The organism is Longispora urticae, assembly GCF_053902585.1.
On the sequence record NZ_JAQZSH010000010.1, the window covers coordinates 1 to 43,515 of the forward strand.

40 protein-coding genes are annotated in these 43,515 nt (G+C 71.9%); 14 read left to right on the forward strand and 26 right to left on the reverse strand.

The features are described 5' to 3' along the window. Window positions 1-40: 40 nt before the first annotated feature. The 4 genes from PT931_RS04735 to PT931_RS04750 form a co-directional block, all read right to left on the reverse strand. The gene (locus PT931_RS04735) at window positions 41-1,003 is read right to left on the reverse strand and encodes a TauD/TfdA dioxygenase family protein (protein ID WP_456244463.1); all 963 of its coding nucleotides are present in this window, start codon (window positions 1,001-1,003) and stop codon (window positions 41-43) included. Between the two features lies 1 nt (window position 1,004). Next, entirely contained in the window at window positions 1,005-1,913 is a 909-nt protein-coding gene (locus PT931_RS04740; RefSeq protein ID WP_456244464.1) for an ABC transporter substrate-binding protein, read from the reverse strand. 342 nt (window positions 1,914-2,255) lie between these two features. Beyond that, complete coding sequence (locus PT931_RS04745; RefSeq protein WP_456244465.1) at window positions 2,256-3,416, reverse strand: ROK family protein; 1,161 nt, start codon at window positions 3,414-3,416, stop codon at window positions 2,256-2,258. 358 nt (window positions 3,417-3,774) lie between these two features. Beyond that, window positions 3,775-3,888 carry a putative leader peptide gene (locus PT931_RS04750; protein ID WP_456244466.1) on the reverse strand — a complete coding sequence of 38 codons (114 nt, stop codon included), beginning with the start codon at window positions 3,886-3,888 and terminating at the stop codon, window positions 3,775-3,777. Between the two features lie 321 nt (window positions 3,889-4,209). Here PT931_RS04750 and PT931_RS04755 point away from each other — a divergent pair, with 321 nt between their 5' ends. Then, window positions 4,210-4,596: an NUDIX hydrolase gene (locus tag PT931_RS04755; RefSeq protein ID WP_456244467.1), complete on the forward strand. Its 387-nt coding sequence runs from the start codon at window positions 4,210-4,212 to the stop codon at window positions 4,594-4,596. Window positions 4,597-4,928: 332 nt separating this feature from the next. On the opposite strand, the gene add is transcribed toward PT931_RS04755, so the two are convergent. The 6 genes from add to gcvPA all read right to left on the reverse strand — a co-directional run bounded on the left by add (window position 4,929) and on the right by gcvPA (window position 12,387). Further along, window positions 4,929-5,900, reverse strand: coding sequence for an adenosine deaminase (add, locus tag PT931_RS04760; protein WP_456244468.1), 972 nt, complete (start codon window positions 5,898-5,900; stop codon window positions 4,929-4,931). Between the two features lie 292 nt (window positions 5,901-6,192). After that, window positions 6,193-7,029, reverse strand: coding sequence for a GntR family transcriptional regulator (locus PT931_RS04765; protein ID WP_456244469.1), 837 nt, complete (start codon window positions 7,027-7,029; stop codon window positions 6,193-6,195). Between the two features lie 42 nt (window positions 7,030-7,071). Then, window positions 7,072-7,812, reverse strand: a complete 741-nt coding sequence (locus tag PT931_RS04770) for an SDR family NAD(P)-dependent oxidoreductase (protein ID WP_363728596.1) — start codon at window positions 7,810-7,812, stop codon at window positions 7,072-7,074. Window positions 7,813-7,866: 54 nt separating this feature from the next. Further along, complete coding sequence (locus PT931_RS04775) at window positions 7,867-9,117, reverse strand: ATP-NAD kinase family protein (protein ID WP_456244470.1); 1,251 nt, start codon at window positions 9,115-9,117, stop codon at window positions 7,867-7,869. A 379-nt stretch (window positions 9,118-9,496) separates the two neighbouring features. Continuing rightward, complete coding sequence (gene gcvPB / locus PT931_RS04780) at window positions 9,497-11,092, reverse strand: aminomethyl-transferring glycine dehydrogenase subunit GcvPB (RefSeq protein ID WP_456244471.1); 1,596 nt, start codon at window positions 11,090-11,092, stop codon at window positions 9,497-9,499. Beyond that, the gene (gcvPA, locus tag PT931_RS04785; RefSeq protein WP_456244472.1) at window positions 11,089-12,387 is read right to left on the reverse strand and encodes an aminomethyl-transferring glycine dehydrogenase subunit GcvPA; all 1,299 of its coding nucleotides are present in this window, start codon (window positions 12,385-12,387) and stop codon (window positions 11,089-11,091) included. The genes gcvPB and gcvPA overlap by 4 nt, the downstream gene beginning before the upstream one ends. A 101-nt stretch (window positions 12,388-12,488) precedes the next feature. Here gcvPA and PT931_RS04790 point away from each other — a divergent pair, with 101 nt between their 5' ends. The 5 genes from PT931_RS04790 (at window position 12,489) to PT931_RS04810 (ending at window position 19,734) form a co-directional block, all read left to right on the forward strand. After that, window positions 12,489-13,802, forward strand: a complete 1,314-nt coding sequence (locus tag PT931_RS04790; protein ID WP_456244473.1) for an ABC transporter substrate-binding protein — start codon at window positions 12,489-12,491, stop codon at window positions 13,800-13,802. Beyond that, window positions 13,799-14,638, forward strand: coding sequence for a carbohydrate ABC transporter permease (locus tag PT931_RS04795; protein ID WP_456244474.1), 840 nt, complete (start codon window positions 13,799-13,801; stop codon window positions 14,636-14,638). The genes PT931_RS04790 and PT931_RS04795 overlap by 4 nt, the downstream gene beginning before the upstream one ends. Beyond that, complete coding sequence (locus PT931_RS04800; protein WP_456244475.1) at window positions 14,635-15,441, forward strand: carbohydrate ABC transporter permease; 807 nt, start codon at window positions 14,635-14,637, stop codon at window positions 15,439-15,441. Before PT931_RS04795 ends, PT931_RS04800 begins: the two co-directional genes overlap by 4 nt. Then, window positions 15,438-17,465, forward strand: a complete 2,028-nt coding sequence (locus tag PT931_RS04805) for a beta-galactosidase (RefSeq protein ID WP_456244476.1) — start codon at window positions 15,438-15,440, stop codon at window positions 17,463-17,465. The genes PT931_RS04800 and PT931_RS04805 overlap by 4 nt, the downstream gene beginning before the upstream one ends. A gap of 178 nt (window positions 17,466-17,643) precedes the next feature. After that, window positions 17,644-19,734 (forward strand): MGH1-like glycoside hydrolase domain-containing protein, encoded by a 2,091-nt coding sequence (locus PT931_RS04810; RefSeq protein WP_456244477.1) that lies wholly within the window; start codon window positions 17,644-17,646, stop codon window positions 19,732-19,734. A gap of 293 nt (window positions 19,735-20,027) precedes the next feature. Here PT931_RS04810 and PT931_RS04815 read toward each other — a convergent pair whose 3' ends face one another. Next, complete coding sequence (locus PT931_RS04815) at window positions 20,028-20,708, reverse strand: DUF4230 domain-containing protein (protein ID WP_456244478.1); 681 nt, start codon at window positions 20,706-20,708, stop codon at window positions 20,028-20,030. Window positions 20,709-21,213: 505 nt separating this feature from the next. Here PT931_RS04815 and PT931_RS04820 point away from each other — a divergent pair. After that, the gene (locus tag PT931_RS04820) at window positions 21,214-22,335 is read left to right on the forward strand and encodes a thioredoxin family protein (RefSeq protein WP_456244479.1); all 1,122 of its coding nucleotides are present in this window, start codon (window positions 21,214-21,216) and stop codon (window positions 22,333-22,335) included. 224 nt (window positions 22,336-22,559) lie between these two features. Beyond that, window positions 22,560-23,048, forward strand: coding sequence for a GNAT family N-acetyltransferase (locus tag PT931_RS04825; RefSeq protein ID WP_456244480.1), 489 nt, complete (start codon window positions 22,560-22,562; stop codon window positions 23,046-23,048). A 218-nt stretch (window positions 23,049-23,266) separates the two neighbouring features. Here the strand turns inward: PT931_RS04825 and PT931_RS04830 are convergent, their stop codons facing one another. From PT931_RS04830 to PT931_RS04850, 5 genes are all read right to left on the reverse strand, one after another. Continuing rightward, window positions 23,267-23,872 (reverse strand): LysE family translocator, encoded by a 606-nt coding sequence (locus PT931_RS04830; RefSeq protein WP_456244481.1) that lies wholly within the window; start codon window positions 23,870-23,872, stop codon window positions 23,267-23,269. Between the two features lie 298 nt (window positions 23,873-24,170). Further along, window positions 24,171-24,968, reverse strand: coding sequence for a phosphatase PAP2 family protein (locus PT931_RS04835; RefSeq protein ID WP_456244482.1), 798 nt, complete (start codon window positions 24,966-24,968; stop codon window positions 24,171-24,173). A 104-nt stretch (window positions 24,969-25,072) separates the two neighbouring features. Beyond that, a complete protein-coding gene (locus PT931_RS04840) occupies window positions 25,073-25,555 on the reverse strand; it encodes a hypothetical protein (RefSeq protein WP_456244483.1) in 483 nt (160 codons plus the stop codon). Continuing rightward, on the reverse strand, window positions 25,552-26,952 hold the full coding sequence (locus PT931_RS04845) for an ATP-binding protein (protein ID WP_456244484.1): 1,401 nt from the start codon (window positions 26,950-26,952) through the stop codon (window positions 25,552-25,554). The genes PT931_RS04840 and PT931_RS04845 overlap by 4 nt, the downstream gene beginning before the upstream one ends. Further along, window positions 26,949-27,626 carry a response regulator gene (locus PT931_RS04850; protein ID WP_456244485.1) on the reverse strand — a complete coding sequence of 226 codons (678 nt, stop codon included), beginning with the start codon at window positions 27,624-27,626 and terminating at the stop codon, window positions 26,949-26,951. Before PT931_RS04850 ends, PT931_RS04845 begins: the two co-directional genes overlap by 4 nt. 139 nt (window positions 27,627-27,765) lie before the next feature. On the opposite strand from PT931_RS04850, the gene PT931_RS04855 reads away from it, so the two are divergent. After that, on the forward strand, window positions 27,766-28,140 hold the full coding sequence (locus tag PT931_RS04855; protein ID WP_456244486.1) for an FKBP-type peptidyl-prolyl cis-trans isomerase: 375 nt from the start codon (window positions 27,766-27,768) through the stop codon (window positions 28,138-28,140). Between the two features lie 76 nt (window positions 28,141-28,216). Here PT931_RS04855 and PT931_RS04860 read toward each other — a convergent pair whose 3' ends face one another. After that, entirely contained in the window at window positions 28,217-28,405 is a 189-nt protein-coding gene (locus PT931_RS04860; RefSeq protein WP_456244487.1) for a hypothetical protein, read from the reverse strand. Window positions 28,406-28,551: 146 nt separating this feature from the next. Here PT931_RS04860 and PT931_RS04865 point away from each other — a divergent pair, with 146 nt between their 5' ends. Next, entirely contained in the window at window positions 28,552-29,820 is a 1,269-nt protein-coding gene (locus PT931_RS04865; protein WP_456244488.1) for a helix-turn-helix domain-containing protein, read from the forward strand. Next, window positions 29,817-30,350 carry a flavoprotein gene (locus tag PT931_RS04870; RefSeq protein ID WP_456244489.1) on the forward strand — a complete coding sequence of 178 codons (534 nt, stop codon included), beginning with the start codon at window positions 29,817-29,819 and terminating at the stop codon, window positions 30,348-30,350. The genes PT931_RS04865 and PT931_RS04870 overlap by 4 nt, the downstream gene beginning before the upstream one ends. Here PT931_RS04870 and PT931_RS04875 read toward each other — a convergent pair. The 6 genes from PT931_RS04875 to sigK all read right to left on the reverse strand — a co-directional run bounded on the left by PT931_RS04875 (window position 30,347) and on the right by sigK (window position 37,717). Continuing rightward, window positions 30,347-31,318, reverse strand: coding sequence for a phosphotransferase (locus tag PT931_RS04875; RefSeq protein ID WP_456244490.1), 972 nt, complete (start codon window positions 31,316-31,318; stop codon window positions 30,347-30,349). The genes PT931_RS04870 and PT931_RS04875 overlap by 4 nt on opposite strands. Window positions 31,319-31,409: 91 nt before the next feature. Further along, the gene (locus PT931_RS04880; RefSeq protein WP_456244491.1) at window positions 31,410-33,890 is read right to left on the reverse strand and encodes a collagenase; all 2,481 of its coding nucleotides are present in this window, start codon (window positions 33,888-33,890) and stop codon (window positions 31,410-31,412) included. Window positions 33,891-34,177: 287 nt separating this feature from the next. Next, complete coding sequence (locus tag PT931_RS04885; protein WP_456244492.1) at window positions 34,178-34,792, reverse strand: fasciclin domain-containing protein; 615 nt, start codon at window positions 34,790-34,792, stop codon at window positions 34,178-34,180. Window positions 34,793-34,814: 22 nt separating this feature from the next. Next, a complete protein-coding gene (locus PT931_RS04890; RefSeq protein ID WP_456244501.1) occupies window positions 34,815-36,233 on the reverse strand; it encodes a molybdopterin-dependent oxidoreductase in 1,419 nt (472 codons plus the stop codon). Between the two features lie 150 nt (window positions 36,234-36,383). Then, window positions 36,384-37,118 (reverse strand): anti-sigma factor, encoded by a 735-nt coding sequence (locus PT931_RS04895; protein ID WP_456244493.1) that lies wholly within the window; start codon window positions 37,116-37,118, stop codon window positions 36,384-36,386. Continuing rightward, entirely contained in the window at window positions 37,115-37,717 is a 603-nt protein-coding gene (sigK, locus tag PT931_RS04900; RefSeq protein WP_456244494.1) for an ECF RNA polymerase sigma factor SigK, read from the reverse strand. Before sigK ends, PT931_RS04895 begins: the two co-directional genes overlap by 4 nt. 177 nt (window positions 37,718-37,894) lie before the next feature. Between sigK and PT931_RS04905 the strand changes: the two genes are divergently transcribed. Together PT931_RS04905 and PT931_RS04910 are read left to right on the forward strand one after the other, a co-directional pair. Next, the gene (locus PT931_RS04905) at window positions 37,895-39,010 is read left to right on the forward strand and encodes a GDSL-type esterase/lipase family protein (protein ID WP_456244495.1); all 1,116 of its coding nucleotides are present in this window, start codon (window positions 37,895-37,897) and stop codon (window positions 39,008-39,010) included. Between the two features lie 90 nt (window positions 39,011-39,100). Beyond that, a complete protein-coding gene (locus PT931_RS04910; RefSeq protein ID WP_456244496.1) occupies window positions 39,101-40,027 on the forward strand; it encodes a LysR family transcriptional regulator in 927 nt (308 codons plus the stop codon). Window positions 40,028-40,042: 15 nt separating this feature from the next. Here the strand turns inward: PT931_RS04910 and PT931_RS04915 are convergent, their stop codons facing one another. From PT931_RS04915 to PT931_RS04925, 3 genes are all read right to left on the reverse strand, one after another. Then, window positions 40,043-40,411: an ArsC/Spx/MgsR family protein gene (locus PT931_RS04915; protein ID WP_456244497.1), complete on the reverse strand. Its 369-nt coding sequence runs from the start codon at window positions 40,409-40,411 to the stop codon at window positions 40,043-40,045. 144 nt (window positions 40,412-40,555) lie between these two features. After that, entirely contained in the window at window positions 40,556-41,131 is a 576-nt protein-coding gene (locus PT931_RS04920; RefSeq protein WP_456244498.1) for a hypothetical protein, read from the reverse strand. Between the two features lie 168 nt (window positions 41,132-41,299). After that, entirely contained in the window at window positions 41,300-41,725 is a 426-nt protein-coding gene (locus tag PT931_RS04925; protein ID WP_456244499.1) for an OsmC family peroxiredoxin, read from the reverse strand. Between the two features lie 586 nt (window positions 41,726-42,311). On the opposite strand from PT931_RS04925, the gene PT931_RS04930 reads away from it, so the two are divergent. After that, a partial coding sequence (locus PT931_RS04930) for an AMP-binding protein (protein WP_456244500.1) occupies window positions 42,312-43,515 on the forward strand: 1,204 nt, incomplete at its 3' end.

A 43,515-nucleotide genomic window follows, 5' to 3' on the forward strand; every position in this document is an offset into this window, starting at 1 on the left:
GGGGGGGGCGGCGGCCCGGTCGGGCCGCCGCCCCGGTCGGTCAGTCGTCGACGACGACCTTGTGGTTCGCGCCGAACTCCTGCCCCGACACCAGCTCCGACTCCCGGCCGTCCGGGCCGACGGGCCGGTCACCGGTGAGGGTGACCCGGTGCAGGGTGCGCCGCAGATCCAGGTGCTCGATGTCGCTCGGGGCCAGGTGCGCGGTCGCCCGGTTGTCCCAGAACGCCACCGTGCCGGCCTCCCAGCGCAGCCGCACCGTGTACTCCGGCCGGGTCAGCTCCGCGTACAGCAGGTCCAGGATCGCCTTGGACTCGCGCGCCGACACGTCCACGATGTGGCTGGTGAAGCCCGGGTTGACGAACAGCCCCTTCTCGCCCGTCACCGGGTGCACCCGCACCACCGGGTGGATGGCGACCAGCAGGTTGTCCTGCACGACCTTCGCGTACTGGGAGCTGCGGGCGATCTCGTAGCCGCCGCCGTAGCGGTGCTCGGCGCGCAGGGTGTCCACGAACGCCTTCACCGGCTCCGACAGGCCCTCGTAGGCGGCCACCAGGTTCGTCCACTGGGTGTCGCCGCCGATCTCGGGCACCACCTCGGCGCGCAGGATCGACCCGGCGGGCGGGTTCACGGCCGCGGTGACATCCGTGTGCCAACCCGTGAAGTAGCTGTACCGCCTCCGGCGGCTGGCGACCCCGAAGTCCGCACCGTACTTCTTCTCGTACCGCTTCGGGTCCACGGTGTAGATCTCCGGGAAGTTCTCCGGCGGCGTGTCGTCGTGCGGGTGCGCGTAGGTCAGCTCGCCGAACTGCCGGCCGAACGCGATCTGGCTGGCGTGGTCGAGCTGCTGCCCCCGGAAGAAGATCACCTTGTACCGGTGCAGCGCGTCCCTGATCGACCGGACCGCCTCGTCGTCGAGCGGCCGGGAGATGTCCACATTGGAGATGTCGGCGCCGATGTGGCCGGCGACGGGTCGGACGATCACGCGGTTCAGGGTGGAGGTCATGTCACTGTCCCTTCTGGGCTGCGGCGACTGCCGCGTTGAACTCGGAGAGGACCGCCTGGTCGAACTGCGGGGCGAGGTCGACCTTCGCGGGAAGTTGGGCGTTCTTCGTGAACAGGTCCGCCTGGGCCTGCTGGGCGGCCTTCACGTCGGCGTCGACCGGCGCGTACGTCGCGCTGCCCGAGCCCTGGTAGACGAGCTTGCCGGTGGCGGAGTCCTGCTTGCGCTCCTTGACGTAGTACGCCTCGATCCACTCGTCGGTGTGCGCCTTGACCCAGGCGTTGGCCTTCACCTGGCGGGACACGAAGTCCAGCAGCGCGGCGCGCTTCCTCGGGTCGGCGAGCGCCTCCTTGGTGGCCAGCTTGAAGCCGTACCCCGGGGTCACCGCCTTGCCGTTGATCAGCTGGACGGCGTCCGGGTGCTCCTTCAGGTACTTCACCCGGGTCTCCTCCGACACCGTCGCCGCGTCGACCGTCCCCGACTCGAGCACGTTGCCGACGTTCTGCAACGGCACGTCCACCGGGCTGATGTCCTTCTGGGCGAGTCCCTGCCTGTCGAGGACCCGGAGGAGGAAGCCGTGGTTGGCGGTGTTCTTCGAGTACGCCACCTTCTTGCCCCGCAGATCGTCCAGAGACCTGACGCCGCTGCCCGGGCGGGCGACCAGCGTGTAGCCGGGCCCGTCCGTGCGGGTCACGGAGACCACGCTCACCGGCAGGCCACTGGCCTGGGCGAACATGGCCGGGGTGTCGCCCATGGTGCCGTAGTCGATCGCGCCGGCCTGGATGGCCTGGTTGACCAGCGGCCCACTCGCGAACTGGTTGAACTCCACCTTGTACGGCAGGTTGTCCAGCTGGCCGGACAGCCGCAGCGGGAGCTCGACGCCCCGGCCTTGGTCGCCGATGCGGATGGTCACCGGCCCGGAGGCGGCCTCCGAGGAGGTGGAACAGGCGGACAGCAAGGGAAGGAAAAGAAAAAGGGCAGCACAGAGACGGGCACGCATGGGGGTACTCCCGAGAGGGCTTGTGAATGCGCGGAACCGCGCGGAAAAGGGTGGCGCGCGGCGGCTACCGGCTCAGCGCGCGCGACGTGTCAGCGACAACAACAACAGTCGGAGCTGGGACGACAGAACCCGGCGGGCGTCACGCCCACGCTCGGAGTTCCGGTCCAGATGCTCATAGGACCATCCTGCTGGGCCGTTCCGGGGGGCGCAACATAATGCACTTGTGAATTAATCCGGTACCCCGGAAATCGGGTTCTAGTTTGTGGCGAGTTCCAGGGCCAGGGGCCGTTGGTAGACCGCGTCGAGGGCCGCCGTCACGGCCGCCATGCCCAGCACCCGGCCGGGGAAGCTGCTCGGCAGGATGGTGCGGTCCGGGTCCTCGCAGACCTGGGAGTGCCGGGCCACCTCGGCGCGGAGCACCGCCAGGCAGTCGGGGAAGCGGATGACGCCGGGCTCGGTGACGACCAGTACCTCCGGATTGATCAGGTCGAACAGCAGCGCCGCCGCCCGACCGACCAGCTCCGCCCGGTCCCGGAACAGCCCCGCCGCGACCGCGTCCCCCGCCTCCGCCCGGGCGATCAACGCGGGCAGGTCCCGCTCCCCGGACCGCGCCACCAGCGCCCCCTCGGCCGCCGCCGCCTGAAAGCACCCCGCCTTCCCGCACGCGCACGGGGTCCGCAGCTCGTCCAGCGGCAGATGCCCCACCACCCCGCCCGCCGAACCCGGCCCGTGGTGCGCCGCTCCCCCGGTCACGATCGCCGCGTCCACCACGTTGCCGACGAACAGGTGCACGAGGCTGCTCGTGCCGCGGGCCGCGCCGAAGAGCTGCTCGGCCAGGGCCAGGGCGCGGGCATGGCTCTCCACCCGCACGGGGATGCCGAGGTCCCGAAGCTCCTCGCCGGCGTGCACGTCGTGCCAGCCCAGGACGGGGTGCTCCACGATCACGCCCCGGGCCGGGTCGACCCAGCCGCCCGTGACCAGGCCGATGCCGACGACGGCGTGGCCGGCCATGAACCGGGGCAGGCGGGTGCGGATGGCGTGCAGGACGGAGTCGGGGGTCGGGTGGGCCGCGTCGTCGGTCGTCCCGTGCGGAAAGGTCTCCTGGGCCAGCACCCGGCCGCGCAGGTCGGCCAGCGCCAACGTGACGTGCGGGACGGCGATGTGCACCCCGCACACGACCGGTCCCTCCGCGAGGTCCACCGGCACGTGCGGCCGGCCCGCCCCCGACGGCCGGACCAGCTCCGGCGCCTCACTGAGCAGCCCGACCGCCGCCAGGTCCGTGTAGTGCCGGGTGATCGCGGCGGGGCTCAACCCGGTCAGCCGGGCGATCGTGGTCCTGGAGAGCGGCCCGTGGTCGAGGACCGTGCGCAACACGTGCGCGGCGGTGGAGGAACGGCGGCCGTCGGGTTTCTGCATGGCGGGGCTCCCTGCCGTGGCGTCCGAAAGAAACGGAGAACACCTGGCGGGTACGCGGTCCGGTCGGTCACCGGGCCTGAATTCGGGGTCGACGGCGGGGCTCCGGGGGCCGGGCAGGCGGTGGGGCTGCCTGGGGTGGCCGTCGGGCTCCCCGGCCTGGTCCCGGTACCGGAGGGTGGTCCGGGTGTCCGGGGCCGTAGGGGAGACCGTGGAGCGTCCAGCGGGACAGTGGGTGTGCGGACCCGGGGGTCTGTCGGACCCTGTCGGCCGGGATCTGCCCGGGGGTGTTGGGCTGGATCCGCCCGGAGAGTGCCGGGCCGGCCGTTCTGGTGCTGGACCTGTGTGCCGTCGGTCGAAATCAGGCGCCGGTGGGGACGGCCTGCGCGAACCCGCCCGGAGCCGGACAGATCGCGCTCGACTGGCGGCACAGGTCGACGTGACGTCGAGAACTGAACGAGGCCGCCTGTGACATGCGTCGATTCTGGCAAGCGGGTGGGGAGAGGTCAACAAAGGTGACGCGGACCGCAGTGGGTGGGTGGGGGTTCCGTGCGGCGCGACGTCGTGGGACGGGTCCGACGTCGCGGGACCGGTCCGATGTCGCGGGACGGGTCGGTCGTCGCGGGACGGGTCGGTCGTGTCGCGGGACCGGTCGGTCGTCACGGGGTCGGTCGGTCGTCGCAGGACCGCTCGGTCGTCACGGGACCAGCCGGTCGTGTCGCGGGACCGGCCGGTCGTCTGGTGGCCCTGGCGATCGGGTCTGACAGATGTGGGGCGGCCGTGCAGACTGGCGTTCGTGTGGGATACCGCTGTGGTGATCGTCAGGGACCCTGCCGGCCGGGTGTTGCTGGTCCACCAGAACTACGGGCTGCGGTTGTTCGGGCTGCCCGGCGGCACGGTGGAGCCGGGCGAGACGATGGCGCAGGCTGCTGTCCGCGAGGTGGCCGAGGAGACCGGGCTCATCGTGACGGTGGGTGACCGGGTCTCGGTCGATGACCTGGTCTATCCGGGCGGGGCGCGGTTCCGGGCCCATGCGTTCGTCGCCGTGAGGGTGGAGGGTGAGCCGTCGGTGCCCGATCGCGTCGAGATCTCCTCCGTGGAGTGGTACGACCTGGGGGAGCTGCCGTCTCCGCTCACGCCGTCGGCCAACGCGATCCTGCCCAGGCTCCGGACGCCGCGGTAGCGGAGGTAGCACGGCCCCGGCGACGCGTCGGACGTTGCAGGAGCGGCAGCGCACGGCACCGGCGGGCCCCAGCCTCGGGCCACGGTCAGATCCCAGCCCTGGACCGCGGTCAGATCTCAGCCCTGGGCCACGAGCGGACCTCAGCCGTGGGCCACGAACGGATCCCAGCCCTGGGCCACGGTCGGACCTCGCCCCTGGACCACAGACGGATCCCAGCCCTGGGCCACGAGCGGACCTCGACCCTGGGCCACAAACGGATCCCAGGCTCGGGCCACAGTCGGGCCGAACACCGTCGGCCGCGCCGCTCGGGTCAGCGGCAGGCGCGTCATCCGCTACGCGTTCGGTTCCGCCCTCTCCCCCGCCCACCAGGCGTCCACCCCCGCGAGCAGCCCGCCGCGCACCTCGGCCGGGGCCGCCGAGTGCGTGATCGAGTCCCGCGCCAGCCGGGCCAGCGTCGCGTCGTCACACCCCAGGTCCCGGGCGATCTGGTACTGCCCCGCGAGCCCCACCCCGAACAACAACGGATCATCGGTACCCAACGCGACCGGCACCCCCGCGTCGAGCAGCACCGGCAGGTCCCAGGCGACCCCCAACGGCGGGTACGACGTCGGACACAGCTCCACCGCCACCTGCCGCCCGGCCAGCAGGCCGAGGGTGTCAGGGCAGCTCGCGGCGGTCACCGCGTGGCCCACCCGGTGCGCGCCCAACAGTTCGACACAGTCGCGGACATGCCCGGCCGGCTCGTAGAACCCGGCGTGCGGCACGACCCTCAGCCCGGCGTCCGCCGCGATCCGGCAGGCGGCCACGAAGTCACCGACCCGACCGAGCCGCTCGTCGTTGGACAGGCCGAACCCGACCACGCCCGGGGTCGCCGCCGCGAGCCGGGCCAACCGTTCGGCGTGCTCCGCCGTGGCGCCCCAGCTCGCCGCGACCACCACGCCCACCGGGATCGGGGCCTCGGCCGCCCCGGCGAGCACGGCCTCGACGACGTCCGCCAGGGACCCGAGCCGGTTCGCGTAGGACGTGGGGTCGACCTGGAGCTCCAGCCAACCGGCCCCGTCCGCCGCGTCCGCCGTCGCCGCCTCGCGAACCACCCGGACGACGTCCCCGGCCGACCGGATCACGGCGCGCGCCAGGTCGTACCGGTCCTGGAAGTCCGCCCAGCCGTGCACCCGGTCGGGCGGGAGCGGCTCGGGCAGTCGGAGGCCGTCGCGGGCCGCCCACTCGGCGAGGGTTTCGGGGCGCATGGAACCGGTCAGGTGGAGGTGCAGATGCGCCTTCGGCAGTGCCCGCAGATCCCTCACCTGGTCTGGTCCGTCCGCGAGAGGCGCCCTTTGCCCGGGCGCCCTACCGGGGCCGTTGATGTGGTTCCGGCCGTCCACATGCGCGTCCGGACGTCGAGCAGGTCGCCCTGACGCGAGGATGACATCCCAGCGTCGAACCGACCGCCCTGATGCGACAACGACATCCCAGCGTCGAACCGACCGCCCGGACCCGACGAGGACATCCCGGCATCGAACCGACCGCCCTGACGCGACGACGGCATCCCGGCGTCGAGCCGGCGCGCCGGGCCGGGTGCGGGTTCGGGCCTCGACCTCATCCGAGGGGTCCGCCGCGTCCCACCCGTCCCGGTTCCCCGCGCCCGCCGCGCGCCGGGGCCGCGGAACCGCCGCGCCCGGGCTCACCGGTGCCGCCACGCCCGACCCGGGGGCCGCCAGAGGACGGCTGGTGGCCGAGGGTGCTGTCGACGACGAACTCCACGGCGTCGGGCGTGCCGTCACCGTTCGGCCAGGCGGAGTCGATCCGGGTCAGCACCTGGTCGGTGCCCGAGGTCCAGTTGGCCTTCAGGGCCAGCACGGCGCCGGACAGGTCACCCGCGATCAGGCGCTGGGCGATCAGCCGGTGCTCGTCGGCGGACCGGCTGACCTGGGTCTCGTCACCGAGCTTGAGGTGCACGTACCGCCGCAGGCTCGCCTTCACGGTCGTGATCAGGTCCATCAGGCGCTCGTTGGAGCAGCCGCCGAGGAGCAGTTCGTGCCATTCGTCGTCCCGCTGCTCGACCTCCGCCTGGGTGGCCTCCGTGGCGGCGAACTCCTCGGCGAGTTCCAGGAGCCTGGGCGCGGTCCGGTGCAGGTACGCCGCGCTGGAGGACTCGAGTGCCAGCGCCTCCAGGGCGGCCACGACGGGGGACAGCTCCTCGTACTCCCGGGGGGTCACCGGCGCGAACCGGAACCCCTTGCCCGGGGAGCTCTCGATCAGCCCCTCGATCTCCAGGGCGATCAGGGCCTCCCGCAGCGGGGTACGACTCACGCCCAGCTCCGCCGCGAGCCGTGCCTCGTTGATGTTGTGGCCGGCCGGAAAGTCGCCCCGCCTCGACCTGGCCAGCACTTCGGCCTTGATCTGGTCCCGGAGCGGGCGTCGCTCGATCGCCATGGTCCGCCTCCCCCACCCGTCAGTGTGCGCTCTCGCGGCCATCTATGCGGTACCGCCGCCGTCGACCGGCAGGATAGCGCCCGAGACGAAGCTCGCGGCGTCACTCGCCAGGTACGCCACCGCCTGGGCGATCTCCCGGGGCTGCCCGATCCGCCCCAGCGGCCGGTCCGCGGCGTCCACGTAGAAGCTCTCCACGGTGGCGCCGAGCTGGGCGGCCTCGTCGGCGAGCATCCCGGTGGCGGTGTCGCCGGGGCACACACAGTTGACCCGGATATTGTCCGGCCCGTGGTCGATGGCCATCGCGCGGGTCATGTTCACGACGGCCCCTTTCGACGCGCAGTAGGACACGGCGCGCCCCCCGCCCGACATGCCCCACCCGGAGCCGGTGTTGATGATGCTCCCGCCGCCGGCCGCCCGGAGGTGCGGGACCGCGTACCGGCTCATCAGCATGATGGACTTGATGTTGACCGCCATCACGAGGTCCCAGTCGTCCTCGGTGATGTCCTCGACCGTCGAGCGCCGGATGATGCCGGCGTTGTTGAACACCGTGTCCAGCCCGCCGAACGCCTCGACCGCGGTCGCCACGGCGCGCTCGCAGTCGGCGGCCTTCGAGACGTCGCAGCGCACCGCGACCCCACCGATCCGGTCGGCGTGCTCCCGGGCCCGGTCGAGGTCCAGGTCGGCGAGGACCACCCTCGCACCCAGCTCCGCGAACAGTTCGGCCGTGGCCAGCCCGATGCCGGACGCCGCTCCGCTGACGATGGCCCGCTTACCCTGCAACATGTCTCTGCGCTCCCTGGTCTTCTTCATCATGGTGCTGTCCGTGCGCCCGGCGGGTCATTCCAGCCGGTACATCGTGCGCCGCCGCCAGCCGGTCAGGACCGGCAGGTGTCCCCGCAGCCTGGCGTCGAGCGCCTCGTCCCCCGTGTCGACCAGGAGCGGCCGGCCGCCGAGGCCCGCGAGTTTGGCCTCGGTGGCCACCACGGTCAACTCGGCGCGCGGAACGAGGTCGAGGAGCTGCTGGTTGCCCCGGCCGAGCAGGAAGCCCTGACCGCCGACCGGCGACAGGATCAGCCGCACGCCGACCGCCCCGCCCGCGAGCGCCGTGACCGTCCGGGCGTCGACATCGGGGTGTACCTCGTGGTCCAGCACGGCCGTCACCCCCGTGACGGGCGCGTCGTATCCGTGGCCCCGGAGGATCGCCCGGGTGGTCGTGCCGGGACCGAACACGTGCAGCACCCCGGGTGCGAGGTCGACGGACGCGGCGATGCCGGCGAGGTCCTCCCCGTCCTCGACGGTCGAGCCGATCTTGCGGTGCTGCACCCGACGGACCAGAAACGGCACGGGAAGGTACCCGTACAGCCTGGCCGACACCCGCGCCGGGTCGGGCCGGTCGACGACCTCGCAGTCCCGGGCGGGCGCCCGGCCGTCCAGGTACGCGGCCGCGACCTCGCCGGCGGCGCGCGGGTGCACGGCGTAGACGGCGGAGTGCACCTTCACACCCGTGGGGACGCCGAGAACGGCCGTCGGCCCCTGGACGGCCGAGCCCTGCCCTCGCCCCGGCGCCAGGCCCCGCGTCGGTCCCGGCCCCGGACTCTGTTCTGCCTGGGACTCGAACGGGGACCCAGGCAGGCGGAGGGCCGCCCCGGCCCCGGCCCCGGCCCCAATTCCGACCCCAGGCTCGACCCCAGGCTCGGTCCCAGGCTCGGGCTCGACCGCAGGCGCGGGCGCCGACAACGCCGTCAGCACATCCCGAGCCGTCCCGTCACCCCCCGCGAACAGCAGCAACTCGACGCCCGCAGCGAGCAGCTCCGACACGGCCCGGACCGTGTCGACCCCCGTCGTCACCTCGGGCCGATCCACGACGACCGCGCAGGGCACCCCGGCGAGAACCGCCGCCGTCTCCCCCATGTCACCGGCCACGGTGAGCAGCCGGACATCGGGCCGGTGCGCGACCAGCGCGGACAGCGCCAGCGCGGCCCGATCGGCCGAGCGCGGAGCTACACCGGAGGCCAGGCCCCTGATGTCCGGCGCGTCGCTGCCGTGCAGGGCGCCGGGCCCGCCGAGCCCGGCGACAGGATTGACCACCAGCCCGACGAACGGCCCCCCGCGCAGATGGAGTTCCCCGCCCGATCCGGCAGGTCCGGTCAGGGATACCTCCCCCTCCGACCTCGCAGGCCTCGCCGACCCGATCGAGCCCGACGCACGCGCCGGGCCGGCCGATCCGTGCGGGTTAGGCGATCCGAGCTGGCCGGCCGATCCGATCGTGCCAGGCGACCCGGTCAGGCCGGCCGACCCGGTCGGGCGAGGCGACCCGGTCGACCCGGTCGGGCTGGCCGGGCTGGTCGGTCTGGTCGGGCTGGTCGGGCCGGGCAGGCCAGGCAGGCCAGGCAGGCCAGGCGATCCGGCCGGCACTCCGGAACCCACGGCGCCCACCGCCCCCGAAAGCCCGGCCGCGCCCCCCGTCTCAGCGGTCATCCGCGATCTTCCGCCGATAGGCCCGCCACGTGACCGCCCACGTCCCCGGATCGTCCAGGGTGTCCTCCCGGTTCCGGTGCACCGTGGAGTTGTGGGGTGCGGTCCGGACGGTCTCCGGGGACTCGTACGCCTCGCGGGCCACCTCGCGCATCACCCCGACGTACTCGTCGAGGTCCGCTCGCGAGTACGACTCCGTGGGCTCCAGGGTGGCCGGCTCGGGCACGACGTACGGGTGGTGGCTCGTCCAGTAGTGCACGCCGAAGTCGGCGGCCCGGAGCCCGATGTCCTCGGAGTGCACCCCGGTGTCGGCGTGCAGCTGCTCCCACGAGTACCGCACCTGTTCGATGCGGCGTCTGCCCTCGGCGTACGGCGCGGAGACGCCCTTGATCTTGAGCATCTCGGTGAGCAGGTAGTTGTTGTTGAGGACGGCGATCTCGGCGACCTCGCGCAGCCCCTCGGCGCCCAGGGCCATGATCCAGGAGTAGGCGCGGACGATGTTGCCGGCGACGCCCTGGTAGGGCCGGACCTTGCCGATGGACAGCGGGCCGGGGTCCGTCAGGTCGTAGCTCGTGCCGTCGAAGGTGACCAGCGGTCCGGGCAGGAACGGGGCCAGCTCGGCGGTCACCCCGCACGCGCCCGCCGCCGGTCCGCCGCACGCGTGCGGGGTGGAGAACGTCTTGTGCAGGTTGAAGTGGCACAGGTCGAAGCCGGCCTCGCGGGCCCGGGTGATACCGAGGATGCCGTTCGCGTTGGCCTGGTCGTAGCTGGCGAGACCACCGGCGGCGTGCACGATCTCGACGAACTCGGCGATCCTCGGGTTGAAGATGCCGGTGTCCTCCGGGTTGGTGATCAGCAGCGCGGCGGTGCGGTCCGACACGGCCGCCTTCAGCGCGTCGATGTCCGGGTAGCCGTCGGCGTCCGGGTACAGCGTGATGACCTTGTAGCCGGCCGTGGCCGCGCAGGCGGCGTTGGACGGGTGGGAGAAGATCGTGGTGATGATCTCGTCGCGCTGCTCCGCCTCGCCCCGGGAGGCGTGGTAGGCCCGGATCATGGCCACGTTGGTCCAGATCGCGGCCGAGCCGGCGCCGGGCTGGACGGTGACGGCGTCCATGCCGGACACCTCGGCGAGCATGCCCTGCAGGGAGTGGATGATGGCCAGCACGCCCTGGACGGTGGCCGGGTCCCGGGCGGGGTGCAGCTCCGCGATCCGGCGGATCAGCACGTCGTTGACCTTCGGGCTGTACTTCATCGTGCAGGTGCCCTGGCCGATGTCCACGTTCAGGTCGGCCCCGAGGGTCTCCTGGGAGAGCCGCAGGTAGTGCCGCAGCACCCGGTTCTGCGAGATCTCCGGGAGCGCGGGCGGGGCGGCGCGCAGGATGCCGGCGGGCAGGGCCGCCGCGGGGTCGCCCACGAGGGCGGTGATCTCCGGCTCGGCCAGCGGGGGCAGGATGCCGCGCTCGCCGGGCTGGGTCAGCTCGAAGACCAGCGGTTCGTCCCAGCTGGCCTGGCGGAACCGGCGCAGCGCGGGCTTTCCGCCGATCCGGGCCGCTGCGGGGTCGACGGGGCCGGTGTCGGTGGCCTTCATGCCAGCACCTCTCTCACGGAAGCGGCCAGGAGTTCGATGTCTGCCCGGGTGTGCACCTCGGTCACGCAGCACAGGGCCCGGTGCCCGTCGAGGGGCAGCCCGGCGAGGATGCCCCGGTCGCGGAGCTCGGCCAGCACCTCCCCGACAGGTCGCACAAATTCCACCACGAACTCACAGAAGTGTGGATCGTCGGCGTTCGGCACGGTGACGCCGGGAATCGCCCCGAGGAGGCGCATCGCGTACGCCGTGCGGGCCATGATCGTCGAGCCGATCTCGCGCATGCCGGCGGGGCCCATCAGGGACAGGTAGACGCCGGCCGTGATGCCCCAGAGCGCGGCGGCGGTGCCGACCCACTCCTTGCCCTGCTCGCGGACCCCGAACGAGGTGCGCTCGTAGGCGACGTCGCCGAACCCGTACTCCCCCTCGACGACGGTCGGGACCAGGCCGAACAGGCGGGACGGGAACTCCATGACCAGGCGCTCGTCGTCCCGGGTGGCGATGAAGCCGGCCTGGCCGCCCCCGTACTGCATGTGCATGCCCAGGGGTTGGATGTCCCCGCACACGATGTCCGCGCCGAAGGTCGCCGGCGAGGCGAGCACGCCGAGCGCCATCGGGTTGCAGCTGACGACCGCGAGGGCCCCGGCGGCGTGCGCGGCGGCCACCAGCGTGGGGGCGTCGACGTCGATGACGCCGTGGAAGTTCGGATACTCCAGGTAGACGCAGGCTGTGTCCTCGTCGAGGGTGTCCGTGAAGGACATCGCGCCGCGCAGGTAGTCGGTGATCTTCGACAGCTTGTCGGGCGACACCGGCCCGCTGATCAGCACCTTCGAGCGGCCCGTGACCCGGCCGGCCATCCGCAGGGAGGTCGCGGCGGCCTGGTACCCGTCGTAGGTCGGCACGTTGACGACGTCGAGTTCGAGCAGCTCACCCATCAGGCTCTGGTACTCCCAGAGGGCCTGGAAGCGGCCGTGGTCCTCGTAGGGTTCGCCGGCGTAGGCGGTGAGGAACTCCGCGCGCCCGTTGACCTCGTCGCAGACGGCGGGCACGTGGTGCGGGTAGCAGCCGCCGCCCAGGAAGCTCAGGCCGTCGGTGTTGCGGTCGAGCAGCCCGCCGACGTGCCGGACGAGCTCGGCCTCGCTCCGCATCGGAGCCGGCAGCCGCAGGGGGCGGTGGAGGCGCAGGTCGGAGGGGATGTCGGCGTAGAACTCCTCGACATCGGCGGCTCCGACGGAGGCGAGCATCGCGGCTCGGACCTCCGGGACGGAGTTCGGGATGTAGGGATGGGCGTGGTCCATGCCCACCAGTATGCAGATTGTATTCAAAATTCAAAAGACTTGACTTGGATGTTGGATCGTGTTCACTATCGAAGCATCGATCCAAGCCATCGGAGGCTGCCGTGACCCTCACCCGACGACACACCCTGTCCCTCACCGCACTCGGGCTCCTCGGTGCGGCGGCGGGGTGCGCGAGCGGTTCGCCCAAGAAGTCCACGAAGCAGGCCACCGAGGGCAAGGAGCTCACGGGCACCGTCACGGTCTGGTCCTGGGACGTCGCGGCGACCGCCCTCAAGCGCCTCGGGCCGGAGTTCACCGCGAAGCACCCGAAGGTCAAGATCGAGATCACCGACATCGGGTACGACAACGCGTACGACAAGATCGCCATCGGCCTCAAGTCGGGCAGCGGGCTGGCCGACGTGTTGACGGTCGAGACCGACCACATGCAGACCTACGCGGCACAGTTCCCGACCGGTTTCCTCGACCTGACCAGCGTCGCCTCGGCCATGAAGGCCGACTTCGACCCGTCCAAGTGGGCGGCGTCGAGCGACAAGGACGGGAAGCTGTTCAGCCTGCCGTGGGACTCGGGCACGGCCGCCCTCTTCTACCGGACGGACCTGTTCGCGACGGCCGGCGTCGACCCGAAGTCCATCGCCACGTGGGACGACCTGATCACGGCGGGCAAGACCGTCCTGGCGCGCACCGGGGCGAAGCTCCTGGTCAGCGACGTGTCCAACGGGGCGGGCCCGGTGCCGACCCTGATGCAGCAGCAGGGCGCGGGCTACTTCAACGCGGCCGGCGACATCACCCTGGACTCCCCTGCGACCCTCGCCGCGATCGACATCGTGAAGAGGCTGAACGACGCCGGCCTGATCCTCAACGTCAAGGGCTGGGACGCCCTGGTCAGCGCCAACAAGGACGGCAAGGTGGCCTGTGCCCCGTCCGGGGTCTGGTGGGCGGGCACGCTCGCCACCGAGATGCCGGAGCTGTCCGGCAAGCTGGGTGTGATGCCGCTGCCCGCGGTGACGGCCGGCGGCGGCCGCACCGCCAACAACGGCGGCTCGACCCTGGCGGTGCCGGGCCAGTCGAAGAACCCGGACGCGGCCTGGGCGTTCGTGCGGTTCTGTCTCGCCGACGTGGCCAACCAGGTGTCGATGATGAAGGCGGAGGGCCTGTTCCCGGCGTATCTGCCGGCGTTGCGCGACCCGTACTTCGACGCCCCGCAGAAGTTCTTCGGCGACGCCCCGATCTACCAGATGTTCCGGGAGCAGACCCCGAAGATCCCCACGATCACCTACACCGACGACTACGCCAAGGCCGGCGACCTGCTCGACTCGGTGGTGCCCGGGGTGCTGCTCCGGGGCAAGGACCCCAAGGCGGAGCTGAAGAGCGCCGCCGCCCAACTCGCCGGTCAGACCAAGCGGAAACTGGCGTGAGGGCGCGCGCCGGCTGGTTCTTCACGGCACCCGCCGCCGTGCTCTTCGCGGTCTTCTTCGGGTATCCGCTGGTGGCCAGCCTCGTGCAGAGCTTCCAGACGGACGCCGACGGCGAGACGGTGTGGGCCGGGTTCGACAACTACACCCGGCTGTTCCAGGATCCCCTCGTCGGCCGGTCCCTGGCCAACATCGCGCTGATCCTGGCCGTCCAGGTGCCGCTGATGCTGGTGATCGCCCTCGGCCTCGCCCAGGTGCTGAACCTGAGCTGGCTGAAGTTCCGCTCCGGCTACCGGGTGGCGTACTTCCTGCCGGCCGTCACCACGCTCGTCGCCTACGCGGTCGTGTTCCGGGTGCTCCTGAACACCGACTCGGGGCTGTTGAACCAGATTCTCGGCACGCACATCGACTGGCTGAACGATCCGACGATGGCCCGGGTGGCCCTGATCGGCTCGATCACGTGGCGCTGGACGGGGTACAACATGGTCATCCTGCTGGCGGGGCTGCAGGCGATCCCGAAGGAGCAGTACGAGGCGGCGGCCATCGACGGGGCCGGCTCGCTGCGTACCTATGTGAGTGTGATCGTTCCGCAGTTGCGCCCTGTGCTGTTGTTCTGCCTGATCACCTCGACGATCGGCACCCTGCAACTGTTCGACGAGAGTTTCGTGCTCACCTCGGGCGGTCCGGACAACGCGACCCTCACCCCGGTGCTGTACCTCTACGAGAACGGCTTCCAACAACTCGACTTCGGGTACGCGGCCGCCATCGCCTGGCTCGTCGTCGCCCTGACCGGCCTGCTCTCCCTCGTCCAGTTCCGCGCGTTGCGGACGAAGTCGTGAAGCGGCTCGCGCACCTGCCGCTGCTGGTCGGCGCGGTGGTCAGCCTGTTCCCGTTCTACTGGATGATCGTGGCGGCCACCCACCGCACCCGGGACCTGCTGCACTCCCCGCCGCCGTTCCTGCCCGGCGACCAGCTGTTCGAGAACCTGCGCCGCCTGGAGGAGACCGTCGGGTTCAGCCGGGTCACGCTCAACACCGTCGGGCTGACCGTGGTGTACACGGCGCTGTCCAGCCTGATCAGCGCGATGTGCGGCTACGGGCTGGCCAAGTTCCGGTTCCGCGGCCGGGGGCTGCTGCTGGCCGTGCTGCTGGCCACCATGATGATCCCGTTCCAGGTGCTGCTCGTGCCGCTGTTCCAGATGATGGCGAACGTGGGCTGGATCGACACGTACCAGGCGGTGATCCTGCCCTTCCTGGCCAACTCGTTCGGCATCTTCCTGATGCGGCAGGCGTTCCTCGACTTCCCCGACGAGCTGATCGAGGCGGGCCGGCTCGACGGCTGCTCGGAGGCGCGGATCTTCTACCGGATCGTGCTGCCGGCCGCCCGGCCCCAGCTCGCGGCCGTCGTGATCTTCACGTTCATCTCGCAGTGGAGCGCCTTCATCTGGCCGTTGCTGATGCTCAACTCCGAGGACAAGTACACGATCCCGGTGGCCCTGTCCCGCATGATCGGACAGTCGCGCGTCGACTACTCCGGCCTGATGCTCGGGGCGTTCATCGCCACCCTGCCGATCATGGCGGTGTTCCTGGCGTTTCAGAAGCAGTTCGTGTCCGGCCTGCTCGGCGGCTCGGTGAAGGGATGACGATGAGGTACGGCGGCGACTGGAACCCCGAACAGTGGGACCCGGACACGTGGCGCGAGGACGTCCGGCTGATGCGGCGCGCCGGGGTCAACATGATCACGCTCGGGGTGTTCTCCTGGGCCCGGCTGGAGCCCGCCGAGGGCGCGTACGAGCTGGACTGGCTGGCCGAGATCATCGACCTGCTGTGGTCGCACGGGATCAGCGTGGACCTGGCCACGGGCACCGCCTCACCGCCCGCCTGGTTCGTCCGGAAGTACCCGGACGCGCTGCCGGTCACCGCCGACGGGGTGCGGCTGGAATTCGGCTCCCGCCAGCACTACTGCCCCTCCTCCCCCGCGTTCCGCGCCGCGACCGTGGCCCTGGCGACCCGGATGGCGGAGCGGTTCGCCGACCATCCGGCGCTGGCGATGTGGCACATCTCCAACGAGTACGGCGACCATGTCACCGAGTGCTTCTGCCCCACCTCGGCGGCGGACTTCCGGCGCTGGCTCGGCGCGCGGTACGGCACCGTGGAGCGGCTCAACCACGCGTGGGGCACGGACTTCTGGGCCCAGCGGTACACGTCGCTGGACGAGGTCGAGCCGCCGCGCACCGCGCCCGGCCCGACGAACCCGACCCAGCGGCTCGACTGGCGGCGGTTCTGCTCGGACACCCTGCTGGACTGCTACCGGGCCGAGCGCGCGGTCCTGCCGCCCGGCGTCCCGGTCACCACCAACTTCATGTCGATGATGCGCGACCTCGACTACTGGAAGTGGGCGGCCGAGGAGGACATCGTCTCCGACGACGCGTACCCGGACCCGGCCGACCCGACCGCGCACGTCACCGCCGCGATGAACTACGACCTGATGCGCTCCCTGCGCGGCGGCCAGCCGTGGCTGCTCCTCGAACAGGCCCCGTCCGCCGTCAGCTGGCGACAGGTGAACGTCCCCAAGACCGACGGGCAGTACCGGATCGGCAGCCTCCAGGCCGTCGCCCGGGGCGCCGACGGGGTGCTGCACTTCCAGTGGCGCGCCTCGGTCGCCGGTGCCGAGAAGTGGCACTCCGCGATGCTCCCGCACGGCGGGGAGACCTCCCGGGGGTACCGGCGGACGGTCGCGTTCGGCGCCGAGCTGGCCCGGCTGTCCCCGGTCGTGGGCGCGCGGAGCACCGCGCACGTGGCGATCGTGCTCGACTGGGACTCCTGGTGGGCCCTCGAACTCGACGAGCACCCGTCCCAGCTGCTCCGCTGGCGCGAGCTCGTCCGCGCCTGGTACGAGCCGCTGTGGAACATGAACGTCGCGGTCGACTTCGTGCCCGTGGACGCGGACCTGACCGGGTACGGACTCGTGCTCGCCCCCAACCTGTACCTGGTCACGGACCCGACGCGGGCGAACCTGGAGTCCTACGTGTCCGGCGGCGGCAGGCTCGTGGTCGGGTTCTTCTCCGGGCTCGTCGACGGGAACGACCACGTGCACCAGGGTGGCTACCCCGGCGCGCTGCGGGACCTGCTCGGGGTCGCGGTGGACGAGCTCTGGCCGCTGCCCGCCGGGGAGTCCTCGGACATCAGCCTCGACGGCAGGTACCCGGTGACCCTGTGGCGGGAGTGGCTCGACACCACCACGGCGGAGGTCGAGGCCAGCTACCTGGACGCGCCGCTCGCCGGGCGGCCCGCGATCACCCGGAACCGGTTCGGCGCGGGCACCGCCTGGTACGTCTCCGCCCATCTCGGGGCCGACGGCCTCGACAGTCTGCTCCGTCCGATCCTCGACGAGGCGGCCGTTCCCCGGGTCGGGTCCGACGGGGGCCCGGGGCAGGTCGGCTCGGCCGGGGCGCCCGTCGCGGTGCCGCCCGGGGTCGAGCTGTGCCGGCGCGGCGAGTACCTGTTCGTCCTCAACCACACCCCCGACCCGGTCACCGTCGAGGTCACCGGACACGACCTGCTCACCGGCACGCCCGTCGACGGCACCCTGCACCTGGCCGGCTCGGACGTGGCCGTGCTGGGTTCCGTCGCCCCGGAATCCACGCACCCGGGGTCAGCTGGCTAGCCCGCCCACCAGCGCCCGGCTCTCACGCGCCGGCCGTCCGACACAGGGGCTCGCCCAGCCCGAACCGGGCACCCGATTCCGTCTGCGCAGGTAGACGACCTGCGCGGACGTACCCCGAAAACTCACCGCCCCTCAACCAGTCGGCCCCACCCACCCGGCCGACCAGTCTGGAGTTTCCATGCGCAGGAGAACCTTCGTCGCGGCGGGCCTCGCCACGACGGCCGCCGTAGCCCTCCCCGGGGTCGCGTCCGCCGACCCGTCCGCCACCCCGCCAGCCGGCACCCCGGCGGCCGCCGGCCCCACGGAAGAGTTCCGCAACGTGCTCGACCTGCGGGGACTCCCGACGGTGGCCCGGCCGCCGAGCGACAACCCGCTGAACGTGTTCGCCGACAACGGTTCCTGGCACGGGTACGGGCTCGGGGTGGCCGGCGGGTTCTCCGGCCCGCTGTACATCGCCGAGGAGTACCCCTGGTGGCTGTCCCAGGTCTTCAGCCGGGTGGCGTTGACCGATGCCACCACGGGTGCGCCGATCCCGCTGACCCAGGTCTCCGCCGACTCGCTGCCGGGGCTGCTCCGGCAGGTCTCCTCCTCGGGTGACGGGATCACCCTGACCCTGGAGCTGCGGTTCGTGTCGGGCCGCACCGCGCTGGTCCAGGGCTCCGTCCGCAACGACGGCGCGCGGGCCCGCCGGGTGGCCGTGTCCTGGTCGGGCACCCTGCTGCGGCACGAGTCCGAGCCGATCCGGTCCGCTCCCCGGCTCCGGGCGACCGGCACCGGGGTGGCCGTGGACTTCACCGAGGTCCGGGAGGTGTGGAAGTTCTTCTCCACGCCGACCCAGCGGTTCGAGGTCCGGCACGCCGCGCCGGTGACCACGACCGTCGACGGCGACTCCTACCGGACGCTCCTGGCCACCCCGCTGAACGTGTCCCCGAAGGGCGAGCGCCCCCTGACCTGGACGGAGACGTACTCGTTCACGGCGGCCGACCGGGACGCCGACACCGTGGCCGAGGCCCTGCGCAAGCCGAGCAACCCGGCGTCGGCCACCGACCGCCGGTGGGCGACGTACCTGCGCTGCGGCCTGGAGGGCGTGGCCCCCGAGCACCGCCGGGTCGCCGTCAAGTCCATCCAGACCCTGGTCACCAACTGGCGCAGCGCGGCCGGCGCGCTCCGGCACGGCGGGATCACCCCGTCGATCTCCTACGTCTGGTTCAGCGGCCTGTGGTCCTGGGACTCGTGGAAGCAGGCGGTCGGGGTGTCCGCGTTCTCCCCCGCCCTGGCCAGCTCCGTCATCGAGGCCCTGTTCGACTACCAGCGCGCCGACGGCATGATCCCCGACTGCATCTTCTACAACGACCCGGCGCACGGCGGCGGCAACTGGAACGAGCGCAACACCAAGCCCCCGCTCGCGGCCTGGGCGGCCTGGGAGGTGTACTCGGCGGGCGGCGACAAGGACTTCCTCCGCCGGATCTACCCGCGCCTGGTCGCCTACCACGAGTGGTGGTACAAGGCCCGGGACCACGACCGCAACGGCATCTGCGAGTACGGGGCGACGATCGACCCGGCCAACGACTCCGACGGGGCCGTCATCGAGGCCGCCGCGTGGGAGTCCGGGATGGACAACGCGCCCCGGTTCGACGCGTCGGCCGTGCGCTCCAACGGCGCGGCCGGCTGGTCGATCGACCAGGAGTCGGTGGACCTGAACGCGTACCTGTTCGCGGAGAAGGGGTACCTGGCGAAGATCGCCAAGGTGCTGCGCGAGCCGTACCAGGACACGTCCGCGCCGATCGGGGCGTACGTGCGCGAGAGGATGTTCGACCCGGCCACCGGCTGGTTCTACGACGTGTCCCTCGACTCCGGCCACCCGCTGGTCGACCGGGGCAAGGGCATCGAGGGCGTCATCCCGGTGTGGGCGGGCCTGGCCTCCCCCGCCCAGGCGCTGGCGGTCCGGGCGACGCTGCTCGACCCTGCCGCGTTCGGTACCCACGTCCCGTGCCCGACCGTCGCGGCGGACAGCCCGTTCTTCGAGCCTGAGGCGTACTGGCGCGGCCCGGTCTGGCTGGACCAGGCGTACTTCGCGATCGAGGGGCTCCGGCGGGCCGGCTTCACCGCCGACGCGACCGCGGTGCGCGACAAGCTGCTGCGCAACGCGGACGGGCTGCTCGGGGACGGGCCGATCCACGAGAACTACCAGCCGCTGACCGGGGCCCGGCTCAACGCCCCGAACTTCAGCTGGTCGGCCGCGCTCCTGCTCCGACTGGTCCGCGCCTGACTGTGCCCGTCCGGCCGTGCCCGCTCCGGGGGCCACCCCGGGATCCCGGAGCGGCGCGACGGGCGGCCACCGCCTGACGGGTGGGTCCGACCGAGCCCGCTCCGGGAGTCACCCGGATCCTCGGGGCGGGCACGGCGACAGGCCACCGCCTGACGGTGAGCCCGACCGAGCCCGCCCCGGCAGCCACCCAGAACCTCGGGGCGGGCGCGACGGGAGGCCACCTCAAGCGGCATCCGCAGCGGCCGGCACTCGCCAGCCTGGTGGAGCCGGCCCGGCGGCTGCGGACCCGACGTTCACGGCGCCTTGGCGAACTCCACCGTCACCGTCGTGAACCCCAACGACCGCAACAGCCCCGTCAACGTCGACCGGGCGTTCGTCCGGGCCCGTTCGGCCAGCGTCCCGTCGTTGGCCGACGCGCTGATCTTCTGCTCCGCGAGGAGGTAGAGCTGCTGGGTACGGTTCGCGTCCCCGCCGCCGAAGTCCTTGAGCCGGTTCACGAGGCCGCGCTCCTCGGAGTACACATAGCTGCGGTTGTGGTCGATGTTGGGTTTGCCCATCGCCGGCTGCGGCAGGGTGATGGTGACGGTCTTCTGGTCGGCGGACACCTTGACGGCGTCGCCGCGCAGCCCGCCGAACTCGACGTAGGCGTCCACGGTGCCGGCGGCCACGAAGAGGGTGCGGCCGCCGTACAGGAAGGAGGGGATGTACTTCGCGTCCTTCTCCAGGTCCACGATCAGCTCGTAGTTGCCGGCGGCGGCCACGAACCGGCTCAGGTCCTGCACCGAACGGAGCACGACGGGCTGGCTGCGGTCCGTGGTCCGGGTCCCGAACGGGTCGAACGAGCCGGGCAACAGTCCCATCAGGCTGGTCACGACCGCCACCGCCAGCACGACGACCACCGTGACGAGCACTGTGAACAGGACCTTCAGGCCACGCCGGGGGACGACTCGCAGGCTGCTCGGGGTCTTCGACATCGTCGGTCACCTTCCGCCAGGTGGGGTGCCGGACGGGGGGACCCGGCGCTTGTTCATACCCCGTCGGGGCCGAACACGCACCCTCCGGACGCGCCAACATTCCGGGCTGTCCCGGGACGGAGGTGCCCGGCCGCTCCGAACGCCAGGAGGACCGGCGACCGGCCATCACGGGTGCTGCTCAACCTGACCCGGTGCGGCCGGAAACCGTTCTGGCCCAATGCGGTCGGGCGCACGCCCAGCCGAACTCGCCCACCGTCGTCGAGCCCAGACCGAGCCGATCTGGGCCACCGTGGTCGAGCCCAGGCCGAACCGAGCTGGCCCGACTCGGCCAGACCCAGGCCGAACAACCCGGCCCGACTCGGCCACGCCCGGGCCGGAGGCCTGGCCCGGATACTCCTCCGGCCGCCCGAGTCGGCGATCGCCAACGCCGGTACCGACGAAGCTCCAGCACTCACTCACCTCCGGAACATCCACGAATGTCCGATCGACGTGGCAGGATTGTCCAGTGGCTGATCTTCGTCGGTTGACCTTCCCCGCCGACCGTTCGGTGGGCACGCTCTACCTGGACTCCCCGGAGGGCGAGCAACGGGAGACGCCCGCCCGGGGCGTGGTCGACGTCGCCGCCGGCTGGCGGGTCACGCTCGACACCGACGGCGAGCACCTGGGGGCGCTGTCGGATCTGCCGCCGGGCGCGCTGGACGAGCTGGTCGCGGGCGAGGTCACCGACGAGCACCTGGCGACCCTCGGTGACCTGCGCGGACTCGGCTCGCTCATGCTGTTCGGCACGTTCACGGACTGGGCGGTGCCGGTGGTGCCCGGCCTGGAGACGCTCGCGTTGTACAGCGAGGGGCTCACCGACGCCGTGATGGCCCGACTGGCGCGTCCGCTGCCGGCCGAGCTGACCCTGGCGGCGGGGCTGCTGACCGACGACACCCTGCTGGCGTTGGCCGGCGAGGACCAGGTCGTGGCGGTCAACGTGTCCGGCGACCGGATCTCGGGGCGCGGGCTGGCCGCCCTGGCCACGTTGCCCCGGCTCGACCGGCTGGTGCTGGGCACGTCGGGCGCGTTGACCCCGGCGGCGCTGGAGGGCCTGGTGGGCGCCCCGGCGCTGCGGATCCTGTACCTGATCGGTCCGTGGGACGACGCGGTGCTGGAGGCGATCCCGCCGTTGGTGCCCCCGTTGCGGCACCTGACCGTCACCGATCCGGACGGGGAGCGCAGTCCGTTGAGCCCGGCCGCGGTGGCGGCCCTGCGGGAGCGGTGCCCGGGTCTGATCGTCGAGGAGCTGCTGTCCACGGCCGAGCTCGATCCGGTGGTCGGCGCGGACCTGGCGGGCGCGCTGGGCGGGACGCGCCCCGCCCTGGTGTACTTCCACGCGCCGTGGTGCCATCCGTGTCGGCAGTACGGGCCGGTGTTCGGGCAGGTGGCGGTCGCGTTCGCCGACCGGGTGAGCCCGGTGCACGTGGACGTGGAGGACGAGCCGGACGTCGCCGACCGGTACGCGATCCGCTCCGTGCCCACCGTTCTCCTCCTCGACGGCGAGCGGGAACTGCTCCGGCTGCCCGGGGCGCACGGCCGGGCCGTGCTGCACGATCGGATCACGGCGGCGCTCGCCGGCCATCCGTGAGCCGGCCCTCCGCGAGCCGGCCCTCCGCGAGCCGGCCATCCGCGAGCCGGCCATCCGTGAGCGGGCCCTCCGCGAGCCGGCCCTCCGTGAGCCGGCCCTCTCTGAGCGGGTCCGCCCTGAGCCAGCGATCCGTGAGCGGGCCCGTCATGACCCGGCCCTCCCCGAGGAAGAGATAGCTCTTTCGGCACATGCGGGGCCCGGGAACACGTGGCAGGCTTGGAGCCATGCAGCGGATCCGTAGCGCGCGGCCGGACGAGCGGGAGATCCTGTCCGCCGTCGAGGGGGCCGCCGACACCCTGTTCGCGACGGTCGGCATCTGGCCGTTGCCGCCGCCCGGGCCTGCGTCGGCGTTCACGTCGGCGCACGCGGTGCTCGTGACCGGGGATCCGCCGGTCGGGTTCGCCCGGCTGGAGGTGGTCGACGGGTCAGCGTTCCTCGAGCAGCTCTCGGTGCATCCCGACCACACCCGCCAGGGGCTGGGCGCGGGCCTGCTGGAGGCCGCCTGCGACTGGGCCCGCGCGGAGGGCTTCGCGACGATCACCCTGTCGACGTTCGTGGAGGTCCCGTGGAACGGGCCGTTCTACACCCGGCACGGTTTCGCCCCGGTCACCGGCGAGCTGACGCCCGGGCTGTGCGTCCTCCGGGACCGCGAAATCGCCCTGGGCCTGCACACCTTCGGCCCCCGGGTGATGATGCGCCGCCCGCTGACCTAGACCCAAAACCATCAGGGGGGTACGGGAACCCGCCTCCACGATCACCCGGCGCGCGTCCCCGACGAACGGGCAGAAGGGTCCACTTCGGGCGGCGCCACCCCGCCCGGGTTCGTCCTCAGTCGAGGAGGCCGACCTCGCACTCAGTCAAGGACGGCCAGCCTCGCACTCATTCGAAGAAGGCCGACCTCGCGCTCAGTCAAGAACGGCCAGCCCCGCGCTCAGTCGAGGAACGCCAGCTTCGCCCCGAAGCCGATCAGCGCGGCCCCGGTCACCCGGTCCAGTGCCTTGCGGACGGCCCGCCGCCCCAACCAGCCCCGTACCGCGTGCGCCCCGCAGATCAGCAGCGTGAACCAGATCATGCCCTCGATGTCGTGCACCAGGGCCAGGAGCAGCCCCATGGCCAGGTGCGAGGAGTCCGCCGGGATGAACTGGGGCAGCATGGCGACGTAGAACGCGCCGATCTTCGGGTTGAGCAGGTTCGTGGTCATGCCCCGCAGCCAGGCCCGGCGCACGCTCGGCGCGGGCGCCTCGACGTCCGGGGTGGCCCGCCGGCGCAGCATCCCGATCCCCAGCCACACGAGGTACGCGGCGCCAACGAACTTCAGCACCGTGTACGCCAGCTGCGACGCCGCCAGCAGTGCCGACACCCCGACGGCGGCCGCCGCGCCCCAGATGAGCGCGCCCACACCGATCCCGAACGCCGTGGCGAACGCGGCGGCCCGGCCCTGGGCGACGGCGGTGCGCAGGACGAGGGCCGTGTCGAGGCCGGGCATGATGGTGAGGAGCCCGGCTACGAGGGCGAACGACGCGATCGAGGTGAGCATGGGGCCAGCTTGCCCCGCTTCGGCAACTCTGTCACCTGTGGCGCCGCCCACACCCGCCCCACCGGCTCCCCCGGGCACTGCCGCCCGGCCACGCGGTGCCGACCGGGGCTGACCGCGCCGGATCCGGGCCCCGGCGGCCGTCGCGCTCCTGGAGCCGGCCGCCGACGTCGAGCAGCTCGCCGGGGGTGCCGACCTCCCAGGTCAGGTGGTGCGCGGCGGCACGGGTCACGTCACGGCCGGTCCCGCTGCCGCGACGCGCCCCGGGTCACCGCCGGTCCCGCTGCCGCGACGCCCCGGGTCACCGCCGCGCGTACCCGTGCAGGCCCGCCGCCGCGAGGCAGTACGCCGCGCCCGCGATCAGTACCCCGCCGATGCCGTCGCTCGGCCGGTGCCACTGCGCGACCACCGTGGCCACCAGCACCACCGTCACCGCGACCGTCCCGGGCACGAGCGCCAGGAGCCGGAACCGGGCGGGCAGGGCCAGGACCAGGGCGAGTACCAGGCCTGCGGCGACCGTCACGTGTCCGCTGGGGAAGCTGTTGTGCGTGGTGGCGAAGTCGGCGGCGTCGAGGACGGGCCGGGGCAGGACCTCCTTGAGGGTGCGGGCCGCCAGGACGGCCGCGCCGACCATGCAGATGCCGACCACCCCGGCCCAGAACCGCCGGGCGGCCAGGCCGACGAGGAGCACGGCGGCGACCAGCACTGCCAGGGTCAGCGGTTCGCCGAACCAGTCGAGCAGGCGCCAGGCCCAGGTGCCGTCGGGGTCGCCCCAGCCCTCGTTCAGGTTCCGGTACTCCAGGGCCTGGCCGATCGGGGTCCACACCGCGAGGACGTACGTCGTGACCAGCGCGCCCAGGCAGAAGGCCGCGCCGACCAGCAGCGCGCCCACACCGAGCGGGCGGCGGTGCACCGGCGTGCGGGCGGGCCAGGGCTCGACGGGGCCGGGGGCACCCGGGACCGAACCGGGACCACCGCGCGCGCCACCCGGGACCGAACCCGCCAACCGCAGATCCAGGTGCGGGTCCAGATACGGGCGCCCGGTCCGGGCATCGGAGGGAAGCTGGACAGTGGGAATATCTCTCGTCTCGACCGGCATACCCACCACGCTGCGTGACGGTTGTCCCGCCCGCGTCCGCACTTTGTCATCGTCGTGTCACAACGCCCCGACCGAAAGCGTCAAAGTCACCAATCAGGGATGAATCACCCCAACGGGCAGCCCCGGTCCTCCCGCCGGCCACTCGTCCCGACGACCGACACCAACGACCCCACCGCCATGGCGTGCTCGGCGGCCTCCCCGGCCAGTACCGTGCAGACGAGCTGGTCCAGGGCCCGCGAGGACAGCCCGGCGACGGCGGTGCGCACCCGGACCTCGTACCGCTGCGGCGTCTGCCGGACCACCTCCGAGCCGCCGTCGGTGATCACCGGTAGGGCGGTCGTGACCCCCCTCTCGCGCTCGTCGGAACGCGGCCCGGCGAGCAGCAGGTCCACCTTCTGACTCACGGAGAGTGGCTGCGAGTCGATCCGCTCCGAGCGGAACAGTCCCCCGTTGAGGACGAAGTACAGCGCGGTGACCTCGGTGGTGACCTTTCGGGGCGCCTCCCCCGCCGGCACCACCGCGCTGGGCCGCACCCCGCACCCGGCCAGCAGCGTCACGGCCAGGACCAGCGGGAACACCCGTCTCACCGGATCCTCCTCGGCAGCCGGAGGGTGAACACGGCCCCGCCGTCGGGCCCGTTCGCGGCCTCCAGCCGGCCGTCGTGCAGGCGGGCGTTCTCCCAGGCGATGGCGAGCCCGAGGCCGCTGCCGTCGGACCGGGTGCGCGCGGTGTCGGCCTTGTAGAACCGGTCGAAGACATGCGGGAGTACGTCCGGGGCCAGCCCCGACCCCCCGTCGGACACCTCCAGCACCACGAACGCGTCGGTGGACCGCAACCGGACCCGGACCGGGGGCCCGCCGTGCCGGAGCGCGTTGCCGACCAGGTTCGCGATGATGACGTCGAGGCGGCGCGGGTCGAGCCGGGTCACGATGCCCTCGGGCAGGTCCGTCTCCACCTGGTCGGTCCAGCCCCGGGCGCGCAGGGTGGCCGTGACGGCGGGGGCGAGCTCGACGTCGTCGAGAACCAGGCCGGCGGTGCCGGAGTCGAAGCGGGACACCTCGATCAGGTCGTTGACCAGGCGGTTGAGCTTGCGGGTCTCCTGGCTGACCAGGCGGGCGGCCTCGGCGGCGTCCCCGTCGAGGTGCTCGGCCTCCTCGTCGAGCACGTCGGTGACGGCGGTCATCGCGGCCAGCGGCGTGCGCAGCTCGTGGGACACGTCGGCCACGAACCGGCGCGCGTCGGCCTCCATCCGGCGCAGCTCGTCGACATGGTGTTCGACCGCGTCGGCGCTGTCGTTGAACGTCTTGGACAGGTCGGCCAGCTCGTCGGACCCCTTGACCTCCAGCCGGGTACCGAAGTCGCCCGCGCCCCACCGCCGGGTCGCCAGCCCGAGCCGCCGGACCGGACTGAGGACGCCCTGGGCGGCGACCAGCGCCAGGATCACCGCGAAGAGCAGGGCCGGCGCGCCGGTCAGCCACGCGGCCGTGGCGAGCCGTTCGATGCTGGCCTTCTCCGCGTGCAGGCTCTGGAGCGAGTACACCTCGATGCCCGAGGGTCTGGTCTCGTTGTCGGCGCCCTGGAGCAGCAGCGGCATGCCGATGGCCAGCTCGGGGTTGTTGTCGCGGACCTGGCGCTGCCAGACGGCGTCGGTGCCGTCGTGCACCTGGGCGCGCAGCTCGGCGGAGAAGACGTCGAGTTCCATGCCGGTGTCCGAGCGCAGGTCGCCGTAGACCGTGACGACGGACGCGTCGGTGGTCATCAGGGCCGTCGACAGGTCGTTGAGGTCCTGCTGGGTGGGCGGCAGCCGCAGGCCCCCGGCGAGGTTCGCGAGCCGGGTACCCAGCGAGGTGACGGCCGGGTCCTGGGCGTTGCGCAGAATGATGGTGCGGGCCTCGACATAGCTGGCGCCGGCCGTGGCCAGGGCGCTCACGACGCCGAGCAGCACGAACGCGAGGATCAGCCGGGGTCGGAGGCCGAGCCTCACGGGACCGGGCCGAACCGGTAGCCGAAGCCGCGCACGGTCTGCACGAACACCGGGGCGGACTGGTCGTCCTCGATCTTCAGCCGGAGCCGCTGCACGCACGCGTCGACCAGCCGGGAGTCGCCCAGGTAGTCGTGCTCCCAGACGGCCTCCAGGAGCTGCTGCCGGCTGAGCACCCGGCCCGGAGCGCGGGACAGTTCGAGGAGCAGCCGCAGCTCGGTGGGCGCCAGGCTCACCGCGTCGCCGCCCTTGGTGACGGTCAGCGCGGCCCGGTCGAGCACCAGGTCGCCGTGCCGTTCCTGCTCGGAGCGCTCGGCACCGATCCGGCGGAGCACGGCGCGGATCCGGGCGTCGAGCACCCGGGGCTGCACCGGCTTGATCACGTAGTCGTCGGCCCCGGCCTCCAGACCGGCGACCACGTCCATGTCGTCGTTGCGCGCGGTCAACATCACGATGGGTACGTCCCCCGCCGCGCGAATCCTCCGACACACCTCAAAGCCGTCGATACCGGGCAGCATCAGGTCCAGGATGACGATGTCGGGGGTCTCCGCGCGGAGCAGATCGAGCCCCTGTTCACCGGTCCCGGCGGAGCGCAACAGGTGCCCCTGGCGGCGGAGTGCCAGCTGGAGGCCCTCGCGGACGGCCGGGTCGTCTTCGATCAACAGGACCCGAGGCATGGCATCCACTATCGCACGGCCCATGCGCCCCAGCCTGCGGTCCCCGCGTCCCCGACCGGTCCCCGGAGTGTCATGGTTCGGTCACGGCGGGCCCGACCACCGGGGCACGCCGACCGGGGACGTGCCTAAGATCGAACGCATGAGTCTGACAAAGCCGGTAATTGAGTTCCCCGAGGGCGCGGCCCCGGCGGAGCTGGAGATCGTCGACCTCGTCGTCGGGGACGGCGACGAGGCCAAGGCCGGCCACCAGGTCGTCGTGCACTACGTGGGCGTGGCCTACTCCACGGGCGAGGAGTTCGACGCGTCCTGGAACCGCGGCTCCCCGTTCCAGTTCCCGCTCGGCGCGGGCCGGGTCATCGCGGGCTGGGACCAGGGCGTGGCGGGCATGAAGATCGGCGGCCGGCGCAAGCTGACCATCCCGGCGCACCTCGGGTACGGGGACCGGGGCGCCGGCGGCGCGATCAAGCCGGGCGAGACCCTGATCTTCGTCGTGGACCTCCTGGGCCTGTCCTAGGCACCACCCGGCCGGACCCGCCCCCGGGTCCGGCCGTTCCCCACCCCACCCACGTTTCACGGAACCGTGAAGCTCCTCACCCCCGGTCGCGGCGCACGACCATCACCTGTTGGTCGCCGACGCCGATGGCCCCCGCATGGGCAAGCCGCCACGTGTGGAACACCGACATCGCGCCCTCCAGATCCCCGTGCGTTGACACCTCCAATACCTGCTCCCGATCTGCGTGGTCCCGCGCGCGGCGCGTTCTGACGACGTGGAACGCCACTGTTCCCCTCCCTGATGCCGGCTGGGCAGCCGCCGGCCGGGGTACGGAACCTCCGGCCGACGGCGCTGGCACCAGAGTCCCGTTCGCCCCCTTCCCAGGTGAATCCAACAGATCTATACAGTCCACACTCTGGCTACGCTGGGCGCATGGCAGAGCACAGGCTGACGCCCCTGGTGATCCCTGACGCGTTCTGGGACCAACCCGACGTCCGCGCGGCGTTGTCCGAACGCGACCTCGGCGCGGTGTTCCACCTGTTCCGCCGCCAACTCGGCGCGAGCCAGAACCGGATCGCGATCGCCGCCGGACTCACCCAACCCGACGTCAGCGCCTTCATGGCCGGGCGTCGGACGGTCCGCGACATCGACCTGCTGGAACGGATCGCCGGCGGACTGGACATGCCCGCACGCGCGCGACACCTGCTGGGATTGGCGTCGACGGAGCACGCGGACAGTGGCCAGGCCGGAATGACACCGGTTCCGGAACTCACGGCACTAGTAGTGGCTCTCCATCCCAGCGCGGCGGCCCCTGGTGGCGTCTCGGCCATCGCAGAACGACAGGTACTACACGCACTCACGGCCGCTGCGAAACGCGACTACCAGGCCTGCCGGTACTCGAAGGTAGTGGACGCCCTGCCGGAACTGCTAACGGCGTTTCCTACCCGGCACAGCGATCCAGACACCTGGGCACTCGCCGCCGACGCCTACCAGCTCGCCACCAGTGTGCTGATCAAGCTGGGAGCCTCCGGCCTCGCGATGGTGGCCGCCGACCGCAGCCTGACGGCGGCCGATCGGAGCGGTCAGCCGGTCGCGTCGATGGCCAGCAAGAGGGCACTCACGCACGCGCTGATGTCCGACGGACACCACCGGGCCGCCCGGCAGGTCGTCACCGGTGTCATGAACGCGTCCGTTCCGGCCGGTGCGTCGCCACAGATCCTGGCGGTCTACGGCGCTTTGGTTCTACGCGGCGCGAGCGCCGCCGCCCGCGACGAGGACCGTGCCACCGCACACCAGCTCCTGGATGAGGCCGCTGTCGTGGCACGCCGAGCCGGGTCCGACGGCAATGTGCACTGGACCGGGTTCGGCCCGACCAATGTTCTCCAGCACCGGGTGAGCATCGCAGTGAGCCTCGGAGACGCCGGGGCAGCCATCGACCACGCCAGAACGGTCCGGGTCGACCAGCTCGCGCTCGTGGAACGGAAGGCAGCACTGTGGCTCGATGTTGCGCGGGCGTATCTGCAATGGGGCAAGCACCACCGGGCCTATGAGGCCGTGCGCGCGGCGGAGGAGGTCGCACCGGAGGAGGTCCGGCACCGGTCCTCGGTCCGAGTACTCGTCGGGGACCTGGCAGCCACGGCACCGTGGAGCCTGCGGGCGCGGAGCCGTCAGCTGGCCGAGCGTCTGGGAGTGGCCCCGTGAACCTGCTCGTCGTGGTCTGCGCGGCCGGCCCCGCGTCCGATGTCGGCACCCTGCTCGCGCTCGCGCACGCCGAGGGCTGGACCTGCAGGGTGATCTGCACCCCGAGCGCGGTGCCGTTCGTGGACATCGAGGAGATCGAGAGGGTCACCGGCCACCCGGTCCGGTCCGGGTACCGCCCTGCGGGGACACCGCGCGTGCCCCAGGAACCGGTGGATGCCGTACTCGTCGCTCCGGCCACGTTCAACACCGTCAACAAGCTGGCCGCCGGGATCGCGGACACGTACGCGCTGGGTGTGCTCTCGGAGTGCGTGGGCGACGTACCCGTCGTGGTGGTGCCCTTCGTGAATGCCGCGCTGGCGAACCGGCGACCGTTCCGGACGGCGGTGGACGAGCTGCGGGCCGAAGGGGTCCGGGTGCTGCTCGCCGACCCTCCGCATCCCCGCGGCGCGGGCTCCGGGGTCGAGTTCCCCTGGCCTGCGGCGCTGGCGGCCCTGCGCCCCGGATCCCGAGCGGAGCCCCCAACGGCCTAGGGCCAGCCTGCACCCTCGTCCGCGCGCAGCAGCCGCCGCGCCCAGCCGTGCACCATCGGCAGCCAACTGTCCTCGTGCGCCGGACCCGTGGCGTCCGCCAGGGCGGTGAACTTCAGGATCTCGACGACGGCGCCGAGCGGCTTGGCCGCCTGCCAGCACCGGTCGAGAACGGGCCTCGGCGCGTGGTCGAGCCAGGCGTCCAGCACCCGGTCGACGTATTCGGCGGCGGCGGTCCCACTCGCGTCGTGCAGGAAGGCGGCGAGGTCGAACAGCGGGTGGCCGATCGCCGCGAAGCTCCAGTCGTGGATCAGGAAACCCCCGGCCCGCGCCACGGCGTTGCCGGGGTGGAAGTCGCCGTGGGTCACGGTGTCCGGCAGGGGTCCTGCCGCCAGCTGTTCGCAACAGGCCAGGAGAGCCGGCTCCAGAGCACGTAGCCGGCGGTGCTCGTCGCGGTCCAGGGCCCGGGGGCGGTTCGGTGCGGCACCCCACAGGTCGTCGCGGGCTAGCAGCGCGGGGATCCGGTCCGCCAGGTCCGCCGCGCTCAGCACGGGGCATCCGGCGTCCCTCAGGCCGGCGAGGTCCGTGGCGGTGGCCCGCTGCACCTCCGCCAGGGCCAGCGGCGCGCCGGTCCGGTCCAGCTCCGGGAGCGACCTCGCGTCCGTGCCGCCGAAGTCGGTCGTCAGCCACCAGCCGTCCCCGACCGCGAGGATCTCCGGAACCCCGCGCGGCCGCCGCCGGGCCAGGAACGCGATGACCCGGGGCTCGTGGGAGAGCCAGGGCAGCACGGCTTTCAGGTACACGTCACCACCGTCGGTGGGTACCCGGAGAACGGTCGACATGCTCCAGTGTTTGACGGACGTCACCGGACCGGTCCGCCTCAGGTTCCGACCGTCCAGCGCGTCGTCGAGGGCCGCACTGATCCCCTCGAACCAGCCGGGGTCGAACCAGGCCGGCGCCACGTCGCCCACCGCGCCAGTATGCCGCAGACCACCGCCAACGGGGCCCCGGGAAACGACGGAGGGGCCCGGCTGGGTGCCGGGCCCCTCCACCATCGGAGTACTAGTAGGTGACGCTGATGTTCACACCGCTGAACGCCGCCGTCGCGTACAGGCTCACGTAGCGGTACCCGGCCCCGGAGTTGCGGACCGTCAACGTCTCCGCGTTACCGGCCCCGGTCGACCGCGCGCTGTACACCTGGCGCGTGGCCCAGCTGCCGGAGTTGTAGTACACGTCGGCGTTGCCCGTGCCACCGCTGGTGGTGATGGTCACGTTGGTGGTGCCGGCGGGGACGTACACGAAGAAGTAGACCAGTCCGCCCTTGGCCGCCGAGACGTTGCTGCGCTGGCAGCCCTTGGCGAGCGCGCGGGTGTCGAGGTCGGTGCACTCGGGGGTGCCGACGACGCTCACGGTCTTGTTGGTGCTGGCCGTCGCGCCCTTGTCGTCGGTGACGGTGAGCGTGATGGTGTAGGTGCCGGACGCCAGGTAGGCGTGCGACGGGGAGGCGGCGGTGGAGCTGCTGCCGTCGCCGAAGTTCCAGGACCGGGACGCGATGGTGCCGTCGGGGTCGGTGGAACGGTCGGTGAACGCGACGTTCAGGCCGGTGGCGGCCGTGTCGAACGCGGCGGTCGGGGGCGTGTTGGGGATGGGGGTGCCCGTGCAGGCGCCGGCGTTGCACGCGGTGAGCCACGTGTTGAAGTCGGCGTCGAGGCTGGTGCCCAGGGAGTTGTAGATCGCGTAGCCGCCGGCGAAGTCACCGGTGCGGAACTTGGCGAGGATGCTCATGACGACGGGCCGGCGCTTCTCCAGCATGTAGCGGCTCGCCAGGTAGCCCCAGTTGTAGATCCGGGTCGAGTTGGCGTTGTCGTACGTGGTCTGGAAGAGCGTGCTCAGCGGGTACGTGTGCAGCCCCGCCTGGTTGATCGCGTCGGTGTAGTTCTCGCCCCGGTAGGTGTACGAGATGTACTCCGCGAAGCCCTCGACCCACCAGATGTTCGGGACGGTCATGCCGGCGTCGAAGTCGCCGTACATGTTGTACCGGCCGTCGAGGTAGTGGGTGTACTCGTGGTTGAGGTTCCAGATCGCGAACGTCGGGCGCAGCCACTCGGCCTCGTAGGCGATGAAGCGCGGCTGGTTGCCCTGGACCGACGGGTCGCCCTCGAGGTACATGCCGCCGTTGTCGGTGCTGATCCCGAAGATCGCGCCGGCGTAGGTCTGGTAGTCGTCGGAGCTGTCGAACACGTTGATCTGGATGTTCGTGTTGTGGTCGTTGGCGACCGGCCCGTTGTCCGCGACGACGCTGTGGAACATGGCGTCCTGGTTCTGGACACTGGAGCAGGTCGCGGCGAGTTCGGCGGCCGTCATCGACTGGGCCCGGATGGTGTGCCCCGGGTCGCAGTTGTGGGTGATGGGCAGCGCGGCGGCGGCCAGCTTCGTCGACAGGTCGCAGATGTTGTAGTACGCGCACTGGGACTGGTCGAAGTAGTCGGCCATCTCGGCGACGCCGACCCAGAGCCGGGCCGTCGGGCCGGTCATCGCGGTGGAGGTGAGCAGCCCCTTCATCAGGGGGCGCACCTTGGACTGGAGCGCCGGGTACTGGACGAAGCGCGACATCTCCCGGCCCGCGTTGGAGACGAGGTACGAGCGGTCGGTGTCCAGCAGGTCCAGGTGGTTGAGCGCGAACGAGTTGAGCGTGTCGAGCAGGCTCGGGTCCGCGACGACCGCCGCGAGGAACTCCGCGTGGTAGTGCCCCCGGAACAGCGGGGTGTACGCGTTGTTGACCGAGGCCTTCATGTAGTAGAAGGCGTCGTAGGAGCTGTTGTAGCCGTTGAGGACGCGCTTGACGACCGGGATGTACCGGGCCTGCTCGTCGGCGCTGTCGATCAGGATCATCGCCTCGGACAGCGTGTTCCCGTGCGCGTCGTTCACGTCCATCATGTGCGAGCTGGCGAAGAACGAGTCCAGGCCGCCACGGATGGCCGTCTGGAGCGGGGTGCCGTAGTCGCCGACGACCTCGGGGGCGCCGTACTGGATGTAGTAGCCGGCGCGCAGGAACATGACCAGCTGGAGGGTGCTGGTCGTGTTGTTGCCCGGGTACGTGGCGGCGGTGTCCCGGAACGCGTTGGCGATCGTGACCATCTGCGCCTCGCGGAACACCGCGTTGGCGTTGGCGTCCGGGAGGTTGAACAGCGAGTTCACGCAGCTCACGGTCGAGGACTTGACGAACGTGACGAGCGCCGCGCCCGTCTGGGAGAAGTCAGCCGGGGTGCAGGAGGCCGCCGCCGCGCTCGGGGCCGCGCCGCCCCGGGCCTGCGGGCGGCTCTTGACCGTCCGGGTGTTCTCGGCCGAGGACTGCGGGGGCAGCAGGTTCGGCGGCAGTGCGGTGCTCTGTTCGTGCTCCGGGGTCAGGGCGCTGACGCCCGGGACCGAGGGGCCACCGGTCACCGGGGCCGGGTTCGCCGGGACGGCCGCGGCCGGGGCGGCCACAGCTCCCGTCAGGGCGAACGCGGCGGCGGTACACAAGATGGCGAGGGGTTTTCGCATCACCACTCCTTTGTGGAGTTAACGCTGGCCGGGCACGGGATGCCCGGCACGCCTCAGGGGACAGTGAGGCGTGAGGTGAAGAGTGTCATACCTTACTGACGCGAACAAGATCTCGATGCCCATCAATTCGCGGGGTGAACGGGCGGCTACGGACAGCAAAACGGCCGGGGTGTGGACCCGGCCGTTCCGGACAAACTCGGCGCGCGTGACCGCCCGCCGGCCTGCGCGAACCCAACAGATCGGGTCGGAGGGCACGAATGCCCTCCGACCCGATCGATGCGGTACGACTACATCGGCATGAGCACCGTGTCGATGATGTAGACGGTCGCGTTCGAGGTCTGCACGTTGCCACACACGACCTTCGCCGTGCCGTTGACGGTGTAGTCCGCGCCGCTGCCGCTGGCCTTGACCTCGCCACCCTGCAGGGTCTTGAACGGGCCCGCCGTGCCGAGCTGGCTCGGGGTGACCGACTGGCCGACCACGTGGTAGGTCAGGATCTTGGTCAGCTTCTCCTTGTCGGCGAGGACCGCGTCGAGGTCCGCCTTCGGGATCTTGGCGAACGCGTCGTTGGTCGGCGCGAACACCGTGACGCCCTTGGCGCCGTTGAGGGTGTCGACGAGCCCGGCGGCCTTGACCGCCGCGACGAGCGTGGACAGCACCGGGTTGTTGCTGGCCGCCGTGGCGACCGGGTCCTTGGCCATGCCGTCGAAGCTGCCGGCGCCGTCCTTCGGGACAGCGGTGCACGCCGCGCCGAACGGTCCGTTGGCCATCGGGGCGCTGGTGACCGGTGCCGGGGCGGCCGACGTGGGCGCCGAGGAGGTCGGTTCGGAGTCGTTCGAACAGGCTGCCATGGCCACGACGAACGGTACGAGGGCAGCCGCCATCACGAATTTGCGGAACATTGTCTACTCCCTGATAACTGGATTATCCGGCGGTGACTACCACCGAGTGCCAACCGGTCGCCCCGTCCGGGAACGGCGTGCGCCGCTCCTCGGGCTGGACCGCCCCGGTGCGGTCGGTCGCCCGGACCTCGAGCGTGTGCCGACCAGGGGTGGCGTCCCAGCGCCACGCCCACTGCCGCCAGGTGTCGGTCGAGACGACCGTCCCCAACGCCGTTTCCTGCCACGCGCCGCCGTCGACGCGCACCTCCACCCGTTCGATGCCCCGGCGCTGGGCCCAGGCCACCCCGGCGACCGTGACCATCCCGGACTTCGGGCGGGACAGCGGTCGGGGCGTGTCGATCCGGGAGAAAGTCTTGATCGGAGCCTGTTCCGCCCAGCCGCGCTTGACCCAGTACGGGTCGAAGTCGGTGAAGGAGGACAGCTCCAGTTCGACGAGCCACTTGGTCGCGGAGACGTAGCCGTAGAGTCCCGGCACGATCATCCGGACCGGGAAGCCGTGCTCCAGGGGCAGCGGCTCGCCGTTCATGCCCACCGCGAGGAGTGCGTCGCGGCCGTCCATCAGGGCGCTGGTCGGGGTGCCGGCGGTCCAGCCGTCCGAGGACCTGCTGACCACCTGGTCCGCCCCGGCCTGCGGCGCGGCTTCCCTCAAGAGCTCGTTGAGGGGTACGCCGAGCCAGCGCGCCGTCCCCGCCAGTTCCCCGCCGACCTCGTTGGACACGCAGGTCAGGGTGATCTCGCGTTCGACCAGCGGCCGGTCGAGCAGATCCTGGTACGTCAGGGTCATCGGCTTGCCGACCCGGCCCTTGATCTTCAGCCGGTAGCCGTCGGGGTCGATCCGGGGCACCACGAGGGCGGTGTCGACCCGGTAGAAGTCCCTGTTCGGGGTCACGAAGGTGGTCAGTTCGGGGATGCCCAGGTCGGGGGCCACCGCCGCCGGGGACACCGGCTCGGGCAGCGTCACCTTCGGCACGCCCGAGTTCCGCCGGGCCAGGGTGAACCCGGCCCCGCCGGTGACAGCCGCCGCGCCGAAGGCGAGCAGCACGCCCCGCCGGTCGACGTTGCGGCCGACGCCGTCCGCCGCGGGGGTGCGGAGGCTGTAGTGCAGGGCGAACCCGGCCGCGACGACCCCGACGAGGGTGGGGAGTGCCGCGACCGGGCCCGCGCCGGGCCGGGTGACCGCCGCGGCCAGCCCCAGCAGGCCGAACAGCGCCAGCCCGGCGTACCCGAGCCGCGGCCACCGCACGGCCACGATGCCCAGGACGACAGCGAAGACGAACAGGATCGAGCCGGTACCGATGAGGAGTGCGAGTTTGTCGTTCTCGCCGAACGTGCGGATCGCGAACTCCTTCGCCCACTCGGGCGTGGCGTCCACGACAGCGCCGCCGACGGCGACCAGGGGGCTGGTGCGGGGTCCGGTCAGCAGGGAGACCAGCTCCGCCACTCCGAGCGCGAGGGCCGCGCATCCCACTCCGGCCCATGCCCCGGTCAGTTGTTTTCTCACGTGGATGATTCGGGGCCAAGTACTCCAAGGATGGGTCTTCCATGAAAAAAGATGGGCGACCCATCCAGGTCGCCCATCCTCGTCGCGCGGTCAGCGGCGGATCGCCACCGCCGCGAGCACCGGTTTGGTCGGCTCCACCGAACCGCCGGCCGGTTCCCGGGTCAGGCCCAGGGCGTCCACCGAGGACAGACCCTTGAGCAGGGTCACCCCGGACCGTTCCCCGCCGGCCATCACGTTCGACGCCGTCGCGTTGGTGCCGACGATCGTCCAGAGCTGGTAGGCCTTGTCCTGGCCGACCTCGGGCAGGTCGGTCATCACGACCACCGCCTCGCCCCGCTGGTCGGACTTGATGACCGAGACCCGGCCGCCGCCCGTGACGTCCGCCAGGATCACCCGGGCGTCGGGGGCCGCCAGCACCGCGCGGATGTCGGCGGCCTGCTGGCGTTCGGTGGACACCCGGCGCTCCTGCACCACGTACGTCGTCGCGCCCACGCTCACCGCGATCACCGCCGCCGCGACCGCCGCCGCCGTCCACGCCTTCCACCGGCGCACCACGGCCGGGCTCGACACGGGTTCGGCGATCCGGGCGGCCGGGGCGAGCTGCCGGGTGCGGCGCGCCTCGGCGAGCACCCGGTCCCGGAGACCGGGCGGCGGCGGAGCTGCCGCGGCGCTGCCCAGCCGCGCCGCGGTGGCCCTCAGCTCCGTCACCTCGGTCGTGCACTCGGCACAACCGGTCAGGTGCCGCTCCACGGCGGCCCGTTCGAGGTCGTCGACGGCGTCGAGCACGTAGGCCCCGACGAGGGTGTGTACATCCATGGGGTTCATCCGGTCACCTCCAAGCAGTCCCGCAACCGGATGAGTCCGTCCCGGATCCTCGTCTTCACCGTGGGCAGCCCGATGCCGAGCAGGTCGGAGACCTGCCGGTAGGTGTACCCGCCGTAGTAGGCCAGTCCGATGGCCTCGTTCTGCAGTTCCGTGAGCCGCCCCAGACAGCGCCGGACCGCCTGGCGTTCCAGGTTGCCGGCCACCTCCTCGGCCACCTCGTCGTACGGCGCGACCGTCGCGGTCGCCGCCGCCCGGCGGTCGCGTTCCGACGCGGCCTGGGCCGAGCGGACCCGGTCCACCGCGCGCCGGTGCGCCAGGGTCAGCACCCAGCTGTTGGCGGACCCGCGCGCGGGGTCGAACCTGCTCGCCGTCCGCCACACCTCCACGAGCGCCTCCTGGGCGACCTCCTCGGCCTGGGCGGGGTCCCGGACGACCCGGACGCACAGGCCGTACACCTTCGAGGCGACCTGTTCGTACAGCGCGGAGAAGGCGTTCTCGTCCCCGCGCGCCACGAGCACCAGCAGCTCGTCGGCCGAGGGTCTCCCGTCCGGCGGGGGCGCTGCCCTCAGGTGCGGGGCTCGCGCGCTGTCGCTTTCCACCACGGTCCTCCACGGCTCGGTCCGATCCGACACCCCTGATTCGGAGCAGCACCCCTGCCGGATTGGTATGCCCTCTCATACTGCCTGTCGCCGATGCGTTGTCCGGGCGGTTCGGGTTCCGCCACGCTCTGGGCTACCGGCCGGTAGCCACCGGTCGACTCGGACAGGGAGGCTCAGATGAGAGGAAAGGCACTGGTGGTCGCGCTGGCCGCGGCGGCCTCGGTCATCGGGTACGCGCCGGCGGCCCGGGCGGCCGTGCCCACGGTGGCGGTGGCGCTCGGCGACAGCTACATCTCGGGTGAGGCGGGGCGCTGGTTCGGCAACACCGACGCGGTGGGCGGCAGCTCCGCCGGCACCGACCGGGCGTGGAACGGCTCGACGGTCGACCCCACCCGGGTGTACGGCCCCACCTACTCCTCCGGCTGCCACCGCTCGGACGTGTCCCCGCTGTCGGGCGCGTCGCTGGGCGTGGACCGGCTGGTGAACCTGGCCTGCTCGGGGGCCACCTCGGCGAACGTACTCCCGGCGGCGCTGGGCGGCGTGCCGTACAAGGGCGAGGCCCCGCAGATCGACCAGCTCGCCACGGTCGCCGCCGCGAACCGGGTGAAACTGGTGGTGCTGTCCGTCGGCGGCAACGACCTGGGCTTCGGGAACATCATCGCGAGCTGCATCGAGGCCTGGTTCTGGGGCGACTACTGCGCCGACGACCAGCAGCAGAACGTCGACGCGGCGCTGCCGGCGATGCGGAGCGGGGTCGCGGGCTCCCTCGCCGCGATCCGGGGCACGATGCGCGCGGCCGGGTACGCCGACGCCGACTACCGGCTCGTCGTGCAGTCCTACTCCTCCCCCGTGCCGCGCGGGGCGAACATCCGGTACTCCGACTCCGGCTGGAACCGGTGGAACATGGGCTGCCCCGTGGTCAACTACGACGCCACCTGGGTCCGCGACCGGCTCGTCCCGCAGCTCGGCACCGAACTGCGGGCCCTGGCGGGGGCCGGAGGGGCGGAGTTCCTCGACCTGCGCGACGCGCTCGACGGCCGGGAGATCTGCGCGAAGGGCCGGATCCGGGTCACCACCAGCAAGGCGCCCAGCGACCTGACGGCCGAGTGGGTCCGCGAGTTCTGGTCGAGTGAGAACGAGGGCCGCCAGCAGGAGACGTTCCACCCGAACGCGTACGGGCAGAAAGCGCTGTCGAAGTGCCTGACCCTGCTGGGCGCGGCGGCGAAGGGCAACTACAGGTGCGTCAACACGGCCGGGGCCGGGGTCGACGGCATGCGGCTCACGGCGGCGTGAGCGCGCCCCGGGGACCCGTCGGGGTCCCCGGGGCGATTCAGCACTTTCGGATATTGATCGCTACCCACCGGTAGGAATAGCATCCGCGACATGCAGCTGGAACTCCGCCACCTGCGCGTGGTGCTGGCGGTGGCCGAGTCGGGGAGCATCTCCCGCGCGGCGCAACGGCTGGGACTGCCGCAGCCGTCCGTGACCGCCCAACTCGCGCGGATCGAACGCGAGCTCGGCGCGCAGCTGTTCGCCCGGACCGCGACGGGCGCGGTGGCCACCCCCTTCGGCCGGTACGTGGTCGACCGGGCCCGCGCCGTGCTCGGCGAGCTGGACCGGCTGAACCGGGGCCGGCAGGGCTCCCCCACGGCGCCCCGCCAGCTGCGGATCGGGGTCGCGCCGGGCCTGCCGCTCGCCGGGATCGAGGTGTCGCTCGGGGTCGGCGACGTGACCAGCTACTCCGATCCGTCCACGCACGCGCTGGCCCAGCTGGTCCGGGCCGGGCAGCTCGACATGGTACTGCTGCGGGAGTACCCGGGGCACGAGTTCGTCGCGCCGCCGGAGCTGGCCACCCGGGTCCTCGTACCCGTCGAGCCCATGTTCGTCGGGTTGGCCGCCGACCACCCGCTGGCCGCGACGGACGAGGTGGCCCTCGCCGACCTGGCCGGGGACCGGTGGGTCGCGAGCCCACCGGACGACAGCGGCCTGCAGGCCCTGTTCCGGGCGGCGTGCGCGACGGCCGGGTTCACGCCGCGGATCTCGCACCAGACGAACGACTCGGTGTTCGCGAAGGAGTTCATCACCGGCTCCGGGTACGTGTCCCTGGCCAGCCCGCTGTCCTGGGACGGGCCCCGGCACGCGATCCGGCCCTTCGCGGGGACCCCGATCTGGCGGCGGCTGGTCGTCGGCTGGCGCGCGGACGGGCCGCTCGCGCACCGGGCGGACGACCTCGCCAACCGGCTCGACCGGTGGTACCACGACCTGGCGGTGTCCCGGCCCCGGTATGCCGCCTGGCTGGCGGCGCGCTGACCCTCCGCCGGGCACTCAGGCGGTCGGGCCGCCGACCAGCCGGTCCAGGGTCGCCCGGTCCCGGGCCACCACCGCCGAGCCGTCGTCGAGGAGCACGATCGGGCGCTGGATGAGCACCGGGTGCGCGACCATCGCGTCCAGCCACGCCGCCCGGGAGCCCGCGTCGCGCGCCCAACCGGCCATGCCCAGCTCCGCGTAGACGGCCTCGCCGGTGCGGCAGACGTCCCAGGGCTGCGCGCCGAGCCGGCCCAGGACGCCGTCGAGCTCGCGGGCCGTCGGGGGGACGTCCAGGTACGCCCGCAGGGTGAACTCCACGCCCGCCCCCGACAGGGTGTCGCGGGCGGCGGCGCACTTACTGCACGACGGGTTGTTCCACAGCTCCATCCCGCCATCGTCGCAGGCGGTGCCCGCAGCACCCCAGCGGGCCACGGGCACCCGGTCCGGAGCACGAAACGGACACCGGGTCACGGAGCCGGAGAACGGGTACGGCGGGCCCGCTCGGCCCGCCGTACCCGGAGAAGTGGTCTGTCAGCGCGCCCAGGCGGCCGTGCGTCGCCGTCGGGCCACCCAGCGGAGGAAGCTGGGCGCGGGTTTGGGGCTGCGGATCCTGGAGGGTGCGCCGGACTCCTCGCGGAGCCGGGCGGCGTCGAGGCGGGCGGCGGCGATGATCTCGTGCGCCTCGGCCTCGGCGGAGTGTTTGAGTACCTCGTCGGCGTGCCGTTCCTTGTCGCGCCGCGCGCGCAGCGCCAGCTCGAAGTCGCGCCGGGCCTGCAGTGCCCGCTCGTCGGCCTCGGCCAGGATCTCGGCCGCCTGGTGCCGGGCGTCCGCCAGCTCGGCCGCCGCGGCCTGCCGGAGCCGCTCGGCCTCGTTCTCCGCCATCGCGAGGATGGCCTCCATCCGTACGCTCAGCACCCGGGCGTCGCCGGTCGAGCCGAGCGAGCGGATGCGTTCGAGTTCACGGTTGGCCGACTCGAGTTCGAGACTGGCCGCGGCGAACCGGGCGGGTAGGTCCGCCATCAGTTCCCGTTCCGCGAGGGCCTCGATGAGCCTGCCCTCCAGCTGCGCGAAGCAGCGGTCCACCTGCTGCCGGTTATAGCCCCGCATCACGAGATCGAACTCGGCGGGTGCGCCTTCATTCATCCCCCACATGAATCGATGCTCACACATCGTCACAGCGTGTGTGGACCTTTTGCCTAATCAGTACAAGGGGATGCGTCTGACCGGATCGGGGGTGCGGGGCGGCCCGGAACGCGCCGGGCCGCCCGCCCCGAACTAGGCCAGTGCCGCGTCGAGGGTGATCTCGATGCTGAGGGCCTGGCTGACCGGGCAGTTCACCTTCGCCTGCTCCGCGAGGGCCACGAACTCGTCCTCGGACAGCCCCGGCACGACGCCCCGGACCCGCAGCGCGCTGCCCGTGACGCCGACGCCCGGCTGGAAGCCGACCACGGCCGACGTCTCCAGGCTCTCCGGCGCGTGCCCCGCCTTGTCCAGGATGTTGCTGAACGCCATCGAGAAGCACGCCGAGTGCGCGGCGGCGAGCAGCTCCTCCGGGCTGGTCCGCCCGGAGGCCTCGGGCTCGGTCCGGGCCGCCCAGGTCACGTCGAACGTGCCGATGCCGGAGGAGGCCAGCTCGACCGAGCCGCCCCCCTTCAGCAGCGAACCTTCCCAGTGCGTCTTCGCGCTACGGCTCGTGGCCATCGGTGCTCCTTCACGACGTTGACCCGGCGGACGCCGGATCCCGCCCAATCGTGTCAGATCGTCACCCTCGGCGGTCGTGACCCCGCTCTCCCCGGCGCGGGTGGCCGACGCGTAATGCGGAATGCGCGGCGGGGGGCCGACGGGTGTCATATCGGCGCGCTTGTGCGCCGAGTGCGGCCCGCTCCTCACCATGCGCGGATGGTCACATAGAGCGGATTCGACAGACGCCGTTCCCGGGGTCGACGGGGTTCGGAGATGATCGGAAAGTCGACTGTCCAATCGGGCCGGGGAATAACCGTTCAGCCGATCACGCGTCAACCTTTCAGGCAACAATGCCGGTTATCGCCGTGGCCAACCGTGCCCCAGGGTTCACCTGCTATGTCGGGCAGGCGTTGAATAGTGGGTATAAATAGGACGTCCATAGTGGATGTAGCCACACTCCTGAGTGCACCGCTATGCTGCGCTCGGGTACCCGCGAATGAGGAATGCGCAATAGGGCTCCACGGTGCGCGGGGACACGGTCAATGGGGAAGGATGATCCGGCATGGACAGCCAGGCGAGTGCGAACCGGAATTACGTTTGGCAGGTGCTGGATATATTCGCCCGGTACGGCGAGGCGGAGGCAATTGTCGACGAACGTCGGCGGATCACGTACACGGAACTGCGCGCCGAGATCCTGACCATGGCCGCCACGCTGCACGGGCACGGAATGCGCCCCGGACTCGCGGTCGGCATCCTCGCCGGCAACCCCGCCGAGACGATCGTGCTCCAGTTCGCCGTGCACCTCCTCGGCGGCCGGACCGCGTGGATCGCGCCCAACGCGCCCGCCGCGTTCCGGGACCAGTTCCTCGGCCTGGCCAAGGTCGACGCGTTCGTGTACGAGACGAACGCCTACGCGTCCTTCGCCCAGGACCTGGCCCGCTCCGCCGCCCCGCTGCCCGTGTTCTGCCTGTGCGGCGAGGGTCTCGGCCCCGACCTGGGCGCCGGGCCCCGGATCGACCGGATCGAGGACCTGCCGTTCGGGCCGGAGGACGTGACCACGGAGCCCGAGGCGCTGTTCCAGACCGGGGGCACCACCGGGCAGCCGAAGCTCGTGCACCACAAGCAGCGGTTCTTCGAGACGGCGCTGCTGTTCGCCGAGCAGTACGTCGAGGCCGGCGAGCACCCCATGAAGCACCTCGCCATGTCCGGGTACTGGCACGTGAGCGCCCAGATGCCCGGCCACATGAGCCTGTTCACCGGCGGCTCGTTCCACATGCAGGACGGGTTCGACATCGCGCTGTTCTTCGACACCATCGCCGCCGAGCGGATCACCGACACCCTGATCCCGCCGCCCCTGTTCGGCTACATCCTCGACCACCAGGTCCTCGAGAAGGCCGACTGCTCCAGCCTGCTGCGGATCAACATCGGCGGCAGCGCGATCACGCCCACCCGGCTGTCCCAGGCCATCGCGCGGTTCGGACCGGTGCTGCGGACCGCGTACGGGATGAGCGAGGCGCCCATCATCACCGCGTACCAGAACATCCCCGACGACCCGTCCGTGCTCGCCTCCGTCGGCCAGCCCTACGGCGACCTGCGACTGGAGATCCGCGACCCCGACGGCATCGCCCTGCCGACCGGCGGCACCGGCGAGGTCTGGGTGACCGGCGGCGTGATGATGGCCGGGTACTGGGGCCAGCCCGAACTCACCGCCGAGACCCTGGTGGACGGCTGGCTGCGCACCGGGGACGTCGGCTACCTCGACCCGACGGGCAACCTGTTCCTCGTCGACCGGGTCAAGGACATGATCC

Excerpts from the sequence above, each read along its gene's own strand:
- PT931_RS04920 (WP_456244498.1), bottom strand. The coding sequence starts at position 41,131 with ATGCGGGGCTATAACCGGCAGCAGGTGGACCGCTGCTTCGCGCAGCTG.
- PT931_RS04765 (WP_456244469.1), bottom strand. The coding sequence starts at position 7,029 with ATGGCGATCGAGCGACGCCCGCTCCGGGACCAGATCAAGGCCGAAGTG.
- gcvPB (WP_456244471.1), bottom strand. The coding sequence starts at position 11,092 with ATGAAGGCCACCGACACCGGCCCCGTCGACCCCGCAGCGGCCCGGATC.
- PT931_RS04915 (WP_456244497.1), bottom strand. The coding sequence starts at position 40,411 with ATGGAGCTGTGGAACAACCCGTCGTGCAGTAAGTGCGCCGCCGCCCGC.
- PT931_RS04880 (WP_456244491.1), bottom strand. The coding sequence starts at position 33,890 with ATGCGAAAACCCCTCGCCATCTTGTGTACCGCCGCCGCGTTCGCCCTG.
- PT931_RS04835 (WP_456244482.1), bottom strand. The coding sequence starts at position 24,968 with ATGCCGGTCGAGACGAGAGATATTCCCACTGTCCAGCTTCCCTCCGAT.
- PT931_RS04745 (WP_456244465.1), bottom strand. The coding sequence starts at position 3,416 with ATGCAGAAACCCGACGGCCGCCGTTCCTCCACCGCCGCGCACGTGTTG.
- PT931_RS04865 (WP_456244488.1), top strand. The coding sequence starts at position 28,552 with ATGGCAGAGCACAGGCTGACGCCCCTGGTGATCCCTGACGCGTTCTGG.
- PT931_RS04925 (WP_456244499.1), bottom strand. The coding sequence starts at position 41,725 with ATGGCCACGAGCCGTAGCGCGAAGACGCACTGGGAAGGTTCGCTGCTG.
- PT931_RS04885 (WP_456244492.1), bottom strand. The coding sequence starts at position 34,792 with ATGTTCCGCAAATTCGTGATGGCGGCTGCCCTCGTACCGTTCGTCGTG.
- PT931_RS04810 (WP_456244477.1), top strand. The coding sequence starts at position 17,644 with ATGCGCAGGAGAACCTTCGTCGCGGCGGGCCTCGCCACGACGGCCGCC.
- PT931_RS04830 (WP_456244481.1), bottom strand. The coding sequence starts at position 23,872 with ATGCTCACCTCGATCGCGTCGTTCGCCCTCGTAGCCGGGCTCCTCACC.
- PT931_RS04825 (WP_456244480.1), top strand. The coding sequence starts at position 22,560 with ATGCAGCGGATCCGTAGCGCGCGGCCGGACGAGCGGGAGATCCTGTCC.
- PT931_RS04855 (WP_456244486.1), top strand. The coding sequence starts at position 27,766 with ATGAGTCTGACAAAGCCGGTAATTGAGTTCCCCGAGGGCGCGGCCCCG.
- PT931_RS04910 (WP_456244496.1), top strand. The coding sequence starts at position 39,101 with ATGCAGCTGGAACTCCGCCACCTGCGCGTGGTGCTGGCGGTGGCCGAG.
- PT931_RS04805 (WP_456244476.1), top strand. The coding sequence starts at position 15,438 with ATGACGATGAGGTACGGCGGCGACTGGAACCCCGAACAGTGGGACCCG.
- PT931_RS04735 (WP_456244463.1), bottom strand. The coding sequence starts at position 1,003 with ATGACCTCCACCCTGAACCGCGTGATCGTCCGACCCGTCGCCGGCCAC.
- PT931_RS04770 (WP_363728596.1), bottom strand. The coding sequence starts at position 7,812 with ATGTTGCAGGGTAAGCGGGCCATCGTCAGCGGAGCGGCGTCCGGCATC.
- PT931_RS04815 (WP_456244478.1), bottom strand. The coding sequence starts at position 20,708 with ATGTCGAAGACCCCGAGCAGCCTGCGAGTCGTCCCCCGGCGTGGCCTG.
- PT931_RS04905 (WP_456244495.1), top strand. The coding sequence starts at position 37,895 with ATGAGAGGAAAGGCACTGGTGGTCGCGCTGGCCGCGGCGGCCTCGGTC.
- PT931_RS04850 (WP_456244485.1), bottom strand. The coding sequence starts at position 27,626 with ATGCCTCGGGTCCTGTTGATCGAAGACGACCCGGCCGTCCGCGAGGGC.
- PT931_RS04750 (WP_456244466.1), bottom strand. The coding sequence starts at position 3,888 with ATGTCACAGGCGGCCTCGTTCAGTTCTCGACGTCACGTCGACCTGTGC.
- PT931_RS04895 (WP_456244493.1), bottom strand. The coding sequence starts at position 37,118 with ATGAACCCCATGGATGTACACACCCTCGTCGGGGCCTACGTGCTCGAC.
- gcvPA (WP_456244472.1), bottom strand. The coding sequence starts at position 12,387 with ATGGACCACGCCCATCCCTACATCCCGAACTCCGTCCCGGAGGTCCGA.